Origin of the sequence: Methylobacterium sp. Leaf466, from assembly GCF_001425565.1 — a bacterium.
Lineage (GTDB): Bacteria > Pseudomonadota > Alphaproteobacteria > Rhizobiales > Beijerinckiaceae > Methylobacterium.
The window spans coordinates 1-40,814 of record NZ_LMRC01000017.1; the positions used below are offsets into that span (position 1 = coordinate 1).

Here is a 40,814-nt window from a genome sequence, read left to right on the forward strand (position 1 = left end):
ATCGCGAGCTTGCGATCGGATCGCGAGCTTGCGATCGGGCCAGTAGAGGTCGGGCGTGTACATGCTTGTCCGCTCTGGGACCGTGTACGGGAGCCGGATCGCCTCATAGTGATCCTCCCAATTAAAGGACGGATCACGAGTGATCAGATCGTGGACGACGTCGGCCTCAAAAGGCGATCGGAAGTTGACGACGAACATGGGGGCAAGCATGGGCACAGGGTATTTACGAGGTGAGCCCCGATTATCCCGATATTAGAGTGGTTTTGCGATAAACAAAGCCACCGGGAGCGAAGCTCTACCGGTGGCTGGTCAGGTGGCGCTGGAGGCTCGACCTTCGATGCGGCGTTCTTTTTGTTTTCTGGGCCGCTTTTTTATTTACGCTCAGGGATCATGTTGGTAGATTGAAGAGGTCGGGAGTCGCTCCCCGGCAAAGATGTAATCTCCAAGAAATCGTCTGACCCGTCCTCTTGTGCCGCACAGCATTCGAGGGCGGGTTTTTTATTTCAAGTCCACTTCAGCTTCCATTCCATGAATTCCTGGTGGCTTCGGAAGTACACCATGCCCGCCTTCTCGTTCAGTGGGTGACGGGTGATCATCACCCAGAGGTCCCGTTCCATGCACCACTTCCGCATGTCAGTGTTCCGTCGCCAGCCCATCTGGTTCAGGTGACGTCCCATTTCGCCCTCGGTTAGCGGCTCTCGGATAGGGAAGTCGTCAAGATCATGATCGTCTGGGTAGACGTCTGGGTTGATCCAATCTCCCCACCGTGTAGTAAAAACGCTCACAGCCACCCTTTAATTTCGACATTCGGAACACAGGTTGGTAGATTGAAGAAGTCGGGAGGTTGTTGGCCCGATGTTTTTTCATTGTCTCAGTTGTTGGTGACCCGCCCGGAGCAATCTGGGCGGGTCTTTCGCGTCTGGTCAAGGTGCCGACCCGACGTTGCGCAGGACCCCGTTCTCGTCGTCCCAGACCGCGCCCGAATTGACGACCTCCCGGTGCTCGATCCTCTTGGTACGCTCCCACGAGTCCCAGACCCGATCACAGAGATCAGCAAGCTCCTGGGACGTGACGCGGGCGATGACCACCGGGCCGATGGCCCTCAGGACCGCTTCGTAGGTCTCGGTATAGGGGCCGACTTTGCTGAGACGGCGGGCGCGGTTGATCTTGATCTGGCTCATGGGTTGCCCTCTCTCAATCTCCGGGTGATGTGGGACCGGTATGCTGCGGCGCTCTGGGGAGTGATGGCACCACCCTCGACAAGCGCTGCGATCTCGCGGTCTGCCTCGATCGCCTCTTCGCGTGTGTAGACCTTGCGGCGGACGATCTCGGAGACCGTCTTGATCCCCAGGCGACGATTGACCGTGCCGCCCCGAACGAACGTCGGCTCGATGGCTGTCTCTGCCCAGGCCTGGAGCTTCTCCGGGTCCTCGATCTCGACGAGGTCCTGGGGCATGCCAAGATGTTGGGCCACCCAGGTCAAGGCGCCGTGGGTCAGACCGATCATCACGACGTCGTCACTCTCGCCCACCGACGCTTCCCAGATGTACCCGGCGGCCAACAGGGTGTTGAGGTTGTAGTCGGCGTCAGGGACGTTTCTCGCGATCCACCGCCATTCGACCGAGTAGTAGTCTCCCGTATGATAGTCACAGTAAGGTGCCTCGTAGGCACCGACGATCATACCCTTGATCGTGTTGAGGTAGGGTTCGACGACCTCGAACCCGGCGTCGAAGTCGTTCGTTGCGATGATTGCCATTGCTTGTCCTCCGCTGTGATCTGAGATCGACGCTTCCACCGATCCGAAATAGTGCAAGCGTTCGGATCGGATATTGGTAAACGGGGATCAGTGGGGGCGGGAGCGGGTGATCGCGCGGGTCTTCCCCTTTCGCCACACGAGGCGCGCCACGTTGTCGGCGACCCATCGGCGCCGGTCATCGAGGTCGACGGGCATCCGGAGATTGCGGATCATCCATGCCTCACCGGCCGGGCTCAGACCGACGCGGGCGTACCCGCCTTCGTGTCGGGGGTACTCGGCCACGAAGCCGATCTTGCAGAGGGCGTGGAGGTTGCGACCGCAGTCGGGTATGTTGGCGTACACCCAGCGATTGGGGACGATCCGGCCACCGTCACCGGCCTCGACCGTGCCGGTGATGAGCCCCAAGAGCGCATTGCGCTGGACATAGGTCAGCCCCCACCACGATGCGTCAGAGACGGGCGGGACGGGGTGGACAGGCATGGGCGAGGGATCGAGCGACATCGAGGTCTCCAGCGCGCAGGGGAGAGACGTCGCCGTGGTCCCCTGCGCTGCCAGGACCCGTGTCGTACCTTCAAACTGCCACGGCGCTGGGCGCCGTCAAGCGGGCGGGTTCGGGGTTGGTAAACGGGGGTCAGCGCGGGCAGCGGCGGTAGACCTCGCGGGTCCGCCCGACCATCGTGATCAGCTTGCCGTCCTGGACGCGCCACGTTGCCCTGTGAGCGTATTCCTCACCTTCCTGGGCACATTGGAGCGTCATCCGCCAAACGCCCGCCTGGGGCCTCGTGGGAGGGATGGAGCATTGCCACTCGTCGGCTTCAGCCTTGGTCGCCGTGATCGTGACCGGTGAGAGGCATCCCGGACCGGGGCGCATCGTCCACGTGCCGACGTAGGCGGGCTCTGCCACCGCAGAGGTGGCTGCGAGGATCAGGGAGAGAGTCAGGGCGATACGGCGCATCGGGGGTCTCAGGGCTGCATGTCTGTGACCGTGCGGCCGTGCGGCCGTGCGGTCCAACACCTATGCGGCCGTGCGGCCGTGTGAAACAAGACAGCCACGGCCGCACCGCCGTGCGATCCTGTGGATACAGTTCCACATGGCCGCACAACCCTTCGAAAGAAAGGTCACACGGCCGTGATCATCTGGTGATGTGCGGTGTTGCGGACGAAGGATCGCACAACGTTGCGGTCATGCGATCCTGGTGTTGTGCGACCGCACAGCCGTGCGTCGGTTACGACTTTGGTGGCGGGGACTTAGCGATACTCAGTTGCTTCTTCCTTCGGAGGTATCCCGCGATGGCGTCGGTCATCATCTCCCGCATCGACAGAGCTTCGGCCAGACCGATTTGCTTCAGAGCGCGGAAGACGTCCGGCTCGACCCACACCGTGATCCCACGCGGATCGTCGGCTGCAACACGCTTTCTGGGGGGACGGATGCGCTTCGACGATACAGTCTGAGGCTTCGATAGGACGACCTCTTCGACGATCTCAGACGACTGTTTCGGGGGCTTCTCAGGGGCAGGGCGGCCGGTGGCGACTTGATCCGTGGCCGCGTCCAGAAGGCTCGGGCGGGCTCTTGCTGGGGTGCTCATGCCGCCTTCTCCGTCATGGTGAGGTTCAGCGTCGCGCACACCCAGGAGAACAGCCCCTCGATCTCTCTCGTCGCCTTGGGATCAGCGCCGACCTCCTGAACGGTCTGGCCCGCGATCAGCGCCCGCTTAAACGCCACCCGCTCGTGGATGTACTCCGGGTAGAGATCGACGCCACGGGCGCGGATGACCTCTTTGGCTTCGTCGACGTCCACACTCGTCGAGGTGCTCACCCCGTTGAGGACCGCAGTCGCGGGCTTACGCGCCATCTCGACAAGGTCCAGCACCGGGGTGAGGGCGTCCAGGTCAAGGATGCTGGCGCGGGCGGGGATCAAGATGTGATCGGCGGCCTTGCATGCCATCAGCGCGGCGCGATCCGCGTGTGGGGCCGAGTCGATGATCAGGAGATCGAGGCCCTCCGAAGCCTTCCGCTTGAGTTCCTCAAGTTGCTCCGCCACCGCCGTGATGACCTCCGGCGGCTGGCCCTTGCGTCGCTGAGACCATTTCCAGGCCGATGCCTGAGGGTCCAGGTCGACGATGGCCGTCATGAGACCAGCCCGCTCAGCCGCGACGGCGAGATGAAGCGACAGGGTAGTGCGGCCGGAGCCGCCTTTTTGGGAAACCAGGGAAAGCGTCTTCATGGCGGCTCCGGGACGGTCGCACGGTTCTGGTTCGGCACGGCCGCACGGCCGCACACCACTGCAAGAGCATACCCGCACATCACAGGGGCATTGCTTAACGGACAGTTAATGCCTTGGCGAGGCGAGCGGTCGAAATGGTACAGGATCGCTCAACTTGGGGATCAACGTCCGGAGAACCTGGATCGAAGTTGATCGCCAAGTTGAGCGTTTTGCTGAAAAACCCAAGCATCGATAATTCGTACAACGAAAAACTGACGGATCGCCAAGACGAGGGCAGGCCGTCATCATGACGATCGGAAATCATCCCCAGAGGGATTCTTGACCTTGCGTCCGCCACGTGCAATCGCTCGGAGCTTGTCCCCAGCCTGTCAACAGGGTGAGGGCGAATCGCATGAGGGTTTGGGTCGTGTCGTAGGGGCAAAAAAGCAGAAAGCCCGGTCTTGGCGGACCGGGCTTGCTGAAACGGGGTCTACGAGATCGGGCAATCAGTATCCCGACTCGTAAACTCCCTTATCTTTGGCGTCAAGACCCTCGTGAGAGGGATCGATGGCGCTTGGCCTTACGGCACCTGTCGGGAGACGGGTCGTGGGAACGGATATCTATGGGCTGCTCCAGGAGCGGCTGACGACGGCATTGGGTGATCTCCCTCGATGCCGGGTGAGGGAGGACGCGGCCAAGATCGGCCTGTTCCTGGCGAGGCTTGCGCCCAGGGACGTGGAGAGCTTCGCGTTCGCGACCACGATCCAGGACCACCCACGCTTCAGGGTCTGGTGCGGGTCGTGCGATTCGAACGGCAAGCCGTGGACGCGACAGCGAATCCGGTCCTGTCGCGATGCCCTGGTGCGGGTCGAATTCATCCTTAAGATGAACGACGACACCGTCTGCTACTTCGTCGAGAACACCAAGACGTTCCGGGACACCCCAAATCATTTTCGGTTCGGCCCCGAGTATGGCTCGATTCTTGCGCCAACCCTCCCGAAAACCCCTTCTGCCGCTTCCTCTTCAGCGCCGGTTCTCCAGGTAGAACCGCCTTCTTCTCCACCCTTATCCCCCGCAATAAGACCCTCAAGGGATATTATCTTAGCTCCGCTTGTCGCGGTGGTTAAGGATCGGGTGATATTTGGGCGTGTAAGGTCCGACATCATTCGCGTCAGGGCTGCAAAACGAGAGGCGGCGCGGGCTCAGCACCACCTCCCGATACCGCTCCCATCGATCCCGACCGCTGCCTTGGCCGGGATGAAGCTGTCGGCCGCCGCTGCCTCGATCTTCAAGCGGCCATGATGGGGACGCCATCAAATGAGCTTGGCACCGACTCGACGATCGCTATGGTCGCCGGATGCCCAGCGCCATTGCCAGAGCCGTCGCCGAAACGATCCGACAGGCGAGGGCGGAGCGGATGCGCGCCAACGAGGCTGAGCGAGCCGCAAGGGATGCCGTCGCCAGGGCTGCGAAGCGGTCCGGGGAGGATCGAGGGGTACCGGGTCGGATCAAGCCCATCGCATCTTGAAGGCCATTGCGCTGACGAGGTCCGGGATCATGATCCATTCGAAGCTATCAGAGACCTCGTAGCCCGGAGCATGCTCGTCGAGCCACTCGAACACGCCATTCTGGATTTCGATGAACTGCCCAATGTTGGCCGTGAGCGAAGCCATGAGGTGCCGAAGGTGTCGCACCTGGAACTGGAAGGGGTGGGTTTCGGAAAGCGTCTTCAGACGGTCGTGCTTCATGAGCATGAGGCGGTTCCGCTGGACCCGCTCCATGTTCTCCCGAGCAACGTATTCCTCGAACGACGTAGCAAAACGGCGATTGTCGCTGTGATCAATACTCATCATGACCGGCATGATGCCGAGCCGACCGCCGTGGCGTCATTATTCTTCGAGGGCTCACGAGAATATGGACGGGGCGATCAGCGGTCCTGCATAGACAATACATCTTCCCCTTTTCGGGGTCGTATCGTTTTGAGGAAAAGACATAGTATGACGACACATTGGATGCCCCGTCAGACGGGCGCCCTGGCAAAGATGCGGGCGGAAATGGCCGCCCGGAAGCTGGCCACCAACGAAACCATCAGCATCACGTCGACCATCGTTGCCCCTGGGCCGGTCCAGGCGCCCGCGCCCGCACCCGTGGTTGAACCGTTGCCTGCCACGACCTGGACCCCAGCACATCACCCGAGCGTCGGTCCGATGATGCCGATCGACATGGTGACCTACGCCGTGGTCGGCGTGATCGACAACGACGACAAGCCTCTGGAGTACACGTGCCAGAAGACCGGCAAGGTCCGGAAGCGCCAGAAGAACCTTCGGTATAAGCTCTCGATCGATGCCTGGGTCCTGCCCGCGCACCACATTCAAAAGAAGAACGGGGGACAGTTCAGCCGGAACGTTCAACTTCGGAAGGCGACGTCGTTCGAGAACAAGATCATCGATGTCAACGAAAGCAAAGGCACCTTCAGCGAGACGTTCGTCCATGAGCTTCGCGACCGCATTGCCCTGAACGATCCAGAGGACCTGTACGGTGTGATCTCGGACCACGATGGCGGCTTCAACTACTTCGAGCGCCAGTACGTCCACGTCACGTTCACCGCCGACGAGGATGGCAACCTGATGCCGGTGGCGACCATCTACGTGGACGGTCAGAAGCTCGTGGCCGATGCCATGACGTCGCTGTTCATCACGCCCAAGCAGAAGGCCATGGGCTTGGTCGCTCAACAGTTCGTCGATCGGTGTGGGTACGCCGCGCGCAGGAAGTCCCAGACGGCTCAGAAGGCCACCAGGACGGCGTCGGGAGGATCGAAGGCATGATCTCGCCCGAAGAACTGAACGCCCTCCTGGACCTCACCCAGGCCAACAAAGAGGCCATCGAAGCCAACACCGCCGAACTGAAGAAGCTCAACGATCGGCTCGATGGACTCCAGGAAGCCGTGATCGAGATCGAGGACGTGGCCAACACCATCACCGCAGAGTTCCGAAACGTCGAGTCCCTGGCGAATACGGTCTATGAAGAGTCGGTTCGCAAAGCCGAGTTCGAACACTATCTCGGAACGAACCATGAGAAGTTCCACCACCTCGGTGGCCTCGTCGCCGAAGTGACCGGCATGGACGTCAAGGACACGCTGATCCCAACTCGGTTTGGTGAACGTGTCGCCAGGATCGAGAACCAGAACAACGAGTTCAAGTCGAGCTACGTCCATCTGCTCGGTCTCATCAGCGACAGCTTGATCGAGGTCAAGGGCCAGATCAGCGACCCGTTCCGGAAGAAGACGGCCCTCGACGACCTGCGTGCCGAGATCGATCAGAGGAAGCGCGGCTTCCAATAGGAACCACGAGCAGTCGAAAGTCATAGATATAGGAGTTCGACTTCGACGAAAAGTCATAGATACTTACAGTAGATATACAGTAGATTCATTGATGCGTTAGCATCTACTGTAAGTAATCTACTGTATATCTATGACTTTTGAAGGAAGGTGAAGGCGCCCAAGCTCGCTTCGCTCGCCCGTGCGCAAATCTCGCGCCCGAAAAACGAGGACAAGCCCTCGTTCTTCGTTCGCTTCGATTTGACGTCTTCGACGTGGATGTCGCGAAAGGAGAAGGTCGCTGATCTCGTGTCGAAGGAAACAAGGTCATCGATCTCGTCGGGAAACAAACAAGATGGCGCGCCTCGTCGGAAGAAGAGAGTGATGTGGACGCTGATCCGGAAGGTCTTAATGGGGCGTGTCATTTTTGCAACACATGCCCACGAGTAAGTAGAGGCATGAAGCACAGCCCCATCCTCATCGCCACCGTCAAGCAAATCCTGATCCGGAACGCTCTACCAATTCCGCCATGGATCGTCGATCAGCCCGTAGGAGAACATGACGGGGAACGTGACGGGAAAGATGAGGACGACGCCGTGCCCAAGATGAGCGAAACGCTCGAACCAAGATGAGCCGACGTTCCCCTGGAGGATGGGGAGACGGTCGCGGTGATGGTCTTACCTGATCGTCGTCGAGGACATCGCCCCAGAGGTCCGTACAGAGGCGTTGATGAGTATCGGCGGCATAGTAGCGGGATCGTGGAGAAGCCTCTGTATGGGCTTGTGGGACGATTGTGGGGACTATCCAGTAGAGAAGAAAGAACGGTTCGTCCTCGCGAGCTTTGATTATGCTCAGATAGAGCATATCGCTGTCGCCGAGGGCAGATGTAACATTGTTACATCATGACCCGGCTGACCTGGGTCGCAGACCACTCACCACCACGCGACGTCTTGATCCCGCGATCGTTCAGCGCTTCGGCGATGCCCTTGAGCGTCGTGATGCCCGATCCCCGGATGTCGTTGATCGAGAGCATGACCCGCGCCTTCATCTCCGATGCACTGGCCTGACGCTTCGCCAGAGAGGCCGCACAGGCGCCTTCGATGTTCGTCCCGCCCAACTTCACCCCACGGGCCTTCAAGGCGCTGAGGGCCTCTCTGGTGCGCACAGAGATGCGCTTGCGCTCGAACTCAGCGAACACACCCATGATTTGCAGCATCGGGGTATCGGCGTGGGGCATATCGCACGCGACGAACTCGGGAGCGACGTGGCGCTTCCCCTTCTTCTCACCCTTGAGGAAGGTCGCGATGTAGGCCAGATCACGGCTCAGGCGGTCGAGCTTCGCCACGATGAGGATGGCCTTGTGCTTCGAGGCCGCAGCACGGGCCTTGAGAAGCTCGGGACGATCATCGTCGCCACCCGAGCCGACCTCGACGAACTCACCGACCAGCTTCCCACCCTTGGCCTGGACGTGAGCCATGATGGCCGCGTCCTGGGCTTCGAGGCCAAGACCCGAGATGCCTTGATCTTCGTGAGAAACGCGCCGGTAGGAAACAAAGCTCAGGGACATGTGCTCAACTCCGCCTGTGAACACATTTGCTCACGACCGTTTGCAAATGTCAACGGGCCTTTCCGAGGTATTCCAAGCACAGGCGGACGCGCGAGGCCAACACTCGACAGCAATGTCAAGGTAAAGATGGCGTTTACCTTACCGCACCCACATGACGGGCCAATGTCCGCCCAATGTCCGGATGAATTCCGAAAAGATCAGGAACAGATCACGACACGAGTCTATCGCGTCGCAACGAAGCACAGCCGCAGTATTGATGAAGTACAGATGGGGCAGGGGAGGCGTAAGTATTTGAAATAATTCAGTCAATGAGCCTCCCTATGCCCAAGGTATTCTTTTTTCGGAATTGTCAAGACCCCCGATCGACCTTTCGGGGAGTTTAGTAAACGCGGGCCAGCGATCGATTTGGCAAATCGTCTCCACGAACCTCCCCCAACGCTCTGACACCCCTGGGCCGAAACGTCCCAAAAAAGATATCGACCCCCTTTCCATCGACCGTCTACCCAGGTTCCATCACGTACTTCAATGGAACCATGTCCAATACCCCCGCCTACAAGCATCCCCTCTACGTTACATGGAGAATGATGCGACGCCGCTGCCAAACACCGAACAGCGATGGATACGAAAGCTACGGCGGCCGTGGTATCACGGTCTGTGACCGCTGGAGCAACGATTTCTGGACCTTCGTCGAGGATGTTTCCCCCAAGCCCGGCCCAGAGTATACCCTTGACCGTCGCAATAACGATGGAAACTACTGTCCTGAAAACTGTCGCTGGGCCACCCGTGAAGAACAGGCCGCAAACCGTCGCGACACCGTCCGGGTGACCCTGAACGGTGAAGAACGGTGCCTGACCGCTTGGGCGCTCATCTTCGGAGTCCGCCAACAGACCGTCGAAAAGAGGATGCGTGAACAGGGCATGGGAGCCCTTGGCGCCCTCTACCTCCCGGTCGGTCGATGCGGCGCCAGGAAGAGGAAGCTCGACCCCATCGTCGCAGAGATCGCTGCCTTCTACGCCGCCTGATCCTCTACTCGCCGTTTACCACCCTCAGGCGTATCGCTTCACGGGATTCCCCGCTCGTGAGAATCTCTCCGGATCATCATCTGAGAGAGACCATGACCAGGATCATCACAACCATCGCGGCGACCCTTCTTCTGACCGTGTCGGCCGCCGCCATGGACGCAGAGACCAGACGGCTCCAGAACCGTATCGACAAGCTTGAGCAGAGCGTTCGGGAAGCAAAGCGCGATGCCGAGTTCCAGGAATTCGTCCGCCAATCCGAGTACGACTACGAGGTATCCTCCGCCAGGACGAAGGCGGAGATCGAACGCAGACGCCCCCGCTCGATCACCGTCATCGACGCCACGACCGGCGAAGCATCCTTTCTGACGATCCAGGGGTACTGACCCAAGAAAAAGGCCCAGGGGATGATCCTCTGGGCCTTCGTCGTTCAGCGAATGAGACCTCGCTTCATCATAGCGTCGTTCGCTTCGCGAAAATCGTCTCGCTCGAAAAGGCCCCACCTTACCAAGACCTTGTCGATCCGGATGACGTCGCCATTCGGTGAATGCACCGAGGCCAGAAGATCGAAGTGCTCTGCCTTGACAACCGCGAACTTCATTTTCGGATCGCCTATCATCCGATCATAGATTTCGTCTTCAACCTCGTCGAGGGTGATGCCGTCCCGGAGAAAACAAAGGTCGTGAACGGTGAAGTACGTCACCGGACGATCCTCTCCGCCTTCAACTTCGACGCAATGGCCTCTGCAAGCTCCTGGACGGCCTCAGGATCGGCTTCGACGTTGATCTTGGTACCAGAGGCCAGGGAAACCGTTGCTTCGGCCTGGAGGTCATCTCTGATCACCTGGGCGATGGTCTCGACGAGGTCGGGGCCGTACACCTTCGACACAGGGATGGTCTTCGCTGCCTGGAAAAGCGCCTCGACATAGTTGTCGCTGTGCCACTTGGCGCTTTCCGCGTGCTTGGCGGCTTCACGGGTCTTCTCGTCTTCCTGGACTTTCTGGACCACGGTAACGAGGCCGGTCAGGATTTCTTCGATGGTGTTGAGGTTCATTTGCAAAGGCTTTCGTACTTGGAAAAGGTCTCAATAAGCTCCTGGATCATGGCAACCGCGTCGTCGACTGTGTCGGTGCCGTACTCCAGGTTCAGTGCCGCGAAGATCGCTTTCAGGTCTATCTCGCGTTGCATCCTCAAGGTGATGAGGGCCGCCACCGACCTTTCGGTGGTGGCGGTCCCGGCGGCGTTGTGGGCGTTGATCACGATTGCCGATCCACGATGAGGGCGATGTCCCGGTAGGACGTGATCACGCGATTGATCATCCCTTCGTCCTCTTCGGGCGCCAGTTCTTTGGAAAGCGTCTTGTGGGCGCGACGGGAAAGGACGACGGCCTCTGTCTTGATCTTCCGCCGGGCTCGGCTGCCGATGTGGGAGATCAACTCGTTTTCTGAGAGAGACGCCGCATCACGCAGCACAAGCGTAGACGGCGAGTTGAGAAGGTCGGCCCGAAGGGCTTCGAGGTGCTTTTCTTCGATCAGGGCCATCATGCGTCCCGAGGATCGAAGGGGAAGACTTTGACGGTACCCCACGAGGTGACGATCTGTTCGATCGAGCCATCGATCCTGCGATCGAAGTTTTCCAGGATCGCGGCAAGCTCATCAGCTTTGGCAGCGTCGTCGGGCAGATCGAGGACGTCATTGATGCGATCGATCAACGCGTTCTTCCGCGCCTGTTTCTGCCAATTCGCAAAGGTCTTGAAAGTAACGTGGATTTCTCGGACTTCGATGTTTGCATTGAAGGCGTTCGTGACGATACCGTCGACGTCGTTGATGTCGAGGTCGTCGTACCCGGTCAGGTTCAAAGTTGCGGGGATCATGTTCACAGGGTCTCAGGAATGAGGTTGAGGTAGTTCAGCGACTTCGTCGCAGTGAAATCAGTCACTTCTTTGCTCTCTGGGCGTCGGCAATGGCTTCTTCCATGCTCATGCCATGCTTTGCCATACGGTAGCTCAGACCTGGAGACGACAATCCCAGACGATTGGCGTGACCGTGACAGGTCATGTTGTAACCGTCGATATTATAGTGTTTCCACCTCGACGACTTTTGAATTGGCCTCGCAATGGCGTCTTCGATCGGCCACCCCATCGTCGCGCGATTTCGGATCAGTTGGGATGTGATGCCGTATTCTTCGGCCCATTCACACAAGAGCTTCGTTTCGCCGAAGGCCGTGATCCAGCGATTGGACCTAATGTTCCGACTCTGGGTCTGTCTGGAGGCCCAACGCACGTTTCCGGGCTCGTACCCTTTACTATTGTCGATCCTGTCCAGGGTCAGTGAAGGATCAGGCTTTCGACCGACGTCCGTGAGGAACTGGTCGAAGTTATCGACCCACTCAGCACAGACCCAGATACCGCGTTCGCCGTAGTCCTTGTACTGCTTGTGCTTGGGATTGAAACAACGGTGATGCATGTTGATGAAAGCGTCGTACTCGACGTCTCTTGGTTTCGGATTGCGTTGGGCCATAACCATATTTACGGCTATGAGCTTCAAAACCTCAATATAAGAGTGAATTCTGAGCTTTTCCGCGCAGGGTAAATACCAGACGGTCCTTGGGACCATCTCAAACCTTTGAAACCCTGCCTGGAGCCGCATGACTATCGAAACCGCAGACTGGATCGCCGACCTCGACCCCACCAATCCGCCCCAGGGCGACCCGATCGCTGAAGGTCCGGGTCACATCCGCCTCATCAAGGGAAAGCTTGTCGCGACTTTCCCCGCGCTCGGTGGACCGGTCACTTCGACCCACACCGACCTCAACAACCCGCTCATGAAGACGCCCCGCACGGCTGACGGCGTGCCGATCTACACGACGAGCGGCGCCGACACCCTGGTCTTGTCTGCTTTCGGCAAGGGCCTTCTGACGGGCACCCTGGAGACCCTCGCGACGAGCCTGGGAACAGGCAACTTCGCGCTGAAGAGCGGCGGTACCCTGACCGGCGCCCTCACGGTTCCCCGTCTCAACGTCGGGAGCGAAGCATACGCCCTCTACGTGGACGGCGCTGGGAACCCTCATCTCGACTTTGCTTCGGGCCACTCGATCGTCGTCGACGTCGCGAACAAGTCGATGAACTTCTACACCAACGGCGTCCTCCAGATGCTGCTCACGAAGGATGGTGATCTCAAGCTTCGTGGCAACGTGACCGCGAGGGCTTTCTAAGATGACGATCCCTTGCTCTGGTCCGATCAGCCTCACCGACATCGCCAGCGAGTTCGGCGTGTCGCTGACCAACATCTCCCTGACGGACTTCTATCGCGGGGGCGCCCACGTCCCTGCCTCGATCACGCAGGTCCCGGCCTCCGGCGCCATCTCGATCGAGGATTTCAGATGCGTGTCCAACACGTCGGCCGGTGAAATCCGCTTCGACGTCGCCGGAACCTATAATTGGCTTTGTCCGACCTACACCAAGCTCTACTGCGAAGCCGTGGGCGGCTCCGGTGGTCCCGGCTCTTCTGTCTATGACGGCGGGAGCACGGTCGCGAGCGGTGTCAACGGCTTCGACGGGAAGAACTCGTCTTTGGGTGAGAATGTCATCACCGGGGGCGGCGGAGGCGGCGGTGGCGGTGGCCAGGGCGGCAGATACCCCGCCAATGCCCGTACAGGGGTCACAGGGCCTCTCGGTGGCGCTTCAGGTGGCGATACCAACGTTTTCGGCGGCGGCCTTCCTGGGGGCGCTGGAGCGTGCTTTTTCGGCGACTGCCGTGGCCAGGGCGGTGCCGGTGGCGCATCGGGCAAGGCGACCGTCAACTGGAAGATCGGCGACGTTGCCATCCCCAATTCGCGCGGACCGGCTCCGATCCCCGGTCAGACCTACACAGTCATCGTCGGCGACGGTGGTGAGCCGGGAAGCAACGGCATCGCAGCGGTCGGCACGAAGGGTGCGGTCGGTTTCGTTTTCTTGAAGTGGTCGTAAGCATTCATGGCAATCATTCCTTTCCGACAGCTTGGCGCGGTCGGGGTCAACACCGACTCCGATCCGTTTTCCGCGACTGACCCCCGCCAGTGGACGACGGCCAACAACACCCGTTTTCGTGATGGCTCGATCTGGCGTGGCCCAAGGTTTCGCAAGTCTGGCACGGTGGCGGGCAACGATCCCCAGAGTGTCATCGGCTACGGTCTCCCGGACGGTGGTTACGAATACTTGATCACCTTCAAGGATGGCCGGATCGTCCGCTGGAACCAGCGTGGCAACAACGGCGAAGCTGGTCTTCAGCGCGATCTGACCCCGGCATCGTGGACCGGTCACAACTACGACGAACCCGGAACCTGGGCTGAGACCAATAGCGTCATCTATTCGAACCGTCCGGATCGCGCTCTCTGGAGTATGCGCAAAGGTGGTAAGGGCTTCGAGCCGGTCAAGGGTTGGGACAGGACTTGGCGCGCGAAGTCCATCCGCGCCCTGAACGGTCAGGTCATTGCGATCGGTATCCAGCGGGACGGCCGTGACTATCCGACGATGGTCCTCAACTCAGATTACACCACCTACAACAATCCGGCCGACATCTGGATCGCAGACACCGACAATTCAGCGTCCTCGAACGTCCTCGCTGATCTTCCGAGCGCTCTGGTGGACGGGTGGCCAATGCAGGACCGGATGTTCTTGTACGGGACCAAGTCGACCTGGACGATGGAGCCGACGTATGACAACGCGGTCTTCCGGTACCGTCGCGTATTCGAGTCCGACTCGGGTGTCATCTCACAGAACTGCGTCATCGACGTCAGTTCGAACCACTTTGTGTTCGGGCCGGAAAGCATCTGGACCCACAACGGCTTGGCTCGACAAGACATCGTCGATGGAACTGTTCGCCGGGACATCTATGACCACCTTGTGATGGATGAGAAGGCGAAGTTCTTTGTCGTCTACATTGCCGAGCGCAATGAAATCATGTTCTGCCATGTTTCGACGCACCCGGACTGCAAGTTCAAGCTCCCCGAGGGCGATGTCCCGGCTCCAGGCTGCAACCGAGCGGCCGTCTTCAACTTGAAAGAGGGCAAGTGGTCTTTCGATGATCTTCCCTTTGTCTTGGGTGCGGCCGTCGTTTCGGCGTCGACTGGCAAGCGGTGGGAGGAGTTTGCTTCGACTGAGACCTGGGCTCTGGAGCCCCACTCGTGGCAATACTACACCGACCGGTCCCGGCCGTCGCCGCTCTTCATCGCGAGGTCACAGGTTCCCCCGGCCCCGGAGCCGGACCCGGAGCTAGAGACGCCGGACCCGGTCCAGGCGAACGATGACGAAATTTCCATTGAAGTCTTGTCCGCCCCGGTTGATGTCGAGTTCGCAGACTTTGCAGCATCGACGTTCCTCGACAACGATACGGGCACGGGTATTCGGATTGCGTCGATTACTCAGCCGTCGAATTTGATCGCCCGCCTGGACACGACGACCGGTCTGGTCAGCCTGAGCAAGCCCATACGTCGTCCCGCGTCTGGTGGAGAAGAGCGTGGACCGATCGCAGGCGGAGGCCGTTTGACCAATGGTCGGACTGATCTCGACTCGACACATCGCGTCTTTGTCGGCTCCGATGCTTCCCCCACGTTCGACTACCGGATTAAGCTGGGCGATGTCTTCCTGGGTGTCGACATCGTGGACGTGCGTAAAGGACCGACAACCGAACTCGCGCCTGGGTTCGAGGTCCTGTACGATGAGACGATCGAAGAAGGCGATTATCTTCAGGAGGACATCCCCCAGGAGCCCGATTACAGCCTCGACGACCGGTATGTGGTCTTCAATCCGGAGCGTCGAAAGGTCTTTTACCCCGACTTCACCGCCAATACGATGCGGAGCTTCTCTCTGGAGACAGGCGAGGAATTCCCGCTGGTCCCGATGTTCGGCCCTGCCGTTGATATGGGCTACGGGCATCAGGCAAATTATGTTTCCGGCGTTTCGTGCGGCGAGTGTGATGTTTTCGTGTATACGAGGGCGGACTTCCTCGATCTCTGTTACATCGACCTCAGAACCGGCTTTTGTAACTACATTCCCAATCTGGGCTCGTATCGTCTCTGCTCTTTGCGCACGCATTCGGCCGACTCTGCCGAAGTCATCTTCGTTGGCTACGTGTTCGAAAACCACAACCTGATGAAGGTCGGTTTCACGCGCTCGGAGACCGGAGATGTCATCGTAACGACCACGAAGGTCGCGAACCCGCTCGGTGCAGGAAACGGCTCTTTGATCGACGGAGACGGTCGAGGCAATATCGCTTACACCCTCAACGGCAAGATCGGATTTGGCAACGGGGACTCGATTGCTGAAGTCGCCATCACGCCCGGCGCAGATGTTCGAAGCATTTGTGTGAACGGCGAAGAGTTGATCGTCTACGTTCAGTCGGTAGGGTTCTACAAATACAACCTAGCGGGTCAACAGATCGGCTTCAAGGCGTACACCGAAGGCTTCGACTCGATCAAAAAGCTTTTCGGCCCCGGTCGCAATAGCGTCCCGCTGAAGAACCTCATGGGGTACAACGACGGGACCAGTTCATACACGTCGATCGTCGACCTTAAGAACCTCGAAGTATCGGTCACGTTCAACTACCCCGCGAGCATTATTCAGGCGAGCGTCGCCTGGGATGGCGCACGAGGACAGTTCTTCTATTCTGGCGGCCAAGGTCTATTCGGTTTCATTGGTCCCGGCTATGCGATCAGGACGCGCGCCTACAAGCGCGTCGTAGACAGCGCGTGGATGGCGGAGATCATGGCCTCCCCTGCCCCTGCGCCTGATGTCCGGACCTTCGAGGTCTTCCCGGCCACTCAGGTCGCGGACTCTCGCCCGGTCGTGCGTGCACAGAGCTTCTTTCGAGGCACGGCGGGCATCCCGACCATCGAGGTGCGTGATCTATACGCCGCGTCGCCGACCAACGGGGTCCCGGTTCCGTTCTTCGCGAACACCGCTGGCCCAGCGCACTACTTGATCGCCGCTGTAGGCGCCGGACCGATCGCGACCGGGACTGGCGTAGAGGATGGGGTCACGACCAGCCCCTACAACGCCGGAAACGGCGTCTTCTACTCGGACCTCGGAACGTTCGAGGCTGGAGAGGCGAAGCCTGAGTACACGATCGCCAACGCGACTGGTGCCTTCGCCATCGGGCTCACCATCGACTACCCGGCTGTACAGCCATACGACCCAGGTTTCGAGCCGGTGGATGATCGCTTCAGCTACACGATCACGAACCGTTACGGAACGACGTCGACCGCAAACGTCGTCGTCCGCATCATCGATTGATCGCGGACGCGTAAATACGGGCATGGCAGACACCGATCCCATCGTCTTGACTGACGGCGCCGTCATCTTGAGCTTCGACCAATTCCGGGCGAACCCGTCCGGACAGGTTGCCCCTGAGTACAACGCTCCGATGGTCGTTCGGAACAGGCTGATCAACGTCGATCAGCTTGCTCCTGATCTTCGTGGGTACAAGACCCTCAAGACGATCTACCCAGCCGCTGATCTTCACCCGTCGAGTGAGCCCCTCCAGTTTGCTTGGGGCGCATACGACTACGTCAACACGCCGGTCGAGATGGGACCGTACCTCCCCTACACGGCGGACGGCCTCAACTACCAGCTTGACCACATCGCATACGGTCGCTTCCTCGATCTTCGCATCCTCTACGAGGACGACGTGTACGACGCCAAGATTTCCGCGCTCGACATCGACTTCGACGTCCAGGGGTCGCGGTGAACTATAGGCTCCCGCTCGACATCTATCGCTACACGTTCCAGCCGGACCTCTCTGTCCGGCCGGAGACGGTTTCGCTGTACCTCGATCGCGAAAATCGGAAGATCGAGCGCTCAATCCGCACCCTCGCCGATGCTTTGGCGGAGGTACGAATTGGCACCTCTGACGGTACGACAGTCACCCTGGCGAACACGGGCGTCGAGCCCGGCGTCTACCTCAACGCCACGATCGCGGTCCAAGCAGACGGGCGCATTGCTTCGATCGAGGCTGGAGTAGAGCCGGAGAGCCCGATCCCCCTCAACGGCGTCGCTGGGCAATACCTTGCGGCGGACGGCGTGGATGGCGTCATCTGGCGCGATTTGCCGATCGAGCTACCAGACGGAGGTACGACAGGACAGGTCCTGACCCGCACAGACACGGGCCTGACCTGGACCACGATCGAGCCCACGGTCATCCCGCCGATCATGTACCCGGTCGACTCGGCTGACCTCATCGTGGCGCCTTCCGGAAGCAACTTCAGCCTGCGTCTGCGACCCACGGGTGCGATGGCCGGAACGTACTCGAACCCAAGCATCTCGTGCGATGCTTCAGGTCGGATCATCGCTATTTCGGAACAGGATACGACCACCGAAGCGGTTCCGGTGGCGTTCTGCTCGCAGACGAGCGCTGGCATCTCTGACACGTGGCGCCTCGTCGTCGATGTTCCCTTCAGCCGCTCGTTTGACGCAGAGGTTGCATTCATCGTCGGTGGTGAAGAGGTCGAAGGTGTCCAGACCAGGACCCCCGAAGCCGTCACCGCGACCTTCCCAGCACCGGTCGATGTCCAGGGCGTCAGGATCACGGCCACGACGGCTGATGGCGCCCTGATCTCCGGTCGCGTCCAGCAACCTGATGGCGGCCTCTGGACGACGGCATTCGAAATGCCCCGTCAAGCAGAGTGGACGGCCGGGGAGACCCGCTTTTTCACAATCGGCCCCTCGATCAGCCTCGTCGGCGACGTCATCGGCACGGGTGCGACAGAGATCACGACGAGGATCGCGGACACAGGTGTCGAGCCCGGCACCTACGAGTTCTCCAAGGTCACGGTCGGCTCGGACGGCCGCATCACGGCGATCGAAGAGGGCGAGGTCCCGGCTGGTACCGGCGGAGCGGCCGATCCCAACGCCATCACGACGAGCGCGACGTGGCAGAGCCCGGATGGCTCCCTCTGGACGGTCATGATGTCCAACGCGGGCGCCTTCGTGATCGAGGCTGTGAACACCATCACATCGCAGGATGGGACCATGATCTTGGTCGGCTCCGGCACAGACTACCTCTCCTACTGACCTTCGAAAAAAGGACCCATGGCAGCTAAGAAAATCTCCGAATTCGCCGATGGTGGCGAATTCCAACTCGACGACGCGATCCTCATCGCACGAGGCGAAGACACCCTGACGATCAACGGCGGTCTCATCGCGAACACCGTGGCCCAGATCGAGGCCATCGAGGCCGACATCGCGGCTCTGCCGCCGGTCCCAACCAAGATCAGCGATCTGGACGACGACGTCGGCTTCCTGACCTCGATCCCCAACACGTCTGTGACCGCAGGCAGCTACACCAATGCCAACATCACGGTCGGCGCGGACGGTCGCATCACGGCCGCCGCAAACGGCTCGGCCGGATCGGGTGGCGGCGGTGGTGGCACTGCTCTGGTCAAGGGCGTCTTCCTGGTCAATGACGGTAACGGCGAGATCATCTCTGGACCTCGTTTCAACATCGCCAGCATCGTCAAGCACCCAATCGACACTCAGGGCTGTTACGTCATTACCTTCGAAACGCCATTGCCCAATATGGACGTGCTCTTCTCTGGTTGGGCGACGCTCGGAGTATTCAACGACAACTGGTCGTCTTGTGTGGAGATTGCTCGCCGGACCGGCTACGAGTTCACGGAGAATTCGATCACGATCTTCATTCGAAACCAAGGCGGTGGAAACTATCACCCGAAGCGGTTTGGTTTCAAGATCGAGGCGTTCTGACGAAAGCTCTTAAATAGCTGGGTGACGTACACTCAGCATTTCAGAACTCCAGAAGAGACCCTCTACGATCATCCTGAGGGTCACTTCATCGTCTCCAGGCATCTCGAATACATCGGCAGAGAGTGGCGGACCTACGTCCACACCGAGGTCTACTACTTCTCCCCGACCGTTCTCCGCCAGATGCATGCGGTCTTCGACGAGCTTCGCCCCAAGCTTCCGCCTGTGATCGGCGCCTTCAATTGGCTGGTCGGACCTCGCGAAGATCATTTCATGACCCGCTTCGGCTTCCGAAAGACAGCACCCATCGTCTGGGACGATGGTATTGCGCGTCCTTTGTGGCTTCACGATCGGCGTAAATAACAAACAATCAAGAACAAGTCCAAAAGGACGCCCATCGCGCATGAACTCTTCGACATCCGAAACCAAGACGACCAAAGATGAAACTTCGACGCAGCGTCCGCTTCCGGAGCAGATGGTCCACCTGAACAAAGCGTGGTCTGAGGCGAGCAACGCCTACGACAAGTCTCAGGCCAACCCTTACCTCGGGAACTTCGTCGCGGCGCCAAACGCGAACCAGTTCGCCGGTTTCCAGAACGCGATCGACTGGTCGACGGGTGCCGCTCGCAATACCGCCAACACCATGGGTGGAGCGGGTGCCGGACAGCTTGCCGCCGGAACGGCTGGTCAGACCGCTGCCCTCAACGGTCTCCAGACCGCCGCTGGGACGGACTACACCCAGAGCAACATCGACCGCGCCAACCAGTATGCGTCGGGCCAGAACGTCTCTGCGATCGTCGATGCTGGCATGTACGACGCTCGTCGTCAGGCCTCCGAAAGCACTCTTCCGAGCCTGTACCGCAACGCGGCTGGATCGGGGAACCTCAATAGCGACCGCACCGCCCTTGCTGAGGGCGTGGTGAACCGTGGTCTTGCTGAGCAGGCTCAGAACCTTTCCGCGACCACCCGCGCCAACCTTTTCACCCAGGGCCTCACGATGGCCCAGGCCCAGAACTCTCAGCAGCTTGGCGCCCTCGCCGCTGCCGGATCGCTCGGCTCGACGGTCGCTGGCCAGGGCTACACCGGCACTCAGGCCGGGTTCGACAACACAGGCAAGGCCCTGACGGCGCAGCAGGCCGCCGGGATGGGTCTTCAGGGCCTCGATCAGAGCGTTCTCGATAACGACCTCAAGCGTTGGTACGCACAGTATCAGCAGCCCTGGAACAACCTTCAAGAGTATTACAAAATCACGGGCGACCTCAAGGGTGGCACGACCCACACTGTCGGTACCGGAACGTCCGAGACGACGTCGACCCCCAGCATGCTCTCGACCATCGGTCAGGGCATCGGCATGTTCGGTTCACTGTTCTGCGACCGTCGATACAAGACTGTCCACTCCGGTCAGATCGGCACATTCAACGAAATCGTCCCGACCTACCTGTTTTCCTACAACCACGCCCCGGATGTTCTTCACGTTGGCCCGATGGCCCAGGAAGTTCAGGCCGTGCGTCCGGACGCCGTCTTCGAACACGACGGCATGCTCCACATTGATCTGACGAAGTTCTAAGGATTCCATGGCCGATTACTCGAACGCGACCCTCGTATTCAACGCTCTTCGCTCGCTTGGTGTCGCTCCCCAGACGGCGTCTGGCGCGGTCGGCTCCCTCATGGGCGAGTCCGGGGCCAATCTGAACCCGGCCGCCCTCAACCGTGGCGACGGCGCCGATGGCAGCGATTCCATCGGTATGGGTCAGTGGAACGCCAGCCGCGCCGCCGCCCTACGCAACCTCGCCGCCCAGGCGGGTACGTCCTACGCCGACCCCGCGATCCAGACCCAGCACATCAAAAACGAGCTTCAGGGCTCGCACAAGCACGTACTGAACAAACTGCTCGCCGCTGGCGATAATATTGGCGCCGGACAGTCGATCTGGACCCGGAATTACGAGGTCGCGGCCCCGGCCACGGCTCGTGAGGATCGTCGTCTGGCCAACGCACAGGCGTTTTACAACACGGTCGGTCGCACCGCTGGCGCTCCCGATCCAGAGACGACCGGTGCTCAGGCCGATGCTTGGTCCGCCACCGGCAAGGCTCAGACCCCGAATTACACCTCGCTCCCGAACCCGGCTCTGTCGCCTCAGTTCCAGACCGCTGAGGTCGCCCCCGGCACGGCCGCGACCCTGGGTCCTCAGGGCCTGATGATGCGTCGCGCCAACCCGGCGATCGGCCCGATCGAGGTCCGCGACGCTGGCCCCATGATGGTCAACGCCATGCCGGGTCAGCCCAACGTGTCCAACCCGGCCGGGTACCTGTCCGGCGGTCTAGGTGGCTCTTTCGACGGCGCTTTTCCGGGTGGTCTCCCCCTTCCGGCGCGTCCGCCGGGTGCCCTCCCGAACCGTCCGACCGGCATCCCCGCCGATGTCCCGACCGCCTACACGAGCCTCCGGGGCGATCCGACCGCCGCTCAGACACAGACCCAGACCCAGGCTCCGGCTCAGTCGGATGGCTTCCTGGGCATCAACTCCACGAGCGACTTCGGCAAGCGCCTGGAGCGCATGGCCGCCTGGATTGCTCCGCCCGGCAACGCGTCGGCCGCCCTCGGTTTCCGGAACGCGGACGAAAACGAAAAGAACAACGTATTCGCGAACCGTCGCGAAGATCAGGCGATGGAGCTTAAGAAGCAAATCCAGACCGCGAACCTGTTGGCGGCCAAGGCCCCGAAGGTTTCGGTTGATCAGTCGGAGAACGGTGCTTTTCGCATCATCCAAAAGACCAACCCGATCACGGGTCAGGTCACCGTCGAGCGTCAGGCTATTCCTGATGATGAGCGTGATCTTGCCAAAAAGTACCCCAAGGCCCCGGCCGGTGCGGACAAGCTCTTGAACGACGACGAAAACGCCCTCGTCAAGAACATCGGCCTCATGAAGGACGGTGAAGAGCTTCGTGATCTGTTCCGTCAGGGACAGGTCGACATCTCGCTGATCGGGAAGACCGAAGCACAGCTTAAGACCCTGATGGACTCGGGTGATCCGCGCGCGGCCAACGCCATGCGCACCCGCGCCTACCTCCAGGGCGCGATCAATAACACGCTGCGAAATGAGAAGGGAGTTCAGACGGACGGCGACGCGAAGCGTGTTGCTTCTGAAATCCTGTCCGGCAACTCGTCGATGAACAATAAACAGATGTATGATTGGATGGGTCGTTACATGGGAGGACTGAACCAAGACGTTCAGGCCCGTTCCGGTCGCGCCGCGAATACTGTCAAGCGCTACGGCCCCGACTTCGACCCGGACGGCTATCGCTCGGGTGTATTCGGTTCGTACCGTGATCTCGGCTCGCGATACTACGACTCCGATCGCGGCAAGGACAGCGCCAACCCCTATCGTGACGCTCCGGCGGCTCCCGCCCCGGCTCGGGTCACCTCCCCCCTGATGGAGGGTCTACAGCGCCGCTTCGGCGTGCCTGGGGGCCGCTGATCCATGCGTGACGACATCGATCAGGCCCGCCGCGCGGGCTACTCGGACGACCAAATCCTCAGCATCATGGCTGAGAGCGATCCCGGCATGCGCGGGGAGATCGAGGGCGCGGTCAAGGGCGGCTACAGCCCGACCCAGGTCCTCACCGTCCTCCAGGATCGTCAGGGCGAAATCACCCGCGACGGGATGAAGAACCAGTCATGGGGCGACTACGCGGCCGACCTGGGTAAGGGCGTCATCTATGGCGCCGGGGCCGAGGCGAAGGCGGTCGGAACGACCCTTTCCCAGCCCGCCGACGCCACCGGTCGATCCTCGATCATCAACGACGCAGGGTCCGCGCTCCAGGGTGCTGGCGACCTCGCGACTGGCATGGCTGGCCCCGGCTACAAGCCCGCCGCCTTCGATCTCGCGCACCCGATCGACACCGCTGGCCAGCTTCCCAAGGCCGCCGCCGAAGCTCTTCCGGGCATCGGGGCGACCATGCTTGCGGGGGCTGGGGCCGGTGCGGTCGGTGGTGCCATCGCTGGTCCGGTCGGTGCCGCTGTCGGTTCGGTCGGTGGCGCCGCTCTGTATGCTTTCACACGGTATTGGGGCTCGAACGCTCAGGCCCACGCTCAGGAACAGGGTCGGGCGAAGCCCACACAGGCCGATTTCGATGCGACGGCCGCCGCTTCGGTGGTCCAGTCCGGTGTCGATGCCGCGACCCTCAAGGCCTCAGGCATCCTCGGTAAGACCCCCGGAGCCGAAGGCCTGGGACGTGCCCTCGCGGGTCCGTCGCCGGTCAAGGGCGCGGGTGTCCAGGGCGTCGTCAACTCGGTCGGTCGCGGTGCCCAGAATTCCGCGATCATGGGCCTTGGTGGCGGTGTCAACGACGCGATCGGTCAGGTCGCCGCGACCCAGGACAATGCGGGCGGTCCCTCGATCGACCCGATGCAGTCGGTCAACGCCGCCGCAACGGGTGTCGGCGTCGGTGGCATCATCGCGGGCGCTCGTCTCCCGGCCTCTGTCGCGGGCTCGATCAAGTACAGGTCACCCAATCAGGCGCACACCGACGCGATCGGTCGCGTCGTCGACCACATGCGCTCTGACGCCTTTCCGGGCGATCCGTCCAACAAGGCGGAGACCGCCACCAACCTCAAGCTCATGAAGGGCACGACCCAGGACCGGATCAACGCTCTCAACGCCTCCGAAGACGCTCCCCTGTCACCTGAGCAGACGACCATGCTCACCGAGTACGGTCGCTATCTCAAAGAGGGTGGGAAGCTCACCGACAAGCACATCGACACCCTCGATCGCGCCTTCGAGGCCCGTCCCGACGTCGTCGACACCCTGATGGACCGGTCGGCGGTCAATTGGATGAGCGACAAGTCCGGGGCAGAGGGCGGCGGTGTCATCGCCAAGACCATGGCCGCGATGATGCGCGCCCCTGGTCGCTCGGGTGCCGCTCTTGGCGCCATGTCTGAGATCGCACCGATCGTCATGGGTGGCCTCAGCGCCGCGTCCATCGCAACGGGTGGTGCCACCGCGATCACGGCCGCTCTGACGGCCAAGACCCTGGCCAAGCTGTCGGGCGTCAAGGACGTCTACGGCGACCCCATGCGGATGATCACCGAGCGCTATGGCTCGACGCAGGGCAATCCCCTGGGCTCTGGGATGCCCCAGATGCCTCAGGGAGGCCTTCCCACGGATCAGAGCGGCATTGCCCCAGGATTGCCGCCCCGGCCGCCTGGAGCCGCTCCTATGGCTCCCCAGGGACCGTCTGCCCCCGTCCATTCGCCGCTCGCCGACATCATCGGCCCGCCCGCCGATCCGCGTTTCTCCCCGCGTGGTCCGACCCCGGAGATGCCCCAGGCGCCCCAGCGCGGCCCGATGCCGTTCGATGAGGGTGGCCCCGGTCCTCGTCGTCCCGCTCCGGCGGAGGTCGCCGCTCCGATCGATTGGATGAGTGAGATGAGGGCTCAAGCAGACGCAGAGCGCCAGCCTCTACTGGACGTCATGCACCAGCATCACCGCTCGCTTCGGTCCGTCGCGAGCAATCCCCGGATCGACCAGGGCACCCGCGACCGCGCCGATGCCCAGGCCAAAGAGACGTGGGGCCTCGTACAGGGCCAGGAGGCGATCTCGACCCCTGAGCAGATCAAGCGGGCTCGCTCTCCCCGGACGATCGACGCCTCCCCGGCCTCGCCGGAGATCATGGCCCCGACCGACCTCTCTCAGGCGGGCAAGGCGATCATGCAGGCCGAAGGCCCGGCCTTCTTCCAAGCCCTCCAGAGTGCGGGATCGACCGGTGGTGTCCGACGTGCGGCCGACGCCTTCGTCGAGCGCTTTTCGGGCAACGATCGCCGGATCGTCGCGGCAGAGATCGCCAAGGCTCAGACCAAGGCAAGCGCCCCGTCGAAGGCCAAGTCCCTCAAGACGCGGGCGAAGGTCAAGACCAAGCTCGCCAAGACCTCCCGCACCGGTCGTCCCAAAAAGCCGAGGACCGTCAAGTGATCAACACCGGGCACGGTAAATACCAGATCGTAGACGAGGGACAACTGTCCTTCGTCCCACCCCCGAAGCGGATCATCAAATACCCGAAGCGGATCAGGAAGAGGCCAAAGGCCAAGAACTTCACCACGAGCCTTGCCAACATCGCCGCGACGGTACCCGGATGGGGCGAATGGCGTTCGAGGTCGGTGGCGGAACTCCTCTCCATGGTCCCCCGTCACAAACGCGGTCGTCCGGTCGGTGTCCCCGATGGTGAGACCAAGCAATCAATAAAGGAGACCCTTGCGGGTTACGGAATGACAATACTCGACGAAAACGAACTCCAGTCGATCAAAGACACGATCGCCCTGGAAACCAACCCGATCGTGCGTCTGTTGATGCGTCAGCACGTCGAGATCGTCATTGGACCTTACAGCCTCAAGGACAAGTTCGTGGCGATGAAGGAACTGATGGCCTACACGAAGGCGAAGCCCGCCAACGTGACCGAACTCAAGGTGACCGATACACAGGACGCATTCGCCGATCTCATGGAAGAGATCGCCGGAAAGGGTAAATGACGTCTTCTCTACTTCAGGTTCGTCAAGCACTCGCCAACGATTTCGAACTCTACTGCGAACGGTTCTGTAAGATCAGAGACAAGAGCGGGAGCTTCATCCCGTTCAAGCTCAACAAGGTCCAGAGGAACCTTCTCATCGCCCTCAATGACCAGTTGCTTCGTACTGGCAAGATCAGGATGGTGATCCTCAAGGCTCGCCAGCAAGGTTTCTCGACGATGATGCAGGCGTACACCTATTGGTGGGCGTCCTTTCGAAAGACGAAGAAGGCATACGTCGTCGCGAACGATCTTCAGACGACCCGAACACTGTTCAAACAGTTGACCGACACGCATAAGAACATGGACCCCAGGCTACAGCCGAAGGTCGAGCGTTCGAACGCGAAGCAACTCCACTTCGGCGATCTCAACACATCGATCGAGTTGGCCACGGCTGGTGGCGACGCGGTCGGTCGTGGTCAGACCCTCAACATGCTCTGGGCTTCCGAGCTTGCGTTCTGGCCCGACGACAGTGCAGCCGACAATTTGATGGCTATTCTCCAGGCTGTTCCCAATACAGACGGGTCGATCGTCGTCGTCGAGAGCACCGCCAAGGGCGTGACCGGACCTTACTACGACCTCTACCATGGCGCCCCGAACAACGACTTCGAAACGTTCTTCGCGCCCTGGTACGACACCGCCGAATATACCAACACGGACGTCCCGGTGAACTTCGGGAAGCCCGGCACTGACGGCGAGTACACGATCGAGGAAACCGACCTGAGAGAGAAGTTCGATCTCTCAGACGGTCAGCTTTGGTGGCGTCGGGTCAAGATCGCAGAGATCAGACGGGAGAAATTTCTCCAGGAGTACCCCTCGGTTCCGGAGGATGCGTTCCAGAATTCGGGCGCCCCGGTGTTCTCGTCGTCGGCTCTCGCTCATCAGCGCGAAACGGCCTCCCCGCCCCTCAGAAAGCTATCATATGATGGCGATCGTGACGTCTGGGAAGAGCGCCACAAGGGCGAACTGACGATCTACCACGAGCCGGTCAAGGGCGATCAATACTACATCGGCGTCGATGTCGCTTTCGGTGGCTCATCTGGCGACTATTCCGTCGCACAGGTCCTCGACGGCGATCGTCGACAGGTTGCGGTCTACCGTGGCCACATCCTTGCGCGGCCATACGCAAAGCTCCTGTACAGTCTTGGTATGATGTACGGCGAGGCGGAGATTGTCGTTGAAGTCAATTCGATCGGTCACACGACGATGGATTGGCTCAGCCACTTCCACGGATACAGCAACCTCTGGCGTCGGACGGTCGACACCAAGGTCGTCGAGGAAAGCACAGACACCCTGGGCTTCGTCACCAATCTGAAGACCAAGCCCCTGGTGATCTCTCATCTTGCCGACGAGCTTGTGATGGGTGGGATCAAGATCAACTGCCCCGTCACCTTGGACGAAATGCGGACCTACATCCGAACCGGGTCCAAAAAGACCGCTCTGGAGGCATCTCCTGGCAAGCACGACGACACCGTGATGGCTCTGGCCCTGGCGAACCACATTTTCCAGGGAAAATGGACCCCGATCACAGTCGACGATAGCTGGTACGTCGACGCGTATTGAACCTCGTTAAATACAGGCGAAGAAAAAGAATAATCGCCTGAAGGAAACCGTGAAAGCAAACGATCTCACCGACGAGCAGATTGGCACGCTCATCGACCGAAAGGTAGCACAGGCGACGTCCTGGTACTCTTCGAAATTGTCCACCGAGCGCCAGAAGGTGATGGAGTACATCGACGGGGTGCTTCCCAAGCGTCAGCACGCGGGAAGCTTTTCCGGGACGACGCGCGAATGCTACAACGCCGTCGAAATGATGCGCGCCCAGCTTGGCGACACCTTTTCGGTCGGTTCGGGTATCGTTCAGTTCGACGCCAAAAACGTCCAGGATACTGAAGCGGCCTACATTGCCACCGAGTACACCAACCACGTTTTTTACCGCAAGAACGGTGGCGAGCGCATCATTCGCGATGTCATCTTTGATGGTCTGACCGCGCGCGTCGGTATCGCCAAGGTCTGGTGGGACAAAGACGTCGAAGAGGTCGAGCTTGAGTTCGACAACATCACGGCGGCTGAACTCGATTACTGGAAACAGGCCGATGACATCACCGATATCGTTCTGACCGACGAATACGAGGATGGCACCGCGTCGGGCAAGATCGTCCGCGTCGTAGACAAAGGTCAGGTCTTGATCGAGGTGGTGAACCCGGAAGAGTTCTTCATCGAGAGCCACGCCAAGCATCTTTCCGACGAATACTTCTGCGGTCAGCGCACACGCAAGACCATCGACTGGATCGTCACCAACTACCCCAAAATGAAGGGTCGCGAAGACGATCTTGCGGCTGGTGTAGCTGACGATCAGTGGTCCTCGCCGGAGGTCATCGCTCGCTTTTCCTCGACGTCCGAGTCGATCCGCCTCGACGACGATCCGATCCAGGACGAGCTTCGCGAAGTCATGGTGGTCGAGGTCTATACCCGTTTGAAGAGGAAGGGTGACCTCACGGCGCGCCTCTACAAGATCATCCGCTGTGGATCGGTGACGATCGAGATCGAGCCGGTCGAGTCCAATCCTTACGTTTGTTTCACGGCACTACCTCGCCCTCACCGTTTCTACGGGGAAAACTTCGTCAATACCGTAGTTCCGATCCAGACCGCTAAGACGGCATTGCTTCGTTCGATGATCGACGCGGCGATGCTGACCTCGAACCCCCGTTATCAGGTGGTCAAGGGCGGTCTACTCAATCCGAGCGAATTGCTGGAAAACAGACTCAGCGGCATTGTCAATGTCAGAGATAAAGAGTCGGTTTTTCCGCTGCCCCAGCCCCAGATGAACCCGATGCTCATGACCCTGATGCAGGGTTTGGACGCCATGAACGAGGGGACCACCGGCATCTCGGCTCTGTCTCAGGGCCTCAACAAGGACGCGATTTCGAAGTCTTCGTCGGCGGCTCAGCTTGAACAACAGACCGGCGTTTCTCAGACACGGCAGAAAGAGATTGCGCGTTGCTTCGTCAATGGCTTCCTGATCCCGCTATTCTGCAAGATTTACGACCTCGTCGTCGCCCATGAGAAGCGCGAAAACATCGAACTCGCGACCGCCACGGGTTGGGCCAAGGTCTCCCCGATGCAGTGGAGCGCCGGGCGCACCGCGTCGGCATCCGCTCATCTTGGGTACGGCGAAAAGGACAATGAGGCCAACCGGTTGATGATGATCGGCAAAGAAATGGCCTCGAACCCTATCGCTTCGGCGTTCGCCGGTCCGGCTGGTGCCTACTCGATCCTCGCCGACATCCTGACGCTCCAGGGTCACCGCGCGGATATCAAGCGGTACCTCCCGGTCACTCCCGACATGCTGCCGCCGCCCCAGCCCTCGCCGATGGAACAGGCCGAAATGGCACTGGTCCAGGCCAAGGCACAGGCCGAAGTCCTCAACGCCCAGACGGCCGCGAAGAAGGTCGAAGAGCACGGCGAAATCGCCCGCATGAAGGTCGAGATGGCCAAGATGAGCGCGATGATGAACGCGATGATGAAGAGCCGCGACGCCGATCGCAAGGATGCCGAGTCCGCCAACCGGATCGAGGTCAGTCAGACCGAAACCGCTCTCTTGGTGGATGCCGCCGCGACCGGCACCGACCCGGCCAAGGCGATCATCTCCCCCAACTCCTGAGGACCCCGATGGCCAAGAAACTGAAGATCGGGGCGATCACCGCCCCGAAGACCACCCCCATCGCCAAGATCAAGACGCCTCGCGTCGCCAAGATCAAGACGCCGAAGGTCTGATCCATGTCCAAGTCAAATGCAGACATCGACGGTCTGAAGCCGAAGGTTCGTGACGTCGTTCGGAGGTTCCAGGAGCTTTTCCCGGATTTCGACGTCGTCAGTGGCGTGCGCTCACCTTCCTACAACGCTGGAGTCCGGGGAGCGAAAGCTTCAAGGCATATGCATGCGGACGCGTTCGATTTCAATCCTCAGTCTGGAGTCTCTGACGAGCGCAAGGCTGACGCGATCAAATGGCTCCGGAACGAGGGTGCCCAGGGGTTCGGGACCTACGACAAGACGGGTCGATCTTTCCACGCCGACTGGAGAGGGTCCGGTCCCGCCGCGTGGGGTCCGAACCGGTCGCACACGAGCCTCAACCAGACGCCTGCTTGGTTTGCCGAGGCGATGACCGATCACCGTGGTGGCGGTCGTCCTGATCAGTCCTATGCCACGATCCCGCCGGGCTCGATCCCGACCGCCAAGCCCACGGCGGCACCGCGTCCGGTCGACTATGCGACGCTCGGCTATACGTCTCTCCCGCCCCAGGTCTCTACGCCCCAGGTCTCTTCGATCCAGGCTCCCCCGGCGCGTCCTATCGGCGCGTTGCCGCTCTCCCCGACGCCTTCGCCTTCGCCTCAGGGCGTGCTCCCCGGCATGCCCCCCGGACTGGTCCAGCGTGTCGCCTCGACGATCGGCGGCATGGACCCGGCCACGACGTCCTCGACGACCCCCGCACCCCAGGCCGAAGCTCCCTCTCTGTGGCAGCGTCTGACCTCTGCCTACCAGACGGCCACCAACCCGATCGCTCCTGGCGAACAGGGGCTCATCGGCCGCCCTGGTACCCAGCGCAGCGTCCTCCCGGCGATCTTCGATTACATCCCCGGCAAGCTCGATCCTTTCCAGGATCGGCCCCCGAATGCTCCCCCGGCGCCCCTGCCTCAGACCCAGGTGCCTACCCCTCAGCCCCAGGTCCAGACACAGCCCCCGGCCGACAATCCTCTCATCGTCCGTGGCATCCGTCCCCAGGTATCCCAGGCACAGCCTCAGGTACCCCAGGCTCAGTCGTGGCCCGCACCGCCCCAGCGTCCGACCGACCTCTTCCCCCAGGCAGAGGCGGAAAATCCGCTCATCATCCGCAACATCCGGCCGACCTCTCAGATGCCAGAGATGAGCGTCCCGATGCCCCCGCGTCGTCCTCCGAACGATCAATTGTTTGCTTTGCCTGAGCGTCCGATGGGTGCCCTCCCGGCTCCCCCGACCCAGAACAGCGGACAAACGATGTGGGGCGCCAACTACCACGGCCCCAACTCGTCGCTGATCAACGTCCTCCAGGGCTCGACGCCGACCTACGAGGCCGGACTTCAGAACAACCAGAGCCTCGGAAATTGGCTTGGGAGCCTGTTTCGCTGATCTATTGTAAATAGGTCTGATGACAAACGACGAAATCGTGGCGCGCGGCCATGTCGCTGCGCGTTACCTTGGTGATGACGATCTGATGTCGTTCTTCACCGAACTTCAGGGCGACATCAAAGAAGCGCTCTTCAACTCTACAGCCGCCCAACTCGATGAACGCGAGCGGCTGTATTCTCAACATAAGGGCATCACGGATGTCCTCGCTACCATGCAACTTTACGCATCGCGTGCCGAGGCCATCATCGAGGCCCGACAGGTGACAATAGACCCTTATGACGATTGACGTCGAAGCTACCAATACTGGCGCTTCACAGGATGATAGCCCGGAAGCTATCGCAGACATGTTCCTCGCTCGCAATATGGACGCTGGCAACGGCCATCCGGAAAGCGAAGATGAGGACGACCTTGAGGCCCCCGAAGCCGAAGACGACTCCGAAGATGAGGACGCTGATGCAGATCGGTCATCCGACGATGAGGACGAAGATGAAGACGAGGGGACCGACGAGCAGGATGACGAAGTAGAGGACGAGCCGACCCCGAACAGCAAGCGGGTCATCTCGGACGACGACGTTGTCACGGTCCAGATCGACGGCCAGGACGTTGAAATCCCGGTCAAAGATTTGAAGCGACTCGCCGGTCAGGAAAAGGCTCTTACTCGCAAGTCCGAAGAAGCTTCTGAGATGAAGCGCAAGTCGGAAGAAGCCCTCGGAATTTACGAGGCATCGTTGAACCGTCAGTACAAGATGGCCCTCGATGCCTACAAAGATTACGAAGGCGTGAATTTCCTGCTCCTCGCGAAGGATGAGAACTGGTCCGCCGCCGAACTTGACAACGCGATGCGTGGTGAAGCTCAGGCCCGTGCCAACCTCGAATACTTCCACCAGGAACTTCAGACGCACGGCCAAACTGTTCAGGCTCAGCGCAACAAGTTCTTCGAGGATGCATCAAATCGCTGTCGTCAGGTCCTGACCGACCCCGTTCGCGGCATCAAGAACTGGTCCGATAGCTATCGGAACACTCTTCTCGATTTTGCGGTGCAGGATTGCGAGGTCCACCCGGACAACGCCGTTACGCTCACCGATCCAGCGTCCTTCAAAATCCTCGACCGGCTCTACAGAGCCGAACGTGGTCAGAAGGCACTGGAAACCAAGACTTCGAAGCCGAAGCTCAAGCCGACGAAGGTGATCAAGTCGTCGTCCGAGGTTTCTCACAAGGTTTCGAGCAAGTCAAACGCTGAGAGGGCGGCTATGGCCGATCTTCGTCGAAGCGGGTCGATCGAGGACGCACTGAGACTGGCAATGCTTCGTTCCGGAAACGATTAAACTCAGACCACATTCAAGCCTGCCCAAAAGGAAGAACAAGAAAAAATGGCTACGCTAATTTCCCGTGACCTCAACGGCCTCAAGGAAGGTTGGGATGAGACCATCCACCTGATTTCGAGCACGAAGGTTCCCTTCACCACCATGACCGGCGAAGAGAAGGTCCGCGTCAATAACCCCAATTGGCTCGAAGACGAGTACGCTGCCGTCGATCTCACCAATGCCCGCCCGGAAGGCGCGGACCCGACTGAGGCCAACGGCGCCGACGTGATCGTCCGCACGACCTCGCTCCAGCACATGGATGAGACCGTCAAGGTTTCGGACATCGCCGACATCGTTGAGAAGGCGGGCCGCAAGGTCGAGCTTACCCGACGCGTCTTTAAGAAGGTTGCTGAGCTTAAGCGGACCCGTGAAGCAATCATGCTCTCCGGTCAGGTCGCCGATGGCACCACCAGCACCCCCCGCATGGGCAGCTACCAGTCCCAGCTTGACGCTTCTGGTCGTATCGCCACCGGTTCGGCCACGACTGACCCCACCGAGGCCCTCATCGTTGAGACGCTTCAGACTCTCTATGAGAACGGCGCCGAGCCGTCCGTGATCATGGTCTCCCCCGACTTCTCCGTTGGTCTGACCGAGTTCTCGAAGGCCGCTGGTCGTCATCGTGAAATCCCGAACGTCGGCGCAGGTTCGAAGGCAGTCGTGAACGCGGTTGAGCTTTTCGTTTCGCCGTTCGGCGAGCAGAAGGTCGTCATCAACCGCTTCTCCCTCGCCACCGATACCTTCATCTTCGATCCGTCCGATTGGAACAAGCTTTGCATGGTTCCGTGGACCACGCAGGAGCTTGGCAAGAGCGGTCGTAACACCAAGGTCCAGGTGTACGGTACCTACGGCCTGAAGCACAAGAACTACAAGGCGTCGGCTGTGATCCGTAAGGTCACCGGCACCAACGGCAAGTTCTAAGACAGAACTTTATCGAAACTGAGAAAGGCGCCTTCGGGCGCCTTTTTTATTTGTAAATAGTGTCATGACTTTCATTCATGACATGAACCAACGGGTGGTCGATAGCGAAAATCGGCACCAGATCGACCTCGTCAATTGGCAGTACGTCCCCGACGAGTTCTACGAAGAAAACGCCCGAATGCGCGAAGCATCGAAGATGTTCCCGGTCGGTGAAATGCACATGTACGCCCGGCCGCCGGTACACACCTGGGAAGTGCTCAAGTCGAAGTTCCCCGGCCTCGGCCTCGATACTCCGGTCAAGGGGATCGAAGCCGCCAAAGAGCGGGCCAATGAGGTCATGAAGTGCCTTCGGGCGATGGGCGAAGAGCGCTGCATCACCACCGTCCACCGTTTCTGAGGTCCACCATGCCTGTCACCCTCGCCGACATCCGCGTCCGCGTCCTCGACGATCTCAAGCGCAACGACGTCTTGCGCTCTCTGGCGTCCACGGCCGACTACACTCGCCTGGATCGTTGGATCAGGGACTCTGTCCGCCGTATCCAGCGGACCCTTCGCACCCCCATCGACGAGGCGATCTCCGAGGCGACGATTCCGGAGGGCTTTACTGGCGCCGTCAACGTGCCCGGCAACTTGCTCGAACCCATCTCGATCCAGGTAGACGGGCGCGTCCTGGAGATGCGCGGTATCACCGAAGTCAAGGCTCTACAGCGCCACCAGACGGCCGGACGGGCCATGTACTGTGCCCGCGAGGCTGGCCAGTACCTGATCGCGCCGTTGCCCTCGCCGGGCTCTGTCGTGACGATCGTCTACCGGGCGGATTTCAATAACGTCGGCGCCCCGACCGACTCGCTGAAGCTATTCGAGGTCGCCGACGATCTCGTGACCCTTGGTGCGCTGATCTCCGCCGCCAGTTGGTCAATCGACGACAAGCGTCTCAACACCTGGAACACGATGTTCAACACGCTTTTCATCGAGCTTCAGGACATGTCCGACCGCGCTGAGCTTCTCAATGCTTCGATCCGACCCTCTTACAACTTTGACGCAGACTGGAGCCCGAACGGTTGACCGGATTTTTTGACGACGGTGGGACGGGCGTGACGCCCGCGCCGATCACCCCGACCGGCACCGACACCGGCTTCTTCCCGACGAGTGGCATCCCGACCCTGCTTTCCGAGGCGTTCAACGGCGTCCTCAAGACGAGCAATGCTGTGATCGGCCGTGTTCTCGTGGAGAACCCGTCTTCTTCGATCGCGGTTTCGAACCTCCCGGCCAACCAGACTGTCACGGTTTCGAACCATCCCCTGGTTCAGCGGGTCGCCCTCGACTTCCCCGAAATCCAGAAGGTCGACCTCACGTTCCCGGCGGTCCAGGCCGTGTCGGGTAACCTCGCGATCACCAATTTCCCGACGACCCAGGACGTCCGCATCGTCGCAACGACCGGTCTCCTGACCGCTCTTACCCAGGGCAGCGAGCACATCGGCCGCGTGTCGATCGACGGTCCGGTGACCGGCACGGTGACGGTGGCCAATCCTGTCACCTCGCTCTCGATCAGCAACCTCCCGCCGGTCCAGGCGGTGACGGGTACGGTCGCGATCAGCAACCTCCCGTCCTCGCCGACACAGATCAAGATCAACAACGACAGCGGCTCGCCGGTCCCGGTGACGATCGTCGGTGGTGGTGTCGGTGGGGGCACTTCCTTCGACGGGATCATCCGCAACACGGGCGCCCAGGCGATCCCCGTCTCAATCGTCTCAGGAGCCTCAGGAGCGGCTTTCGACGGTCGCCTGACGGCTGGCACGGCTCACATCGGTCAGGTCAGCCTGGACGCCCCTGTGGCCCTCGCAAACGGCACTACAGTGGGCGTTTCCGGCTCGGTGGCCGTGTCCTCGATCCCGGCGATCACCGGCACTGTGACGGTGGCCAATCCCGTCACCTCGGTGGCGATTTCGAACCTCCCCGCCACTCAGGCGGTGAGCGGGACGGTCCAGATCGGCGGTACCCCCACGATCAACGTCGCCAACTTCCCGGTGCCCCCGGCTCCCGTCGATACCCAGAAGGTGTCGATCGCGAACACGGTCAACGTCGCTGGTACGGTCTCCATCAACGATGCGGCGCCGATCCGCGTCGAGGTCACCAACGCCGTCGACACGGGTGGCTCTTCGGACGTCGTCGCGGGCAATCGCCTCTACCACGACATCCCCTACGCCACTGGTACGACAATCTGGGACACCGGTATCCAGGTGGACGTCCCGTCTCCCTGGCGCTCGATCAAGATCAGCTTCGCGCTGACCGGCCCCTCTGTCGGCGGCGGCATGGGTACCGGCCACGGCTACCTCAAGCTCGAAGGCTCTCGCAACGGGTCCGACTTTTTCTTGATCTCCGAATACTCAAACATCCCGAGTGGCGTCGGTGGTGGTACCATTTTCGAAAGCGACGCATCGGTTTATCGGTATTTCCGCGTTGTCATCGACGAAAGCAATTACACCCCGACGCGTGGTGGTGCGGTCAAGTTCGTCCTGGACGCGCGGTCGGTCGACGACCTGTCCACCAATGCTTTCGTCCAGACCCAGATCAACGTGGATGGGTCTCCGGTCGGCGTTGGTTCGGTCGGTCTCCCGATCACCGGCCTCTACGGCGAACCCAATATCCCCGTCGCCGTCCAGGGCACCGTCCCCGTCGAGGTCACCGCGCCGATCTCGATCTCTGGCACCCCGACCGTCGCCGTCCAGGGCACCGTCCCGGTCAGCCTCGCCAGCGTCCCGACCCACGCCGTCACGATCTCCGGCACGCCCACTGTCACGTCGACCCAGAGCGTCGGTGTGACCACGACGGACCGGAGCGGCACGATCGCGGCCGGTGGCACCGCACAGGCTCTGTCAGCCGCTGATGGCAACCGTCGTGGAGCGTGGGTGCAGAACCTGTCGTCTGCCGACCTCTACCTGTCCGACGTCGGCGTCGCCACGATCGGCGGATCGTCGCTCAAGATCGCGGCTGGTGCGCTCTACGAATTCCCGCATCACGGCATCCCGGTGAGCGCTCTTTCGATCATCGGTTCGACCACGGGCCAATCTTTTTCGGCTCGGGTCTGGTAATAATTCAAGGAAATCATGCCTCTTTACGGTGGAAATACATCGGGTCCGGCTTCGTCTGGTCCATCTCTCATTCGCACGACCATTCTGACATCATCTGGTACCTGGACAAAGTCGCTCGACGCAACACGCTTTACGTTTGAACTCATCGGCGGCGGTGGTGGTGGTGCGTCCGGGGCATTCGCGACGGCCGTGGGATCAACGACGTTCCCGAATGGTGGCGGCGGTGGTGCGGGCGGGACGGTGACCACCGCTGACTTTGCGGCGTCTCAGATCGCGGCGACCTGTGCCTTCGTCATCGGTGCCGGGGGCGCGGGCGCGGCTGGATCACTCGGGAACGGAACGAGCGGTTTTGTTGGGGGAACCACCTCGATCGATCTCGCCCCCATGCTGACCCTCTCCGCGATCGGCGGCTTCGGTGCCCAGGGCGGACAACCTGGGACCGGTGGCGCAGCCGCTGGAAACAGTCGCGCGCCGTCCCAGAACAATCAATGGAGCAGCGGACCCGGTGGTCTTGGCAGCAACAACGGAACAACCGGCAAAGCCCCCACAATGGCTGGCCCGATGAGCCCCGGCGGTGGAGGCGGCGGGGGCGGGACTACGACATCCGCAATCGGTGTGGGCGGTGAAGGCAGCTACGGCGCGAAGCACGCCTACCCAGCATCACTGAACGTCGTCCCGAACTCGGGTGGCGTGGGTGACGGTGGAGCCGGATCGGTCGGCTTGTCCTTCGCAGCGCCCGGCTTCGGGACAGGTGGCGGTGGCGGGGCAGGCGGCGTCGCGACGATAGGTGGCGCCGGTGGTGCGGGTGGTCTACCCGGCGGCGGTGGAGGCGGCGGAGGCGGCGCGAAGAACGGCGGCGGCGGTGCGCGAAGTGGAGCCGGTGGGTCCGGCGGACGTGGTGAAATCCGCGTCTACGAGTGGGCTTGAGCCATGGCACGATACCAAATCCTCGACGCCCGCATGCGCAAGATCAACGTGATCGAGTGGGACGGCCGCGCCGATCTCGGTACTCAGTACAAGACGTGCTCGATCACGCCCGATGACGGCATGCCGATGTGGATCATCCCGCCGCTCGTCGTGACCCGGCGCCAGATGATCCTGGCCCTCAACGCTCAGGGCAAGCTCGTCGAGGTCAACACGATCGTCGCGTCCGCATCGCTCACCGTTCAGCTTTCGTGGGGCGAAACGACGTCGTTCAAGCGCGACGATCCGATCATCATGGCTATGGCGAGCCTCAACGACTGGACCGACAACGACCTCGACGATCTGTTCCGCCTCGCCGCGACTCTCTGATCCTGGATCAATCCGCGAAAGCCTTCATCCTCGCGTAAATACGAGGATGAAGATCAACGACGCAGGACTTGACCTTATCAAGAGCTTTGAAGGCTACAAGGACAAGGCATACCTGTGTCCCGCGAATGTATGGACGATCGGTTTCGGCACCACCAAGGGCGTGAAGCGCGGGGATACTTGCACCACCCTTCAGGCCGAAGCCTTCCTCCGGCGTGACCTCGCGATCTTCGAGGCGGCGGTCGACAAGGCGGTCAAGGTCGACATGACCCCGAACCAGTTCAGCGCCCTCGTCTCGCTCTGCTACAACATCGGCGGCGGTGCCTTCGCGGCCTCGACCCTGGTCCGCAAGCTCAACGCTGGCGACGTCAAAGGTGCTCAGGCGGCCTTCGCCTCGTGGAACCGTGGCGGTGGGCGTGTTCTCCCCGGACTGGTGCGTCGTCGCGCGGCCGAAGCAAAGCTCTTCGGCACGCCGTGAAGACGGCGTTCCGCTTTCTTCGGCGCTACCTGAAGCCTTGCGTGCTTTTGCTCTGGATCATCTACATGACCTATGCGGTCGTGTCGGGCAAGATCGAGGCAGCGACAGTCTTCGAAAAGCTTACCTCGTCTGAGATCGTGACGCTGATCATCGGCGTTTGGTAAGACTCAAAAAAGTTCCATTCTTTTGTAAATAAAACGTCGATCGATTGTCGTTCGGCCGCTGTTGAGGCACGAAATGAACACGCTCGACCCGAACATCTTGATCGACATCAGCACGAAGATCGCCGGGATCGACGAGCGCACCAAGTCGCTTCAGGCCGCCGACATCTCGGCTCAGACCAATGCGGACCATCGCCACCGCAATGTCATGCAGGCGATGGAGACTTTCGTCCCGCGCCGTGAAATGGAACACATGCTTTCGCGCGTCACAGAGCACTGTGACACCAATCGAAACATTCTGTCTTCGCGCGTCGAGGTCGTCGAAAAGGCCATTGAGACGATCAAGGACAATGGCGTGTGGATCAAGCGCACCGTCATCGGCGCTGGTATCACTGCCCTGATCGCTCTTGGTGCCTACCTCTGGAAGATCGTCTTCGTCCTGAAGCTAGTTTCTTAAGCTCTACTTCGACCTCGTCTTCGAAGACGACGCGAACCCACTTCCCCCAATACGTCCAGACGTCTTCGGTCGCGCCCTTTCTGGGCAAGGTCCACACCGGCCTGACCGGTCGATCCTGGCACGTCAACGCCGTCTCTTGCGAGCCGGTGACGTACCTCTTGGCCAGCGCCTTGATCTCGTCGTCCGTGGCGTCTGGAGCGGCCTGTAGACCGGACAGCCGGTAGTACGCCCTCGTCGCATCCCAGGTCGGTCCGATCCCGGTGGGCTCGCTTGAGACGATCACCGCCTCTTCTGGGGTCCGCTCCGGATCATGGTCCAGGAAGCCGTAGTCCGGCATCAGGTACGGCCCCGCCATCCCGATGAACCATTTCCGGGAAGATGAGGCCGCGACCGCGTTGATGATGCTCTTGGCCCCATACTCGATGAGGTCCTCTACTTCAGACCGCGACGGCTGATGCCAGAGCGTGATCGCGCCGTGGCCGCCCTTGATCCACTCGACCCAGCCATCGCTGCCGTAGGGGATTTGCGCCTCGATCGTCCCGCCGTAGTGATCGGCGAGGATCGTCAGCAAGTCTTTGATCGCTGTCCTGGTGAGCCATGTCCCCGCGCTGAAGTTGAGATGCCTCCAGACGCGTCCGATAGACTCGTCGTCGTCACACGGGTAGACGTCGAGGTCCGCGAAGATGCGACGCTCGGACATGTAATCGACCAAAAACGACTCCAGATCGTCGGGGATCATTCGAAGACACTTCGAACCGTCGTCTTTCGGACCTACCTTGCCGTGTCGACTCCGGTGCTTGTAAATCCGGAAAGCGCACGGCTTCGTCGGTCCGAAAAGCCCGCCCTCGACGGGCTCGACGCCGACCGTCGCACCACGCTTGAGCAGAGCGATGACGTCGACGACGTCCTGGAGCGTCTGGACGCGGCGGAAAGCAAAGATCACGTGTCGCTCTTCGTGATCTTGGGGCGGCTCTTCTTCGCGACGGGGGCAAGGGGAACCTCGCGAGCGGCCTGGGGAACCTCCGGCTCCAAGTTGATCTCGATGATCCCGAGGCCGTAGCGCTCCATGCTCTCGATGAACTCGCCGATGCCGGTCTGGGTGAAGTGGGTGCGGGTGGCGATGTCGAGCAACTCGACGGCGACAGTGTAGAGCGGGTGCTTCTGGGTCATGAGTTTCCTTCCTTCAAGGTTTTGATGTAGGCGGCCATCAGGGTCGAATGACCGGAGTGGACGAAGTAGAGCTTGCCGGTCATCTGAGAGGTCCCAGGAACCATCTCGATGACGTAGTCGAAGTATCGCTCCGGCTCCGATTGGGTGATGGCCCATTCGTTGATCTGGGCTCGATGCGCCCAGAACCATTCCGGGTCGACTGTGAGCTTGTAACGAGGGATTTGACGGTTTTCTTTCTTGACGCTCAATCGAGCCACTCCTGGGGGATGGTTTTGAATGCGACTTCGAAGCCATGCTTACGAAGCCACTCTTCCTGGGTCGTCTTGGATGTCTTGTAGATGCGAATGCCTGGACGCTGGAGAACGAACTTCAGCCCGATGTCCGGGTTGCTATCGCGGAAATGGATGTACTTGCCGCGTTCATCGCTGTCCCGGAAGCGGCCCTTCATCTCGATCGCGAGCTTGCGATCGGGCCAGTAGAGGTCGGGCGTGTACATGCTTGTCCGCTCTGGGACCGTGTACGGGAGCCGGATCGCCTCATAGTGATCCTCCCAATTAAAGGACGGATCCC

48 protein-coding genes are annotated in these 40,814 nt (G+C 60.7%); 30 read left to right on the forward strand and 18 right to left on the reverse strand.

Annotation, left to right across the window (positions count from 1 at the left end):
• The 6 genes from ASG59_RS21085 to ASG59_RS08825 all read right to left on the reverse strand — a co-directional run.
• Positions 1-198, reverse strand: a 198-nt coding sequence (locus ASG59_RS21085; RefSeq protein WP_210168507.1) for a hypothetical protein, incomplete at its 3' end; no start/stop codon positions are given.
• Positions 199-923: 725 nt separating this feature from the next.
• Positions 924-1,181, reverse strand: a complete 258-nt coding sequence (locus ASG59_RS08805) for a hypothetical protein (RefSeq protein ID WP_056408318.1) — start codon at positions 1,179-1,181, stop codon at positions 924-926.
• Positions 1,178-1,756, reverse strand: coding sequence for a hypothetical protein (locus ASG59_RS08810; RefSeq protein WP_056408320.1), 579 nt, complete (start codon positions 1,754-1,756; stop codon positions 1,178-1,180). The genes ASG59_RS08805 and ASG59_RS08810 overlap by 4 nt, the downstream gene beginning before the upstream one ends.
• A gap of 87 nt (positions 1,757-1,843) precedes the next feature.
• Positions 1,844-2,257, reverse strand: a complete 414-nt coding sequence (locus ASG59_RS08815; protein ID WP_156399173.1) for a hypothetical protein — start codon at positions 2,255-2,257, stop codon at positions 1,844-1,846.
• Between the two features lie 725 nt (positions 2,258-2,982).
• Positions 2,983-3,342, reverse strand: a complete 360-nt coding sequence (locus tag ASG59_RS20430; protein WP_156399174.1) for a hypothetical protein — start codon at positions 3,340-3,342, stop codon at positions 2,983-2,985.
• Positions 3,339-3,980, reverse strand: a complete 642-nt coding sequence (locus tag ASG59_RS08825) for a ParA family protein (RefSeq protein WP_082528697.1) — start codon at positions 3,978-3,980, stop codon at positions 3,339-3,341. Before ASG59_RS08825 ends, ASG59_RS20430 begins: the two co-directional genes overlap by 4 nt.
• Positions 3,981-4,565: 585 nt before the next feature.
• Here ASG59_RS08825 and ASG59_RS20435 point away from each other — a divergent pair.
• Positions 4,566-5,261 (forward strand): hypothetical protein, encoded by a 696-nt coding sequence (locus ASG59_RS20435; RefSeq protein ID WP_156399175.1) that lies wholly within the window; start codon positions 4,566-4,568, stop codon positions 5,259-5,261.
• Between the two features lie 206 nt (positions 5,262-5,467).
• Here the strand turns inward: ASG59_RS20435 and ASG59_RS08830 are convergent, their stop codons facing one another.
• Positions 5,468-5,821, reverse strand: a complete 354-nt coding sequence (locus tag ASG59_RS08830) for a hypothetical protein (RefSeq protein WP_056408328.1) — start codon at positions 5,819-5,821, stop codon at positions 5,468-5,470.
• A gap of 150 nt (positions 5,822-5,971) precedes the next feature.
• Between ASG59_RS08830 and ASG59_RS08835 the strand changes: the two genes are divergently transcribed.
• From ASG59_RS08835 to ASG59_RS20440, 3 genes are all read left to right on the forward strand, one after another.
• Positions 5,972-6,784 (forward strand): hypothetical protein, encoded by an 813-nt coding sequence (locus ASG59_RS08835; protein ID WP_156399176.1) that lies wholly within the window; start codon positions 5,972-5,974, stop codon positions 6,782-6,784.
• Positions 6,781-7,299, forward strand: coding sequence for a hypothetical protein (locus tag ASG59_RS08840; protein WP_056408333.1), 519 nt, complete (start codon positions 6,781-6,783; stop codon positions 7,297-7,299). The genes ASG59_RS08835 and ASG59_RS08840 overlap by 4 nt, the downstream gene beginning before the upstream one ends.
• A gap of 434 nt (positions 7,300-7,733) precedes the next feature.
• Positions 7,734-7,907 carry a hypothetical protein gene (locus ASG59_RS20440; protein WP_156399177.1) on the forward strand — a complete coding sequence of 58 codons (174 nt, stop codon included), beginning with the start codon at positions 7,734-7,736 and terminating at the stop codon, positions 7,905-7,907.
• A gap of 263 nt (positions 7,908-8,170) precedes the next feature.
• On the opposite strand, the gene ASG59_RS08850 is transcribed toward ASG59_RS20440, so the two are convergent.
• Entirely contained in the window at positions 8,171-8,842 is a 672-nt protein-coding gene (locus ASG59_RS08850; protein ID WP_082528698.1) for a recombinase family protein, read from the reverse strand.
• A 533-nt stretch (positions 8,843-9,375) separates the two neighbouring features.
• On the opposite strand from ASG59_RS08850, the gene ASG59_RS20445 reads away from it, so the two are divergent.
• Positions 9,376-9,864, forward strand: coding sequence for a hypothetical protein (locus tag ASG59_RS20445; protein ID WP_156399178.1), 489 nt, complete (start codon positions 9,376-9,378; stop codon positions 9,862-9,864).
• Between the two features lie 92 nt (positions 9,865-9,956).
• The gene (locus tag ASG59_RS08860) at positions 9,957-10,247 is read left to right on the forward strand and encodes a hypothetical protein (protein WP_056408345.1); all 291 of its coding nucleotides are present in this window, start codon (positions 9,957-9,959) and stop codon (positions 10,245-10,247) included.
• Between the two features lie 44 nt (positions 10,248-10,291).
• On the opposite strand, the gene ASG59_RS08865 is transcribed toward ASG59_RS08860, so the two are convergent.
• The 6 genes from ASG59_RS08865 to ASG59_RS20450 are packed head-to-tail and all read right to left on the reverse strand — an operon-like array spanning position 10,292 to position 12,508.
• Positions 10,292-10,564, reverse strand: coding sequence for a hypothetical protein (locus ASG59_RS08865; RefSeq protein ID WP_056408348.1), 273 nt, complete (start codon positions 10,562-10,564; stop codon positions 10,292-10,294).
• Positions 10,561-10,914: a hypothetical protein gene (locus ASG59_RS08870; protein WP_056408351.1), complete on the reverse strand. Its 354-nt coding sequence runs from the start codon at positions 10,912-10,914 to the stop codon at positions 10,561-10,563. The genes ASG59_RS08865 and ASG59_RS08870 overlap by 4 nt, the downstream gene beginning before the upstream one ends.
• On the reverse strand, positions 10,911-11,120 hold the full coding sequence (locus ASG59_RS08875; RefSeq protein WP_056408353.1) for a hypothetical protein: 210 nt from the start codon (positions 11,118-11,120) through the stop codon (positions 10,911-10,913). Before ASG59_RS08875 ends, ASG59_RS08870 begins: the two co-directional genes overlap by 4 nt.
• Complete coding sequence (locus tag ASG59_RS08880) at positions 11,117-11,404, reverse strand: hypothetical protein (RefSeq protein ID WP_056408356.1); 288 nt, start codon at positions 11,402-11,404, stop codon at positions 11,117-11,119. Before ASG59_RS08880 ends, ASG59_RS08875 begins: the two co-directional genes overlap by 4 nt.
• Entirely contained in the window at positions 11,401-11,739 is a 339-nt protein-coding gene (locus ASG59_RS08885; protein WP_156399179.1) for a hypothetical protein, read from the reverse strand. The genes ASG59_RS08880 and ASG59_RS08885 overlap by 4 nt, the downstream gene beginning before the upstream one ends.
• Before the next feature lie 55 nt (positions 11,740-11,794).
• Positions 11,795-12,508 carry a hypothetical protein gene (locus ASG59_RS20450; RefSeq protein ID WP_162245439.1) on the reverse strand — a complete coding sequence of 238 codons (714 nt, stop codon included), beginning with the start codon at positions 12,506-12,508 and terminating at the stop codon, positions 11,795-11,797.
• Between ASG59_RS20450 and ASG59_RS08890 the strand changes: the two genes are divergently transcribed.
• The 24 genes from ASG59_RS08890 (at position 12,507) to ASG59_RS20460 (ending at position 39,074) form a co-directional block, all read left to right on the forward strand.
• Positions 12,507-13,073 (forward strand): hypothetical protein, encoded by a 567-nt coding sequence (locus ASG59_RS08890; RefSeq protein WP_056408363.1) that lies wholly within the window; start codon positions 12,507-12,509, stop codon positions 13,071-13,073. The two genes, ASG59_RS20450 and ASG59_RS08890, sit on opposite strands and share 2 nt — an antisense overlap.
• Position 13,074: 1 nt before the next feature.
• Positions 13,075-13,827, forward strand: a complete 753-nt coding sequence (locus ASG59_RS08895) for a hypothetical protein (RefSeq protein WP_056408365.1) — start codon at positions 13,075-13,077, stop codon at positions 13,825-13,827.
• Positions 13,828-13,833: 6 nt separating this feature from the next.
• On the forward strand, positions 13,834-17,130 hold the full coding sequence (locus ASG59_RS08900) for a hypothetical protein (RefSeq protein WP_156399181.1): 3,297 nt from the start codon (positions 13,834-13,836) through the stop codon (positions 17,128-17,130).
• A 22-nt stretch (positions 17,131-17,152) separates the two neighbouring features.
• Positions 17,153-17,584 (forward strand): hypothetical protein, encoded by a 432-nt coding sequence (locus ASG59_RS08905; protein ID WP_056408371.1) that lies wholly within the window; start codon positions 17,153-17,155, stop codon positions 17,582-17,584.
• Complete coding sequence (locus ASG59_RS08910; protein ID WP_056408374.1) at positions 17,581-18,906, forward strand: hypothetical protein; 1,326 nt, start codon at positions 17,581-17,583, stop codon at positions 18,904-18,906. The genes ASG59_RS08905 and ASG59_RS08910 overlap by 4 nt, the downstream gene beginning before the upstream one ends.
• 18 nt (positions 18,907-18,924) lie before the next feature.
• Entirely contained in the window at positions 18,925-19,596 is a 672-nt protein-coding gene (locus tag ASG59_RS08915; RefSeq protein WP_056408378.1) for a hypothetical protein, read from the forward strand.
• Between the two features lie 21 nt (positions 19,597-19,617).
• The gene (locus tag ASG59_RS08920) at positions 19,618-19,956 is read left to right on the forward strand and encodes a hypothetical protein (RefSeq protein WP_056408381.1); all 339 of its coding nucleotides are present in this window, start codon (positions 19,618-19,620) and stop codon (positions 19,954-19,956) included.
• 40 nt (positions 19,957-19,996) lie between these two features.
• Entirely contained in the window at positions 19,997-21,160 is a 1,164-nt protein-coding gene (locus ASG59_RS08925; protein ID WP_156399182.1) for a tail fiber domain-containing protein, read from the forward strand.
• 7 nt (positions 21,161-21,167) lie between these two features.
• Positions 21,168-23,066 carry a phage tail tip lysozyme gene (locus ASG59_RS08930; RefSeq protein ID WP_056408386.1) on the forward strand — a complete coding sequence of 633 codons (1,899 nt, stop codon included), beginning with the start codon at positions 21,168-21,170 and terminating at the stop codon, positions 23,064-23,066.
• 3 nt (positions 23,067-23,069) lie between these two features.
• A complete protein-coding gene (locus tag ASG59_RS08935; RefSeq protein ID WP_056408388.1) occupies positions 23,070-25,559 on the forward strand; it encodes a hypothetical protein in 2,490 nt (829 codons plus the stop codon).
• Positions 25,556-26,113 carry a hypothetical protein gene (locus tag ASG59_RS20455; protein ID WP_156399183.1) on the forward strand — a complete coding sequence of 186 codons (558 nt, stop codon included), beginning with the start codon at positions 25,556-25,558 and terminating at the stop codon, positions 26,111-26,113. The genes ASG59_RS08935 and ASG59_RS20455 overlap by 4 nt, the downstream gene beginning before the upstream one ends.
• Entirely contained in the window at positions 26,110-27,711 is a 1,602-nt protein-coding gene (locus ASG59_RS08950) for a hypothetical protein (protein ID WP_056408396.1), read from the forward strand. The genes ASG59_RS20455 and ASG59_RS08950 overlap by 4 nt, the downstream gene beginning before the upstream one ends.
• A 49-nt stretch (positions 27,712-27,760) precedes the next feature.
• Positions 27,761-29,812: a hypothetical protein gene (locus ASG59_RS08955; RefSeq protein WP_156399184.1), complete on the forward strand. Its 2,052-nt coding sequence runs from the start codon at positions 27,761-27,763 to the stop codon at positions 29,810-29,812.
• 116 nt (positions 29,813-29,928) lie between these two features.
• The gene (locus ASG59_RS19835; protein ID WP_082528699.1) at positions 29,929-31,314 is read left to right on the forward strand and encodes a D-Ala-D-Ala carboxypeptidase family metallohydrolase; all 1,386 of its coding nucleotides are present in this window, start codon (positions 29,929-29,931) and stop codon (positions 31,312-31,314) included.
• A gap of 19 nt (positions 31,315-31,333) precedes the next feature.
• Positions 31,334-31,600, forward strand: a complete 267-nt coding sequence (locus ASG59_RS08960) for a hypothetical protein (protein ID WP_056408400.1) — start codon at positions 31,334-31,336, stop codon at positions 31,598-31,600.
• Positions 31,590-32,639 carry a hypothetical protein gene (locus tag ASG59_RS08965; RefSeq protein WP_156399185.1) on the forward strand — a complete coding sequence of 350 codons (1,050 nt, stop codon included), beginning with the start codon at positions 31,590-31,592 and terminating at the stop codon, positions 32,637-32,639. The genes ASG59_RS08960 and ASG59_RS08965 overlap by 11 nt, the downstream gene beginning before the upstream one ends.
• A gap of 45 nt (positions 32,640-32,684) precedes the next feature.
• Entirely contained in the window at positions 32,685-33,596 is a 912-nt protein-coding gene (locus ASG59_RS08970) for a DUF5309 family protein (protein WP_056408404.1), read from the forward strand.
• An 82-nt stretch (positions 33,597-33,678) separates the two neighbouring features.
• Positions 33,679-33,993 (forward strand): hypothetical protein, encoded by a 315-nt coding sequence (locus tag ASG59_RS08975; RefSeq protein ID WP_056408406.1) that lies wholly within the window; start codon positions 33,679-33,681, stop codon positions 33,991-33,993.
• 8 nt (positions 33,994-34,001) lie between these two features.
• Entirely contained in the window at positions 34,002-34,661 is a 660-nt protein-coding gene (locus ASG59_RS08980; protein WP_056408408.1) for a hypothetical protein, read from the forward strand.
• Positions 34,658-36,688: a hypothetical protein gene (locus ASG59_RS08985; RefSeq protein ID WP_156399187.1), complete on the forward strand. Its 2,031-nt coding sequence runs from the start codon at positions 34,658-34,660 to the stop codon at positions 36,686-36,688. Before ASG59_RS08980 ends, ASG59_RS08985 begins: the two co-directional genes overlap by 4 nt.
• A gap of 930 nt (positions 36,689-37,618) precedes the next feature.
• The gene (locus tag ASG59_RS08990; protein WP_156399188.1) at positions 37,619-37,981 is read left to right on the forward strand and encodes a hypothetical protein; all 363 of its coding nucleotides are present in this window, start codon (positions 37,619-37,621) and stop codon (positions 37,979-37,981) included.
• A 46-nt stretch (positions 37,982-38,027) separates the two neighbouring features.
• A complete protein-coding gene (locus ASG59_RS08995) occupies positions 38,028-38,456 on the forward strand; it encodes a lysozyme (RefSeq protein WP_056408412.1) in 429 nt (142 codons plus the stop codon).
• The gene (locus ASG59_RS20785) at positions 38,453-38,620 is read left to right on the forward strand and encodes a hypothetical protein (RefSeq protein ID WP_162245441.1); all 168 of its coding nucleotides are present in this window, start codon (positions 38,453-38,455) and stop codon (positions 38,618-38,620) included. Before ASG59_RS08995 ends, ASG59_RS20785 begins: the two co-directional genes overlap by 4 nt.
• A 73-nt stretch (positions 38,621-38,693) precedes the next feature.
• Positions 38,694-39,074 carry a hypothetical protein gene (locus ASG59_RS20460; RefSeq protein WP_156399189.1) on the forward strand — a complete coding sequence of 127 codons (381 nt, stop codon included), beginning with the start codon at positions 38,694-38,696 and terminating at the stop codon, positions 39,072-39,074.
• Here ASG59_RS20460 and ASG59_RS09000 read toward each other — a convergent pair.
• The 4 genes from ASG59_RS09000 to ASG59_RS09015 form a co-directional block, all read right to left on the reverse strand.
• Positions 39,007-40,017, reverse strand: coding sequence for a hypothetical protein (locus ASG59_RS09000; protein ID WP_056408414.1), 1,011 nt, complete (start codon positions 40,015-40,017; stop codon positions 39,007-39,009). The genes ASG59_RS20460 and ASG59_RS09000 overlap by 68 nt on opposite strands.
• Positions 40,014-40,244, reverse strand: coding sequence for a hypothetical protein (locus tag ASG59_RS09005; protein WP_056408417.1), 231 nt, complete (start codon positions 40,242-40,244; stop codon positions 40,014-40,016). The genes ASG59_RS09000 and ASG59_RS09005 overlap by 4 nt, the downstream gene beginning before the upstream one ends.
• Entirely contained in the window at positions 40,241-40,492 is a 252-nt protein-coding gene (locus tag ASG59_RS09010) for a hypothetical protein (protein ID WP_056408420.1), read from the reverse strand. Before ASG59_RS09010 ends, ASG59_RS09005 begins: the two co-directional genes overlap by 4 nt.
• The coding region (locus ASG59_RS09015; protein ID WP_156399190.1) for an endodeoxyribonuclease at positions 40,489-40,814 on the reverse strand (326 nt) is incomplete at its 5' end. The genes ASG59_RS09015 and ASG59_RS09010, both read right to left, overlap by 4 nt.

What these genes read in the sequence shown, in the direction of transcription:
- ASG59_RS08850 (WP_082528698.1), bottom strand. Translation starts at nt 8,842, where the DNA reads ATGTCCCTGAGCTTTGTTTCCTACCGGCGCGTTTCTCACGAAGATCAA.
- ASG59_RS08805 (WP_056408318.1), bottom strand. Translation starts at nt 1,181, where the DNA reads ATGAGCCAGATCAAGATCAACCGCGCCCGCCGTCTCAGCAAAGTCGGC.
- ASG59_RS08990 (WP_156399188.1), top strand. Translation starts at nt 37,619, where the DNA reads ATGGCACGATACCAAATCCTCGACGCCCGCATGCGCAAGATCAACGTG.
- ASG59_RS08840 (WP_056408333.1), top strand. Translation starts at nt 6,781, where the DNA reads ATGATCTCGCCCGAAGAACTGAACGCCCTCCTGGACCTCACCCAGGCC.
- ASG59_RS20450 (WP_162245439.1), bottom strand. Translation starts at nt 12,508, where the DNA reads ATGCGGCTCCAGGCAGGGTTTCAAAGGTTTGAGATGGTCCCAAGGACC.
- ASG59_RS08975 (WP_056408406.1), top strand. Translation starts at nt 33,679, where the DNA reads ATGAACCAACGGGTGGTCGATAGCGAAAATCGGCACCAGATCGACCTC.
- ASG59_RS08890 (WP_056408363.1), top strand. Translation starts at nt 12,507, where the DNA reads ATGACTATCGAAACCGCAGACTGGATCGCCGACCTCGACCCCACCAAT.
- ASG59_RS08810 (WP_056408320.1), bottom strand. Translation starts at nt 1,756, where the DNA reads ATGGCAATCATCGCAACGAACGACTTCGACGCCGGGTTCGAGGTCGTC.
- ASG59_RS08935 (WP_056408388.1), top strand. Translation starts at nt 23,070, where the DNA reads ATGCGTGACGACATCGATCAGGCCCGCCGCGCGGGCTACTCGGACGAC.
- ASG59_RS08960 (WP_056408400.1), top strand. Translation starts at nt 31,334, where the DNA reads ATGACAAACGACGAAATCGTGGCGCGCGGCCATGTCGCTGCGCGTTAC.
- ASG59_RS08950 (WP_056408396.1), top strand. Translation starts at nt 26,110, where the DNA reads ATGACGTCTTCTCTACTTCAGGTTCGTCAAGCACTCGCCAACGATTTC.
- ASG59_RS09005 (WP_056408417.1), bottom strand. Translation starts at nt 40,244, where the DNA reads ATGACCCAGAAGCACCCGCTCTACACTGTCGCCGTCGAGTTGCTCGAC.
- ASG59_RS08895 (WP_056408365.1), top strand. Translation starts at nt 13,075, where the DNA reads ATGACGATCCCTTGCTCTGGTCCGATCAGCCTCACCGACATCGCCAGC.
- ASG59_RS08860 (WP_056408345.1), top strand. Translation starts at nt 9,957, where the DNA reads ATGACCAGGATCATCACAACCATCGCGGCGACCCTTCTTCTGACCGTG.
- ASG59_RS08870 (WP_056408351.1), bottom strand. Translation starts at nt 10,914, where the DNA reads ATGAACCTCAACACCATCGAAGAAATCCTGACCGGCCTCGTTACCGTG.
- ASG59_RS08905 (WP_056408371.1), top strand. Translation starts at nt 17,153, where the DNA reads ATGGCAGACACCGATCCCATCGTCTTGACTGACGGCGCCGTCATCTTG.
- ASG59_RS08830 (WP_056408328.1), bottom strand. Translation starts at nt 5,821, where the DNA reads ATGCCGGTCATGATGAGTATTGATCACAGCGACAATCGCCGTTTTGCT.
- ASG59_RS08900 (WP_156399181.1), top strand. Translation starts at nt 13,834, where the DNA reads ATGGCAATCATTCCTTTCCGACAGCTTGGCGCGGTCGGGGTCAACACC.
- ASG59_RS20430 (WP_156399174.1), bottom strand. Translation starts at nt 3,342, where the DNA reads ATGAGCACCCCAGCAAGAGCCCGCCCGAGCCTTCTGGACGCGGCCACG.
- ASG59_RS08835 (WP_156399176.1), top strand. Translation starts at nt 5,972, where the DNA reads ATGCCCCGTCAGACGGGCGCCCTGGCAAAGATGCGGGCGGAAATGGCC.
- ASG59_RS08925 (WP_156399182.1), top strand. Translation starts at nt 19,997, where the DNA reads ATGAACTCTTCGACATCCGAAACCAAGACGACCAAAGATGAAACTTCG.
- ASG59_RS20460 (WP_156399189.1), top strand. Translation starts at nt 38,694, where the DNA reads ATGAACACGCTCGACCCGAACATCTTGATCGACATCAGCACGAAGATC.
- ASG59_RS08825 (WP_082528697.1), bottom strand. Translation starts at nt 3,980, where the DNA reads ATGAAGACGCTTTCCCTGGTTTCCCAAAAAGGCGGCTCCGGCCGCACT.
- ASG59_RS08815 (WP_156399173.1), bottom strand. Translation starts at nt 2,257, where the DNA reads ATGTCGCTCGATCCCTCGCCCATGCCTGTCCACCCCGTCCCGCCCGTC.
- ASG59_RS08970 (WP_056408404.1), top strand. Translation starts at nt 32,685, where the DNA reads ATGGCTACGCTAATTTCCCGTGACCTCAACGGCCTCAAGGAAGGTTGG.
- ASG59_RS08880 (WP_056408356.1), bottom strand. Translation starts at nt 11,404, where the DNA reads ATGATGGCCCTGATCGAAGAAAAGCACCTCGAAGCCCTTCGGGCCGAC.
- ASG59_RS08965 (WP_156399185.1), top strand. Translation starts at nt 31,590, where the DNA reads ATGACGATTGACGTCGAAGCTACCAATACTGGCGCTTCACAGGATGAT.
- ASG59_RS20440 (WP_156399177.1), top strand. Translation starts at nt 7,734, where the DNA reads ATGAAGCACAGCCCCATCCTCATCGCCACCGTCAAGCAAATCCTGATC.
- ASG59_RS08915 (WP_056408378.1), top strand. Translation starts at nt 18,925, where the DNA reads ATGGCAGCTAAGAAAATCTCCGAATTCGCCGATGGTGGCGAATTCCAA.
- ASG59_RS08995 (WP_056408412.1), top strand. Translation starts at nt 38,028, where the DNA reads ATGAAGATCAACGACGCAGGACTTGACCTTATCAAGAGCTTTGAAGGC.
- ASG59_RS20445 (WP_156399178.1), top strand. Translation starts at nt 9,376, where the DNA reads ATGTCCAATACCCCCGCCTACAAGCATCCCCTCTACGTTACATGGAGA.
- ASG59_RS08980 (WP_056408408.1), top strand. Translation starts at nt 34,002, where the DNA reads ATGCCTGTCACCCTCGCCGACATCCGCGTCCGCGTCCTCGACGATCTC.
- ASG59_RS08930 (WP_056408386.1), top strand. Translation starts at nt 21,168, where the DNA reads ATGGCCGATTACTCGAACGCGACCCTCGTATTCAACGCTCTTCGCTCG.
- ASG59_RS19835 (WP_082528699.1), top strand. Translation starts at nt 29,929, where the DNA reads ATGTCCAAGTCAAATGCAGACATCGACGGTCTGAAGCCGAAGGTTCGT.